The organism is Butyrivibrio sp. VCB2001 (genome assembly GCF_000423965.1).
Lineage (GTDB): Bacteria > Bacillota > Clostridia > Lachnospirales > Lachnospiraceae > Butyrivibrio.
This window is the reverse complement of the sequence record NZ_AUIZ01000003.1, coordinates 57672-115342: the sequence shown is the minus strand read 5'-3', so window position 1 is coordinate 115342 and position 57671 is coordinate 57672. Positions and strand designations below refer to the sequence as shown.

Below are 57671 nucleotides of genomic sequence, written 5' to 3'. Positions count from 1 at the left end.
TTGTCGTTTTACACAAAAAACTAAAGTTGTTTTTGTTAATCTATAAATGGTAATCAGTCAATCTTTGTTTCGAAGATGTTTGTTTCAAAGAATTTGTTGAATCCCTGCCATCCCGGAGTGGTTATATTCTGCAGGATTTCAGTGAAGGTTTCCATCTTGGCATCTGTGTTGTCGGCAAGATTTAAGGCTACAGCCTCCATGATCGCCGGCTTTTTGGGTGAGCCGTATTCAAACTCTCCGTGATGAGCAACGATACAGTGCTGAAGCTCCTGCTTTAAGAGCTCGGGGAAGCCTTCGATGAGGGCGGCTTTTTCTCCGACCATCATTGCGCCCATGACGATGTGGCCGAGGAACTGGCCTTCATCGGTGTAATCGTTGACAGGGAAAAGAGACAGCTCTTTTGTCTTACCTATGTCATGGCAGATGGCTGCTGTAAGAAGAAGGTCTCTCTTGAGCATGGGATAAGCGCCTGCCATATAGTTGCAGAGCTTGGTAACGCTTAAGGTGTGCTCCAAAAGACCGCCGATAAAGCCGTGGTGCACGGTCTTGGCTGCGCTAGATTTGCGGAACTTCTCGATAAAAGCTGTGTCTTTTACAAAGAATTCTTCCAAAAGCTTTTTTAAATAAGGATTCTCGATAGTTGCGATGATCCCCAAAAGCTCTTTATACATTGCGTCGTTGTCCTTGCTTGAAACAGGAAGGAAGTTGGCCAGGTCATATTCTCCCTCGGAGCACTTTCTGGCTCTCTTTATGTTGATCTGGATAGCGCCGTTAAAGCTGGTTACTTCGCCAAAGACATCTATGCAGTCCTGATCATCGAACTCATCAATGCCGGCTCCACCCGGCTCCCAGATCTTGGCATCTACTGTGCCGGTCTTATCCTGCAGGGTTACGGAATAGTACTCCTTTCCATTCTTGGTTGTGGCTGACTGTTTGTGCTTACACATATAGATGTCAGCAACTCTGTCCCCTGGCTTAAGATCCTTGATAAATTTCATAAAAACCTCATTTCTAACAATAAATTAATTGTGGGTGGCACTTGATAAAGTCACCTCTATATCAAGCTCTATGTAATCATTTGGAGCCTGTCTTTTTACTGCAACAGTTATTATATCATCCGGTGAGCACTGCGCAAGTTTGGATATGAACTGCTCATAGGAACTGACTTCGACGCCGTCTATGGCGGTTATTATGTCTCCGCTCTGGATTCCGGCCTGCATGGCAGGAGAGCCCAGCTCAGTCTTTGTGATGTAAGCGCCGGCAGGGATGTTCTGCTGTTCCAAGATGTCCGCGGGAATGGTGGTTCCGTGGATGCCCATGTATGCTCTGGCCCGTCCGTTTGAGAGATCTTCAAACAATGTCTTTAGCTCTGTGATACCGATGGCGCAGATATGGTTCTCAAGATCCTCGGTGTTGTAGGACATGTCGATAATACCGATAACCTGGCCGTTCAGGTTGGCGAGTACTCCGCTTCCTAGGGTACTTCCATAGATGTCTGTGGTCAGGAGCTTGTAGTAGGAATCTTCAAGGTTAAGGGTTGTCTTCTCGGAGGTGATGATACCGTAGGAGATGGAACCCTGAATTCCAATGGGGCTGCCGACTGCGATGACGGGAAGACCTGTCATTGTGCCGTTGTTGGAGCTTCCGAGGAAGGAAGTGGTGACCTTATTCCTGGTGTTCTCTGTCAGATCCGATCTGCTGACGCTGATGACACTAAGGCCTGTTACGTCATCGGCGAGCTTGAGCTCTGCATTGGCCATGGAGCCATCGACAAAAGTTACCTTTATGCTCTCGGCTTCGCTTATGGCTGATGAAGGAACAACGATAAAGTAGCTGGAGCCGTTGTTGGCGATGATGACGCCTGAAGCAGATCCGCTGCTCTCAAAGGATTCGCTGAACCAGTTGGTGTCGTTGGAAACAGCAGTCACTGTGACTATGCTGGTGCCTACGCTCTGGGCAACGCTCTTAAGAGAGTACATCATTTTAGAATAGTCGGAAGCAGAAAAGGCGTAGGAAGCGATTGCCTCATCGATCTGATCCTTCTGATTGGCCTCGAGATACTGGGCTTCGACCTCCGCTATCTGAAATTCGTCTGCAAACATCTCCTCGGGAGTAAGCTCATCCTGAACCTCTTCCTCCGGGAAGGAGATGGGCTCCGGCTCAGCTTCCGGATAGAGCCTGTCGCTGAAGACCGGCTGCAGGAACAGGAACGTAAAGCACGCAACTATTCCGAATACTATGGCAAGAAAGAACGTGATGGCTGTTCTTCTTAAGAGTTTCTTCCTGTTTATGGGGCGCTGTTTTATCTTCTCACTGATAAACCCGGTGTCCGCCAATACTTCTTTTTTCTCATCCTGATTAAGAGGCATGTCTTTTTACCTTCCAAGCTCAAAATATTACATACATTATATTATAGATTGGCTCACTAGTCACGGAGCGCTTAAAATGGTAAACTGTAATTTGGACAATTATGTAAACAGGCAGAAAAACAAGGTTTTAGAAATGAACAAAAAAGCATTACACGTACTTGAGTACGACAAGATAATTGAAAAACTGGCGGAACACGCAACATCAGACCCCGGGCGAAAGCTCTGTCTTGAGCTTGAGCCGTCTTCTGATATCAAAGAGATCAGAAAGAACCTGCAAAAGACAAATGACGCCATTGCAAGGATCTTCAAAAAAGGATCCGTAAACTTTGGCGACAACAAGGAGTTTGGCGGGATCTTAAAAGCGCTGAAGATCGGATCATCCCTTGATATGGCATCTCTTCTTAGGCTTGCTTCATTCCTTGATAACGTAAACAGAGTAAAGAGCTACGGAAGACCGCCAAGAGATGATGAAGAGGGAGACTCCCTTACAGAGTCCTTCCAGATGCTCGAGCCCCTTACCTTTGTGTCAGCGGAGATCAGAAGGTGCATCGTGTCTGAAGATGAGATGAGCTCTGACGCTAGCCCTGCGCTAAGGCATATTAGGCGCGGAATGATGCTGGCCAATGACCGCATTCATGAGCAGCTGAACAGAATGATAAACGGTTCACTGCGCACCTATCTTCAGGATGCAGTGGTTACAGTCAGAGGAGACAGATACTGTATTCCGGTAAAAGCTGAGTACAAATCCCAGGTAAACGGTCTTGTTCACGACCAGTCTTCCTCGGGATCAACACTCTTTATTGAGCCGGCGGCGGTTGTTGAGCTCAACAACAAGATCCGCGAGATGGCACTTCAGGAGAGCGCCGAGATTGAGAAGATCCTCATGGAGCTCAGCCTTTCAGTGGCTGAACATGTTGATGCCATCAGGTACAACTGCGAGATCATGACAGACCTTGACTTTATCTTTGCCAAGGCCTCCTATGCCCTGGAGATAAATGCCATTACACCTGTATTTAACGAGCAGCACATTTTTGATATCAAGAAGGGAAGACATCCTCTTATTGCAAAAGACAAGGTGGTTCCCATCGACGTATATGCCGGCCGTGACTTTGATATGCTGATAATAACGGGACCAAATACCGGCGGTAAAACAGTTACATTAAAGACGGTAGGTCTTTTGACCCTGATGGGACAGGCCGGGCTTGCGATACCTGCTGCGGACAGGTCGGAACTGTCGGTGTTTGAAGAGGTTTATGCGGACATCGGTGATGAGCAGAGTATTGAGCAGTCGCTTTCAACCTTCTCATCACACATGACAAACACGGTGGCAATTCTGGAAAATGCCAATGAGAACAGTCTGTGTCTCTTCGATGAGTTGGGTGCGGGAACTGACCCTACAGAGGGTGCGGCTCTTGCGATCTCAATACTGAATGACCTGCACAAGCGTAAGATCAGAACCCTGGCAACTACTCACTACTCAGAGCTCAAGGTCTATGCCCTCAACACAAAGGGCGTTCAGAACGCAAGCTGCGAGTTTGATGTCGAGTCTCTAAAGCCCACATACAGGTTGCTGATAGGACTTCCCGGTAAGAGTAATGCTTTTGCCATTTCTTCAAAGCTCGGGCTCCCCGACAGGATCATCGAGGCAGCCAGTGAGCAGATAAGCACAGAGGACAAGCGCTTTGAGGATCTTATCGCAGATCTCGAGATGAGCCGTAAGACCATCGAGAACGAGCGCCTTGAGATAGAACAGTACAAGAAGGAAGCAGAGGAGCTTCGCAGACAGCTCGAGCAGAAGACGGACAAGCTGGACAGGCAGAAGGAAGATATCCTGCGTGAAGCCCACGAGCAGGCAAGGCAGATCCTTCAGGAAGCCAAAGACGTTGCCGACGAGACCATCAAGGTATACAGAAAAGCCGGTCCGAATGCTTCCATGCAGGACCTTGAGAGAACAAGGACGAAGCTCAACGAGAAGATATCCGACAAGAACAAGGCAATCACTAAGAAAAAAGAGCTTCCGGCTGATCACCAGATACTCAAGGAGTCTCAGCTCAAGCTCGGTGAGAGCGTAAAGATCGTGTCCATGGGACTTAAGGGAACCATCTCATCCAAGCCCGACAAGGATGGAAATCTCTTTATCCAGTGCGGAATCATGAAGACCAAGGCTAACATCAGAGATTTGGTACTCATTGGAGATGAGGATCCCAAGGCTGCCATGAAGAAGTTCTACGGCAGGAACACCTCGGGAGGCGGCAAGATGGACCTCTCCAAGGCTTCGACCATCAGGACGGAGATCAATCTTATAGGAAAAAACAGCGATGACGCAGTCGCTGCTTTGGATAAATACCTGGACGATGCTTACATGTCACATCTTAATAATGTAAGAGTCGTTCACGGAAAAGGCACAGGAGCCTTAAGGCAGGCTGTGCATCAATATCTTAAGGGGGTACCCTATGTCAAATCCTTTAAGCTGGGCGAGTTCGGCGAGGGAGATGCAGGGGTTACAATTGTTACTTTTATAAAGTAAGAGGGGAATAGTAAATGGTTAGCAAACAGAAAATTTTAATCGTAGATGATGATAACAACATTGCAGAGCTCATTTCTCTTTACCTGGTAAAAGAGTGCTTTGAGACCAAGATCTGCAACGACGGCGAGACAGCCATCAACACCTTTGACACCTTTAAGCCAAACCTGGTGCTGCTTGACTTAATGCTTCCCGGCATCGATGGATACCAGGTCTGCAGAGAGTTAAGGACCAAGAGCCAGGTGCCTGTGATCATGCTCTCCGCCAAGGGAGAAGTCTTTGATAAGGTTCTTGGCCTTGAGATGGGGGCTGACGACTACATGGAGAAGCCCTTTGATTCAAAAGAGCTTGTGGCAAGAGTCAAAGCTGTCCTTAGAAGATACAAACCTCAGGTTCAGGAGGTTCAGGAGTCGGATGACAAGGTTGTAAGATACCCTGACCTTGAGATCAATATGACCAACTACTCAGTAACCTACATGGGCGAGAGAGTTGACATGCCACCCAAGGAGCTGGAGCTTTTGTACTTCCTTGCTGCATCTCCAAACCATGTATTTACCAGAGAACAGCTTCTTGACCAGATCTGGGGCTATGAGTACATCGGAGATACAAGAACAGTAGATGTTCATATCAAGAGACTTCGTGAGAAGCTGAATGACCACGACAAGTGGAGACTGGCTACCATCTGGGGAATCGGCTATAAATTTGAGGTACAACAGTAAATGAAACGGACCCTTTACATCAAATTTCTGCTGGCATATCTTTTGTTCGGCATATTTGGTTTTATTGTGGTTGCGACCTTTGTGTACAGTATGACTCTTGACCGCTTAAGGCGCGACAAGGCGGATAACATGTACCAGGTTGCCACACAGATAGCCAACACCTATGCTGCAGATCTTTACAATTCGGAGACGTCCCTAGAGACAGTTCACGGAGAACTTTCCTCGCTGTCCAAGTACATGGATAACTCCCCAATATGGATCGTCAATCCTTCGGGCCGACTGGTTCTTGACTCCTCAAGGATGCTTGAACCGGGAAAAGAGATTGTGATAACCGGTTTTGATCCGACAATCACAGGCTCTAGCTACTATACTACCGGGGATTTCTGGAGCTCTTTTAACCAGGAAATGCTGAGTGTATTTGCGCCGATAACCGCCAATTATAAGGTTCAGGCCTATGTTGTTATCCACACACCGATAGCTGCGCTGGAGAAAAAAGCCAACACTTTCCTCAACATCTCTTACCTGATGCTGATAGTTCTTTTCCTGCTGTCTTTGATAATCCTTATCTTCTTTACGGAGCTGGTATATGTGCCGCTTCGTAAGATAACAAGAGCTACTGAGCAGTATGCAGCCGGAAATATGGGCTATGAGTTTTCGGTGGAGTCTGAGGATGAGATGGGATACCTTGCGGCTTCTTTGTCTTACATGGCAGGTGAGATCGCCCGTTCCGAGGATGATCAGAAGAAACTGGTTGCCAATGTTTCCCACGATTTCAGATCTCCTCTTACATCCATAAGAGGTTATCTTGTGGCAATGCAGGATGGAACCATTCCTCCCGAGATGCATGAGAAGTACCTTGGGATAGTGATCAACGAGACCGACAGACTGACCAAGCTCACCAACGAGCTACTTACACTCAACAACATGAGCACCAAGGGAATGCTGCTTAAGAAGGTCGACTTTGACATCAACAGTGTCATCAGGAAGGTTGCAGAGTCTTTTGGCGGAACCTGTATGGACAAGAATATCGCCATCGAGCTTGTGCTGACAGATGACAAAATGCTGGTAAATGCTGACGTTGACAAGATACAGCAGGTGCTTTACAACCTGGTGGACAACGCCATCAAGTTCAGCCATCACGACTCCTCTGTCAAGATCGAGACCACCGAGAAGCACAGCAAGGTCTTCGTATCAGTCAAGGACAGCGGTATCGGAATCCCCAAGGAAGACTTAAAGCTCGTATTTGACAGATTCTACAAGTCCGACGCCTCAAGAGGTAAGGACAAGAAAGGCACCGGCCTTGGCCTTGCAATTGTAAAAGAGATCATAAAGGCCCACGACGAAAATATCAATGTTATCAGTACTCAGGGCGTTGGAACTGAGTTCATCTTCTCGCTCCCTAAGTCTGCAGCGATGGATGCTGATGACGAGGAGTAATAAATGCACATAGTACTGCACCAGCCGGAGATTCCGCAGAACACCGGCAATATCGGAAGAACCTGCGTTGCAACAGGCACAAGTCTTCACCTAATAGAACCCCTGGGCTTTCGCCTCGGAGAAAAAGAGCTAAAGAGAGCCGGGATGGATTACTGGGAAAAACTCGATGTCACAAGATACATGGACTATCAGGATTTTATAGAGAAGCACCCCGGGGCTAAGATATGGTACGCCACCACCAAGGCAAAGCGCACCTACGCCGAAGTGTCTTTTGGCATGGACGACTTTATCATGTTCGGAAAAGAGAGCGCGGGAATTCCTGAGGAGATCCTGGTGGACAACGAAGAAACCTGCATCAGGATACCGATGGGCGAGGATATAAGATCTCTGAACCTGTCCAATTCTGTGGCGATTGTGCTCTACGAGGCCCTCAGGCAGAATGACTTTGCCGGGCTTGAGAGAGAGGGCGAGCTTCATAGATTGCATTGGCGTAGCGAGTGAGCAGAACTTCCATGTGAGAGGTTATAAATGGGAAAAGAAAATTTTCTTTATAAGAAGGACGATGTTCTGACTGTGGACATCGTCGATATCGGAAATGACGGAGAGGGCATAGGCAAAATAGATGGCTATACCCTCTTTATTAAAGATGCGGTAATTGGCGATAAGGTCAGTGCCAAGGTCATGAAGGCCAAGAAGAATTATGCTTATGCGCATCTTGAGAAAGTGCTGGAGGCTTCTTCGTTCAGGCAGGAAGCTAAGTGCCCCATTGCCCGTCAGTGCGGCGGTTGCCAGATCCAGAACATGACCTATGAGAGACAGCTTGAGTTCAAGCAGAACAAGGTCAGGAACAACATTGTGCGTCTGGGCGGTTTTGATGAAGCTTTTGTTGACAGTGTCATGGAGCCCATCATCGGAATGGACGAGCCCTGGAGATACAGGAACAAAGCCCAGTACCCGATCGGCACGGGCAAGGATGGAAAGCCGGTTGCCGGATACTATGCAGGAAGAACCCACAGCATCATCCCTGTTAAGGATTGCCTTATCGGGGTAAAAGAGAATCAGGAGATTCTCGATATTATCCTGGCCCACATGGAAAAATATAAGGTCTCTGCCTACGACGAAGTCAGTGGCAAGGGGCTTTTAAGGCACGTGCTGATAAGGAAGGGCTTTACCAGTGGACAGATCATGGTGTGCCTTGTGATCAATTTCTCCGGAAAAGGCGCAGAGTATATTCCGGGACAGAGCGAGCTTACTGAGAAACTTGCTGAGATTGACGGAATGACCAGTATTTCCGTTTCCATAAATACAGAGAAGACAAACGTGATCATGGGACTTAAGATCCGCACGATCTGGGGAGCGGATACCATATCTGATACTCTGTGCGGGCTTGAATTTGAGATTTCGCCCTTGTCGTTCTATCAGGTTAACCCTGTTCAGACCCAGAAGCTCTATGGACAGGCCATAGAGTATGCTCATCTTACGGGACAGGAGACTGTCTGGGACCTTTACTGCGGAATCGGAACCATCTCTTTATCCATGGCAAAGGCAGCAGGCCATGTCTACGGAGTCGAGGTTATTCCGGATGCCGTGGAAGATGCCAAGAGAAATGCTGACAGGAATGGACTTGATAACGCGGACTTCTACTGTGGTAAGGCTGAGGAGGTTCTGCCTGAGTTTTATGAGAAGAAGAGGCTTGGCGCAGAGGGCGATTCTGTGTCAGATGCTGCGCTTCATCCTGACGTAATCGTAGTAGATCCGCCCCGTAAAGGGTGCGACAGCGCCTGCCTTGAGACCATGCTCAAGATGCAGCCCGATCGCATCGTCTATGTGAGCTGCGACTCCGCAACTCTTGCAAGAGATTTGCGCATCCTGTGCGATGGCGGCTATGAGATAAAGAAGGTGCGCCCCTGCGATATGTTCAGCTGGAGCGTACATGTGGAGACATGCTGTCTGTTAACGAAGACAAGCTGAGCGCAGTCTGAGTTTACAGAAGCAGTCGTTCCGGAGAGCCCCCGTATTTTGGGGGCGAGAGCGGAACTTCCTTGTGAAGTAGTGGTGGGATGCGAAAACTCAAATCATTGCGGCCGGATTTTTCCTGTTGAGAATGCTGATTTTATCAATTCCAACAGATGATTTTAGCTGTACCTCCCTGTTGAGAACGCTGTTTTTATCAATTCCAACAGATGATTTTAGCTGAATCTCCCTGTTGGAGATGTTGTTTTTGTCAAAACCAACAGGAAGAAAGCAGGATAATAGCCTGTTGAAAATACGTATATTCAAATTCCAACAGGTGGTAATTGAAATACATGCCTGTTGGAAATAGTTGATAAGGAAAATACAACAGGGAAAATACGAGAAATATGATCAAGAGAGCGAATAGAAATAAATATAAAGGACACCTTGAATTTGCTAATGAGTGTATTGCGAACCGTGTTTATCCAATGTCAATTGTGACCGGGACTCAGGACGGGGATATATACACAGATGATAAAGGATGCACATTGTTCTGGCATTATTGCGGCTTTGCATATATCTCTGGGAATGTGAGTGAGGATGTTCTTGAAGAAGTATATCAAAAGTTTTTTGTACCTGATACGGAACGAAGATTTGTATTGATAACAGACTCGGAGCTTGTTTCGAATTACTATTCAGGCAATAACGACCTTCGAATTGATAAGAGAATTGAATATACACATTGCGGGATTCCTGAACACCTGCCGATACTTGATGATAACTATGTTGTTGAGCGCATCACAGCAGACAATATAGGTGACATCCGTGGAAGAATCACACCCTCTTTTTCCTGGAAAGACAGCGATACGTTTCTTCGATATGGATTCGGATTCATCGCCAGAAATAAGGCGGATGGCAGCTTTGCTGCGGTGGCATTTTCCAGTGCTGTTAGTCCTGAAGAAGTGGATATCGGAGTTGAGACTGCTGAAGCGCATAGGCACCATGGACTGGCATCATACCTTGCGTACAGGATGTGTGAAGAAATCATGCAGCAAGGCAGGAGACCCGTGTGGGCACATGCTGAAACAAATGCAGGTTCGCAGAAAACTGCGCTCAGCGTTGGCTTTAAGCCGTGCAGGATAAATACAGTCATTCACAAGTAAGGAGAACCATTGCGTGGTAATATTTATAACAGGAGCATCACATACAGGCAAGACATTACTTGCTCAGCGGATGCTTGAAAAATACAAATATCCGTACCTGTCTATTGATCATCTGAAGATGGGACTTATCAGAAGCGGAAATACTCAACTTACTCCGGAAGATGATGAGGAGATGACGACGTATATTTGGCCGATAGTACGGGAAATGATAAAGACTGCTATTGAGAACAAGCAGAATCTGATTGTTGAAGGCTGCTATATTCCCTTTGACTGGCGCAGGGATTTCAGCGAAGATTATCTGCAGGATATCAGATTTATTTGTCTTGCGCTGACAGACAGATACATAGATGCGAATTTCGATAAGATCAAGGATCATGCTTCCGACATAGAATCAAGATTGGATGATTCGTATTGCACGCCCGATTGGATAAAAGCAGATAACAAAAGATTTATTGAAGGATTTGCAAAGACAGGTGAACATATTGAAGTCATAGATTCGAATTACGAACAGATTATAGAGAAGGCCTCTCGTCTATAGGCGGACGAGAGGTCTTTTTCCATTCATACTCTGTACTTCCTGTATCTTCCAAAGAGTATTCCGTCATCCAGAAACTGCTCGGTTTCTGAAACCCACATGGGAAACTGTCCGGTTGCCAGGGCTGTCTGTCCGTTTAACATTCCGGTGTGGAATGAGAGGTGTCTGTACTGCCTGAGAACTAGTTCCATTCTGGTATATTTGCAATCCTTTGGCTTTTCGTAAAGCATTTCGTCTGTGAGAGTGTCCAGGTACTCCAGCGTTTTCTTTTCAATAGAATCAAGATAGGCAAGAAGCTCTTCGTCTGAAAGGACAACATCGCATTGAACATCCGGATTGTCCAATCCTTCTACATGAAATGAAGGCTCTTCATAATCGAATGGGTTGATAAACCATTTGTCCGCAGAATGAAGTGCGTGGTAAGCCCATCTCCAGCAAGGCGCGCCTACGCAGAGAGCATCCCTGTCATAAGCCCTTATTGCGGTGCGGATGTTAAGGAAATTTGGCTCTACCGTATCCTTGATGATCATACATAATTCGTTCATTTGTGGTACCTCCTTGTGTTCGCTCTATTTTGAATGTATAATAACGCTGAAGCATATATCTGTAAAATTGAAACAAACAATGTAAACGTTCAAAATAATTGAATTCAAGGGGTATAGTGATCATGACAATAACTCAGTTAAGTACGTTTTTGAAAATTGCAGAGCAAAAGAGTTTCTCGGCAGCAGCTGATAGCCTTGGCTATGCACAATCCACGGTGACAACGCAGATCAAGCAGTTGGAGGAAGAGCTTGGCTGCCTGCTGTTTGACAGACTGGGTAAGACGATTGTTCTTACACCGCAGGGAGAAAAGCTAATAGCATATGCGGAAAAGATGCTTCAGCTGGAGCGTGAGATTCATCTTGAAATATCGGATGAGGAAGAGCCGACGGGGGTGCTTAAGATAGGCGTTTCCGAATCTCTGTGCTATAACCGCGTTCCGAAGGCGCTGATGAAGTATAGAAAAGAGGTTCCTGGAATAGATATCAGGTTGGTGTTCATTACGCATGATACATTTCCGGATATGCTGCAAAAAGGGGAACTGGACCTGATTTACACATTAAATCCTTACATGGAGGATGACAGACTGACCATGCTGTATAAGAAAGCAGAGACGCTGGGCTTTTATGCTTCGCCGGATCATCCGCTTGTGGGGAAGAAGATAAAAGAGAAGGACCTGGCAGATTATCCGTTACTTCTGACTGGGCATAATTGCAGTTTCAGGCATATGCTCTTTGAGGATCTGGCGAAATGCGGGGTAGAAGGCAAATCCCTGATAGAAACCAGCAGCAAGGAAATACTCAAGCAATTTGCTTCTAATGGCTTGGGAATCGCATTTATTCCGGATATGACTGCGACAAGAGAAGTGGAGAATGGGAGCCTCAAAAGACTGGACTGGAGAGGCAGCTCTTTTCCCATTTACTCACAGATATTCGTTCATAAAGATAAGCATATTAGCAAAGCAATAAGCAGTCTGGTGGAGGTTATCGGTAGTGATGCTTGAGAAATGGCAGAGGATATGATACCATTTTCCAAATAAATGCGGCGACCCACAATAAGGTGCGGCGCCGACTGGAGGAGAATGAGTTATGAAAGAGTTTTTGAAGAGGAAAAACATCGAGATTTCCTTAAGGCGTTATGGTATTGACGCTTTGGGAGCAATGGCACAGGGACTTTTTTGTTCCCTTCTTATTGGTACTATCATCAATACCATCGGTACACAGTTTCACATACCTTTTCTAATGAAGACAGTTGCTACGGTTGCAGGCGTTGAGTACACGGTTGGTGGCCTTGCAACAGCAATGAGTGGTCCGGCAATGGCAGTAGCTATAGGTTACGCACTTCAGTGTCCGCCACTGGTTCTTTTCTCAATGATCACAGTTGGATTTGCTGCGAACGCGCTGGGCGGAGCCGGCGGTCCTCTGGCAGTTCTTTTTGTGGCAATAATCGCCGCTGAATTCGGAAAAGCAGTTTCAAAAGAGACTAAGGTCGATATATTGGTCACTCCACTTGTTACAATAGCAGTGGGTGTGTTCCTCTCATGGCTCATTGCACCACCGCTTGGAAGAGCAGCAATGTGGGTTGGAAACATTATCATGTGGGCAACAGAGCAGCAACCGTTCCTCATGGGAATCATAGTTTCAGTGGTTGTTGGTATGGCGCTTACACTTCCTATTTCTTCTGCAGCTATCTGTGCGGCCCTTGGACTTACAGGCCTTGCTGGCGGAGCGGCTGTAGCAGGATGCTGTGCTCAGATGGTGGGCTTTGCAGTTATTTCCTTTAAGGAGAATAAGTGGGGAGGCCTTGTTTCACAGGGGATCGGAACCTCAATGCTCCAGATGGGCAACATCATCAAGAACCCACGAGTATGGATCGCGCCTACACTGGCATCGGCCATCACAGGACCGATAGCAACATGCATCTTCAGGCTTCAGATGAACGGAGCTCCTGTATCATCAGGAATGGGAACCTGTGGACTTGTAGGACAGATTGGCGTTTACACCGGCTGGGTTAATGACATAGCAAATGGAACCAAGGCAGCCATCACAGGCTTTGACTGGTTGGGACTTGTTCTTATTTCATTCGTGCTTCCTGCAGTTCTTTCACTGGTGATCCACAAGGGCGTCATGAAGCTTGGATGGGTAAAAGAAGGAGATCTTAAACTCTAATGACACAGATACCTGTAGTGATCCTATATCTGATCCTTGCAATTATCATCGTGCTTCTGGTTGTGCTTGTGGTGAGGGCAGTCATAAAAAGACTGCCCCATGAACTTCCTATGGACGAGATGGAAGGTCATGATTTTGAGTACTACTGCGCAGACCTTTTGAAGGCCAACGGCTTTCTGGAAGTGGAAGTCACCAAGGGAAGCGGAGACTTCGGAGCAGACATTCTGGCTGAGAAAGATGGTATTACCTACGCTGTTCAGTGCAAATGCTATGACAAGCCAATCGGCGTTAAGGCTGTTCAGGAGGTCTATGCAGGCCGTGATTACTACGACAGAATGGTCGGCGTTGTCATGACCAACCAGTACTTTACGCAGCCGGCAGTGGAACTTGCCAGGAAGTTGAACATCATGCTCTGGGACAGAGGATACCTGGACGATATGGATAAAGCGGAGTAATTATGAAGATTACCATTAAGGATGATTTTGATCTTTCAAAAATAGCAGACAGCGGACAGTGCTTCAGATTCAATGCAATGGCCGATGGCTACAGCGCCACAGCTCTTGATAAGAATCTTTTCATAAAGAGCCTGGGTAATAGCGAGTATGAGCTTGATTGCAGTAAGGATGAGTTTGACAGCTTCTGGAGGGGGTACTTCGATCTGGACCTGGACTATAGGAGCCTGAGAAATAGGATTGATAAAGAGGAAGATCCATATCTTTTTGCAGCTGCTGAGTTTGGAAAGGGAATCAGGATCTTAAGGCAGGACCCTTGGGAGATGCTAATCTCTTTTATCATCTCTCAGCGTAAGAACATTCCAGCGATTAAGGCTTCTATTGAGAAGCTCTGCGCCATGGCGGGAGATGTTATTAAAGAGGATGCTGAAGGGAAGCCCATCTACTCATTTCCAACACCGGAGAAGCTGGCCGGGCTGTCTTTGGATCAGCTCTCATCCTGCAGCCTCGGATATAGAGATAAGTACATTCAAAAGGCTGCCATGGACGTGGCAAGCGGAGCTGTAGATCTTAAGGCTTATGAGTCTCTTGATGACGAGGCACTTATGGAAGAGCTTCTTAAGCTGTTCGGTGTAGGAGTTAAGGTTGCCAACTGCGAGATACTCTTTGGTTACCACAGACTGGATGCCTTCCCTAAGGATGTATGGATCAACAGGGTGCTTGAGAATCACTATCCAAACGGATTTATGTTTGATAAATATGCCCCATATAACGGAATCATGCAGCAATATTTATTCTTTTATTCAAGACTGTCTTCGATGTAATTTGAAAATTTGTACATATACAACTTGATAAAAATGTTTATTTTTGACATTGACGATTAGTACAGGCTATGGGAACATGGTTGTGCAGGTTGTTAATGTCTTTTTATGTGGGAAAAATCGTGGCTAAATACGTAAACGTAATTGAATGGATAACAAAGAAAATAGATAACGGAGAACTTATCCCGGGAGCTAAGATCCCGTCTGAGAACGAGCTGAGCGAGGAGTTTAACTTAAGCCGCCAGACCATCAGACATGCCATTGCGCAGATGGTGGAGGATGGGATATTGGAGAGCCGCAGGGGAAGCGGAACCTATGTGGTTGATCTTCGTGCAGAAGAGGGAGAGAGGAATGTTGTTGCAGTAGTCACAACCTATGTTGATGACTACATTTTCCCGAGCACCATCAGGGGAATTGAGAGTAACCTCAGCGAAAAGGGCTATTCCATGCAGCTTTCCTTCACCAATAATACCGTCACCAGAGAGAGGCAGATCTTAGAGGATCTTCTTCAGAGAAACGATATTGCAGGGATAATCATGGAGCCGGTTAAGAGCGCTCTTCCAAATCCGAACATGGAGTTGTACACACAGCTACGGGAGAAGAATGTAAAGATTCTTTTCATAAATACTTTTTATCCGGAGCTTGATATCCCCCATGTTTCCTTAAACGATGCGGAGTGTGCCTACAGAGCAGTCACAGCGCTGATTGAGGCGGGACACAGGAATATCGGATGCATCCTTAAGCTGGACGATGGACAGGGAAGAGAGCGCTACAGAGGATATTTAAAGGCTGTAATGGAAGCCGGACTTCCTTTTGCCTATGAGCACGTCAACTGGATAGATACCATAGACATCAGGAATGGAAAAGAGTCTTTAGCCGGAATGAAGGATAGACTTAAGGATTGCACTGCAGTCTTTTGCTATAACGACCAGGTGGCAGGCATGCTGATCGAGATGCTTTCTGACATAGGCATTAAAGTCCCGGAAGATATGTCGGTCATCGGGATGGATGATTCGGACATGTCAAGGCTTGGCGTTGGAGGAGTTACCATCTCATCGATCCCTCACCCCAAGGAGAAGCTCGGCGAAAAGGCTGCAACCAACATGATCAGAATGATCCACGAAGGTAAGCTGTATTTTAATGCTACCTACGAATTTGAAGAGGATGTAATTCTCAGGGCATCGGTTTCAGAGAGCAGAGAATAAACATAGTAAAGGGAAAATAAAGGAGAAAGCCGGGCAGCGCCGGCAGAATGGAGGCAATTTATGGGAGATGCAAAAAAGGCTATAGCAGAGGGGAAGACATATCTTGGTATCGAGTTTGGATCAACCAGGATAAAGGCTGTGCTCACTGATGAGGAGTACAATCCTATCGCTTCAGGGTCACACAGCTGGGAGAACAGACTGGACAACGGAATCTGGACCTACACCCTGGATGATGTATGGGGCGGAGTTCAGGACTGCTACAAGAACCTGGCAGCAGATGTTGAGAAGCAGTACGGTGAGAAACTCACTACAGTAGGAGCCATGGGATTCTCAGCAATGATGCACGGTTACATGGCATTTGATAAGGACGGAAATCTCCTTGTACCTTTCAGGACCTGGAGAAACACAATAACAGAAGAAGCTTCAGAGAAGCTCACAGATCTTTTCGGATATCACATTCCACAAAGATGGAGCATTGCACACCTCTATCAGGCAATCTTAAACGGTGAGGAGCACATCTCCAAGATCGACTTCTTCACAACACTGGCAGGCTACGTTCACTGGCAGCTCACAGGGGAGAAGGTTCTGGGCGTCGGCGATGCATCAGGAATGTTCCCTATCGATTCAGCTACCTGCAGCTACAATGAGAAGATGCTGGATCAGTTCGACGAGCTCATCGCTCCTAAGAACCTGGGCTGGAAGATCAGAGACATTATTCCGAAGTCACTTCCTGCAGGCGTATCAGCAGGCAAGCTCACTGAGGAAGGCGCTAAAAAGCTTGATCCTACAGGAACACTTCAGGCAGGCATCGCAGTATGTCCTCCTGAGGGAGATGCAGGAACAGGTATGGTTGCAACCAATTCCGTTGGCGTAAGAACAGGTAATATCTCAGCCGGCACATCAGTATTCTCAATGGTAGTTCTTGAGCACAGTCTTTCAAAGGCATATCCTGAGCTGGACCTTGTTACAACACCAAGCGGCGAAGAAGTTGCCATGGTACACTGCAACAACTGTACATCCGACCTCAACGCGTGGGTAGGACTCTTTAGAGAGTTCGCGGGCGCTATCGGCAAGGATGTTGATGACGATACACTTTACGGAACACTTTATCGCAAGGCTATGGAAGGTGATGCTGATTGTGGCGGACTCCTTGCATACAACTACTTCTCAGGTGAGAGCATTACAGGCTTCAACGAAGGAAGACCTCTCTTTGTCAGAAGACCTGACGATAAGTTCAACCTTTCAAACTTCATGAGAACACATCTTTACACAGCTCTCGGAGCACTTAAGGTTGGTAATGACATCCTTATGAAGGAAGAGAACGTCAAGGCAGACTTCTTCTTTGGACAGGGCGGATTCTTCAAGGTTAGAGGAGTTGGCGACAGAGTAATGGCAGCAGCTCTTAACACATCCATCAAGCTCATGGAGACAGCAGGAGAGGGCGGCCCTTGGGGACAGGCAATTCTTGCAGGCTTTATGTGCCAGAAGGAAGAGGGTGAGACCTTAGAGCAGTACCTTACTAACAAGGTATTTAAGAGCGGTAAGGTTGAGACCTGTGATCCTGTAAAAGAGGATGTTGAAGGCTTTGATAAGTTCATGAAGGACTACAATGCAGGACTTGCAGTTGAGAGAGCTGCAGTAGATTCTCTCAAGTAATTTTTGATAATAATAAAGCAATATTTACGGAGCATTGTAATGATGCTCCGTAATATAATGAAAAATGGAGTGAGATCATGTTAGAAGAACTTAAGAAAAAAGTATATGAAGCGAATATTTTACTGCCAAAATACGGCCTTGTTACTTTTACCTGGGGCAATGTAAGCGCTATCGACAGGGAGAGCGGTCTTTTTGTTATAAAGCCAAGTGGCGTAGAATATGATACAATGACTCCGGATGATATGGTTGTCATGGATCTTGAAGGCAACAAGGTGGAGGGTAAGCTCAATCCTTCATCGGACACTCCCACACATCTGGAGATCTACAAGGCATTTAAGGAAGTGGGCGGAGTTGTTCATACCCATTCGTCCTATGCCACCAGCTGGGCTCAGGCCGGACGCAGCATTCCCTGCTACGGAACAACTCACGCAGATTATTTCTATGGAGAGATTCCCTGCGTAAGATGCCTTAACAAGGATGAGATTGAGAGCGCCTACGAGGAGAATACAGGTCATCTTATCGTAAACGAGTTTGAGCGCATGGGAAAAGACCCTGTGGCAGTTCCCGCGGTTCTTTGCAAGAATCACGGTGTGTTCACCTGGGGTAAGGACGCTCACGAGGCAGTCCACAATGCAGTGGTTACAGAGGAAGTTGCCAAGATGGCTTTCCGCTGCGAGCTGATAAACCCTGAGGTTAAGCCTGCACCACAGGAGCTTCAGGACAAGCATTACTATCGCAAGCACGGAGCAAATGCTTATTATGGTCAGGCGAAGTAATCACCCGGCGAGAGCATAACTACCTTATTATCAATCAAAAAGTTTTAGGAGGAATTATGGAGAACAAAGAATTGCAGAAAATTGCAAACGAAGTCCGCAAGGGCATTGTTACAGCGGTTCACGCAGCTAAGGCTGGACATCCCGGTGGATCTCTGTCAGCAGCAGATATCTTCACATATCTGTATTTTGAGGAGATGAACGTTGATCCCAAGGATCCTAAGAACCCCGATCGTGATCGTTTCGTTCTTTCAAAGGGACACACAGCACCAGGCCTTTACTCAGTAATGGCTCAGCGCGGATACTTCCCTGTAGAGGAGCTCACAACTCTTCGTAAGCTTGGATCAAGACTTCAGGGACACCCAAGTATGCAGTACCTTCCGGGACTTGACATGAGCAGCGGATCTCTTGGTCAGGGAATCTCAGTTGCTTGTGGTATGGCTCTTTCAGCTAAGCTCGATAACAAGTCCTACAGAACCTACACCCTTTTAGGTGATGGTGAGATTGAAGAGGGACAGGTTTGGGAAGCAGCTATGTTTGCAGGATTCCGCAAGCTTGACAACCTGGTAGTCATCGTTGATAACAACGGACTTCAGATTGACGGACCTATTGATCAGGTATGTTCACCATATCCTATTGACAAGAAGTTTGAGGCATTCAACTTCCATGTTATCAATATTGATGCACATGACTTTGATGCCATCAGAGCAGCCTTCAAAGAGGCCAGAGAGACTAAGGGCCAGCCTACAGCAATCATCGCACACAGCCTTAAGGGCAAGGGCGTTTCCTTCATGGAAGGACAGGTATCATGGCACGGCGTAGCACCTAATGATGAAGAGTATGCTATTGCTATGGCAGATCTCGAGAAGATCGGCAAAGAGCTCGAAGGTTGAGAAGGAGGTTAAGGCATGAGTGAAGTTAAGAAGATAGCTACAAGAGACAGCTATGGAAAAGAACTTATAGAGCTTGCAAAGGTTAATGACAAGGTAGTAGTACTTGACGCAGACCTTGCAGCAGCAACAAGAACCGGATGGTTCAAGAAGGAGTTCCCTGACCGTCACATCGACTGTGGTATCGCAGAGTGCAACATGATGGGAATCGCAGCAGGACTTGCAACAACAGGCAAGATTCCTTTTGTAAGTACATTTGCAATGTTCGCTACAGGACGTGCTTTCGAGCAGGTTCGTAACTCAATCGGATATCCTCATCTCAATGTTAAGATCGGTGGAACACATGCCGGAATCACAGTAGGTGAGGACGGAGCCAGCCATCAGTGCAACGAGGATCTTGCTCTTATGAGAACAATCCCCGGAATGGTTGTTATGTGCCCTGCAGATGATATCGAGGCAAGAGCCTGTGTAAGAGCAGCAGCTGAGCATGAAGGCCCTGTATATATCAGATTCGGACGTGCTGCATGCCCTGTTGTCAACGACAGACCTGATTACAAATTTGAACTTGGCAAGGGAACAGTATTGCGCGAAGGCACAGATGTAAGTATAATTGCTACTGGTATCGGAGTTGGATCTGCACTTGAGGCTGCTGAGAAGCTTGCAGCTGACGGAATCAGTGCAGAGGTAGTTAACATCTGCACCATCAAGCCTATCGACAGAGAGCTTGTTGTAGCTACTGCCAAGAAGACCGGCAAGGTAGTTACCGTTGAGGAGCATTCTGTAATCGGCGGACTCGGAAGCGCAGTTTGTGATGTTCTTTCTGAGGAGTGCCCTACTGTTGTTAAGAAGATCGGTATGCAGGATAAGTTCGGCGAGTCCGGATCTGCAGCTGACCTTGTTAAGAAGTACGGCCTTGATGGCGACGGTGTTTATGCACAGGTAAAGGAATTTCTTGGTTGATGAACATTTTAAGTCCTTCAATTTTAGCAGCAGATTTTAAAAACCTGGGCCAGCAGATTGTCGATGTTGACAATGCTGGGGCTCAGTATATTCACATTGACGTTATGGATGGCAGTTTTGTGCCATCCATTTCCTTTGGAATGCCACTGATAAAGAGCATCAGAAGTGCGACGGACAAGGTTTTTGACGTGCATCTGATGATAGTGGATCCCATAAGATATATCAGGGAGTTTGCAGAGATCGGTGCAGACATAATCACCTTCCATCTCGAGGCTGCGCCTGATGTAAACGCCATTATCGATGAGATACACTCCCTTGGTAAAAGAGCCGGTCTCTCAATTAAACCCGGTACTCCGGTAGAGGTGCTTGTTCCGTATCTGGACAAGGTAGATATGATTCTGGTTATGACTGTTGAGCCGGGATTTGGGGGACAGCCCTTCATCGAAGCAAGCTATGACAGGATAAAAGCTGTAAGGGCAATGCTTGCAGAAAGAGGCCTTGATACAGATATTCAGGTTGATGGTGGTATCACCAAAGAAAATGTAAGAAGTGTCATTGCTGCAGGAGCCAACGTAATTGTGGCGGGATCGACAGTATACAGGGGCGATGCAGCCCAGAATACCAAAGATTTATTAAAGCTCATGGAATCTTAAAGTTCCATGAGCTTTTTTCTATAAGCCAGAGGCGTACAGCCAAAGGTTTCGTTAAACATTTTTCTGAAGAGCTTGTAGTTGGTAAAGCCGTGTTTTTCCAAAATAAGCTTAACCGGAAGGTCTGTCTCCACCAGGTCATCTCTGATCTTGGACAGACGAAGGTCATTTAAATACTTCGTGTAGGTTATTCCCATATTCTTTTTGAAGAAGTGACAGAAATACTCCTTTTGAAGGCAGGCAACATTGGCGATCTCATCAAGACTGATGGGAGAAGCATAGTTGCCATCCAGATAATCGAGTATCGTCTGTATTCTTCCGAAGGTCTTATTCTCTTTCTGGGCCTCAACCGTCTCCATTTCCTGCGAAAAATTGTGGTAGATCTGAAAAAGGAACTCAAACACCAGGGAATTGAATCTTAATATTTCTCCATCGGGCTTTATCTCAAAAACCACCTGCATCTGCTTGATGATCTCGATGAGCTGCATGATCTTGGTCATGATGATCGGGTTATTGGTGTGGCAGTCAAATCCAAATCGCCTTGATGCTATGTCCGGAATGTACCTCTCAAGAATCGGATAAGGAATCTGTATCAATACAGCTTTGTTTCCGTCAAGTGACTTGGTCGAGTGCGGAACTGCACAGTCCACAAGATAAACATCCCCGGGAAGCAGGACTGTTGTCTGTCCGCCGACGGTAACATCCACCTCTCCTTCTAAGATATACATGACCTCCATCGCTGAATGCCAGTGAGTCGGTACATAGGAGCTGGAGTCATTAAACACCCAAAAGAAAATATCCAGTCCGTCTGTTATTCTGTCTCTTTCATGCCTAAATACGGCGTTTTCTCTGTTTTCCATAGTGATGACATTCTATAACACTCGAAATAAAAAAGCAATATTGACCTATTAATTCTCAAGTAAGACTCTATTCTGTCCTGCTCCTTCGGTGTTAACATAAATCCCGCATAGAGGCCAAATGCACAAAAAATTGGGAGGTATAAAGTATGAGAGGAAAAGTAACTAGAATTCTTGAACGCGGTTTTGCTTTTGCGCTCTCGGCAGTACTTGCTATGGGAGCACCTGGTATGACCGTCATGGCAGAGGAGGGAGAAGCTTTGGAAGAAACCGGCGGATCTGCATTCATCAAGGCAGACGGCAAGAACCTGAGGACCAATTACGGTCAGGGAGATATCATCAACCTGCGCGGAACCAATGCCGGCGGATATCTCTTGCAGGAATTCTGGATGACTCCATCCGGAGAATCTGCTGATGTGTACGACCAGACAACCATCATAGGTAACCTTACCGAGAGGTTTGGAGAAGATGGTGCAAAAGAGCTGATAGCTGCCTGGGAAACAGCTTATTGGCAGGAAGAAGACTTTGCCAACTGCCGTGCAATGGGAATGAACACCATCAGACTTCCTTTCTGGTGGAGAAACCTTGTTGATGAAAACGGCAACTACTACGGATATGATGAGGAAGCATCCGATCCTTATGCTACAGCCTTTGAGAGACTCGACTGGTTTGTCGACATGTGTTCAAAGTACGGACTGTACGTAGTGCTTGATATGCACGGAGCACCCGGATCACAGAACGGTAGTGATCACTCCGGACTTGATGGCAAGGATCACAAGGAAGCAGCTTCAGAGTTCTTCTTTGGTGATAATGCAGCTGCAAATCAGGAACTGTACTTAAGCCTTTGGAGAACAATCGCAGACAGATATGAAGGAAACGCAACAGTAGCAGGCTATGATCTTCTTAATGAGCCCTACTGCACATACCGTTACAATTCATCAAAGTCTGCAGATGAGCTCCACACTATCCTTTGGGATGTTTATGACAGAGCATACAACGTTATCAGACAGGAAGATGCTGACCACGTGATCATCATGGAAGCTACCTGGAATCCTGAGGATCTTCCGGATCCCGAAGCTTATGGCTGGGAAAACGTAATGTATGAGTATCACAACTATCTCTACGATGATTACGACAACGAAGGCGGCGGTCAGATCTCCAACATGGAGAACAAGACAAACGCCATCGGAAATGCTGATTATAACGTACCCAGCTACATGGGTGAGTTCAACTACTTTAACAATTACGGTGCCTGGGATGATGGCCTTGCACTTCTTACAGAGCTTGGTATCAACTGGACATCATGGACCTACAAGACAATAACCGGCTATGGCAACTGGGGACTTTACCATCACCCCGAGTACATGGACAACGGACTTGATATCTCCACAGCTTCTTTTGACGAGATAAAAGAGCTTTGGGAGAATTCAGCAACAAGCCTGGGAAGCCCTAACAATGAGCTCATTGAGATTGTAAGTAAGTGGTGCAATGCACAGACTTATGAGAACACAACTGAGCCTGTGACAGCAGAGCCTGTGAGTGACTTCATCAGCGGCTGGCAGAAGCTTGAAGTTGAAGATGAGGCTGTTTGCTCAATTACCGGCGGTAAGCTCGAAGATCAGAGCTTTTACTCAGGTGGCAAGGCAGCAGGCAACATGAACACAGATGTTACAGCTGATAACGTTGCAGATGACTGGTCCAACATCAACTATCTCACCTTCACTGTAAAGGCAGCAGATAAGGGCAAGTACCCCATCGTTATGCATTACAACGGTGATGATGACAAGGAAATCCTTGTTAAGGTCGGCGATAATGAAGCACAGCTTGTACAGGTTCCAAGACTTTCCGGCGGAACATGGGACAAGATGCACGATGTTGTAGCTTATGTAGATCTTGAGAAGGGCGAAAATACACTTAAGATCTCGGGTGCTCTTGGAAGCGGCTGGATGAACATCGACTACATCGCAACCACAAGACACTTTGTAACAGTAAAAGAGGATGGAACACTCCGCCTTGAGGGTGAATTCTTCTACACCAATGCAGGCCTTGAGGGACAGTCATTCTTCTCAGCCGGCTACGCTGTAGGAAATCTTAATACACACGTGACCTTCGAAGAAATCGCTGAAGACTGGTCAAACATGAAATATGTTGACTTCGAGATCTTTGCGGAAAAAGAGGGTGACTATCGTGTTACATGGCACTGGAACGGAAACGGCGCCGATGGAATGACTGCTGTTTACAGACTTAACGGCGGTGAGAACACTGCTATAAATCTTGATAACGCAGGTGCACCATGGAACTCAATGAACAAGTCTGAGCTTACTCTTCACCTTCAGCAGGGCTTTAATGAATTCAAGCTTTCAGGCACAATCCTCAATCAGGATAACTGGGCAAACATTGACTGCATCGACATCATCAGCCTTGATGCCATTGAAGAGCCTGACGGATTCCCTGAAGCTACAAGTGGATTTAAGAGAGTTAAGGGCGATGCAATCTCTTTTGACGAGAGCAATGTAACAGTAACTGTGGATGCAAAATATGCAGGAGAGTATCGCTTCTATGTCGGATACATGACTGACGCAGAAGAGCCGGCTTTCAGAACTGTACTTGGAAAGACAGAACTTACTGAGGGAACAAATACCATCACTTTAGATAACGAAGCAGCTTTAGGCGAAACACCTGTATTCTTTGATGTTGCCGTTTCACCAATCACAATAATTGAGGAGACCGGCGCAGAGAGATATGAGGCAGAGGATCACGCTGTAAGGTCAGCTAACAATCCACCTGCTGAGCATCAGGGCTTCTATTCAGGACGTGCAAATGAAAACGGTGTTGGCGGAATGGGCGCAACTGTCGGTTCATTCGTTGTTGGCGATGACATCATTGCCAAGAAGCTCAACTACACAGATTACAGTATCTTTGCACCTAAGGACGGAAAGTACAAGATCACTGTTGCCGGAAACGGTGCAGGTGTTGATCTCACAGCTGTATATCAGCTTGAGGGAGCACAGAGCGCATCCTTTGTACTGCCAAATAACGGTCAGGGATGGGATCACATGGTTTATGCAGATATCGAAGTAGAGCTTAAGGAAGGCTACAACAGGCTTATCCTTGGCGGAACCTTTGATGGAGAATGGCTCAACTACGACTACATCGATGTCGTTTCGGTTGATGCACAGAATCCGGAAGAACCGGAAGATCCTGAGAATCCTGAAAATCCGGATGATCCGGACCAGCCCGGAACACCTGATGACCCAGATCAGCCGGATACACCAGACACACCTGATACACCTGATCAGCCAGGCACACCGGATCAGCCTGATCAGCCGGATACACCAAATACACCGGATCAGCCACATAATCCGGGACATGATATACCCGCAATTTCACATGCGGTAGTAACTGTAGTCAGAGCAATTGTAAAGACTGCGGTTAAGATTATCGGCTGGATAGCAAGAGTTTTCCGCTGGTAATAAAGGCCAGGAATAAAAACGTTTTTGTTAAAACGGTAGAATTTTAAATTGTTTAATTGTCGCAAATATACAAAATTACGCCAAGTATATTGTCAAAATAGACGCAAAATGCTAGACTACGAATATCAAATAAATAAAAACGTTTTTATTATGGTTTCAAGCGCTTTTGGGAGGTTTTATGAGGAAAAAATGGATTTCCGGGATCAGCGCAGTGTGTCTGATCCTGCTACTCCCATTTTTCAACTGGATAAGGGTCGTGAACCTGGTTGACCTGTTCTCAAGAATAGGTGTTACCAAGGACATGGCAGCAGATTTGCTCACAGGCTATAACCTGTACAATCTGCTTTCCTTCGTCCAGTATGCAAATCAGGGAGTTTTGGGACTGTTCGCAATGGTCCTGCTAATACTCGCAGCAGCAGCTATTTACTTCAATGTAGCATTTATCATCCGCACAATTTTCGGACTTAAGAAGGGAAAAGGAGAACTTGGACTTCTCGCAGCAGGTAAATGCGCATTCCTGTTTCAGTTTCTGACTGCACTGGCAACAATCATTTTTATTATTTTTTCAAACAGACACTTTAAGACCACCGGATTTGTTCCGGGGGCAGCGGTAATAATATCGCTGGTAGTATCTCTTTTGTCTTACATCTACATCAAGATCCTTGAGAAAAAAGAGAGAGAAAAATACAGGGAGCACGGACTCCTTGTTGAACTTAAAAGAAACTGGGTACTGTTCGTCATGTTGATACCTACCTTCGTCTACTTCATGATCAACAACTACCTGCCAATGCTGGGTGTGTACTTTGCTTTTACATCCTTCAACTTCAGAGACGGACTCTGGTCCAGCCCTTTTACAGGATTTAAGAACTTTGAGTTCCTGATCAAGGCTGACCTGTTCAGACTCACCAAGAATACAGTTCTTTACAACGTTGTATTCATCGGTGTCGGCAATGTTCTTCAGATCATATTTGCCATTCTGGTCAGCAGAGTAACAGTGAAGTGGTTTAAAAAGACTTCACAGACCCTGATGTTCATGCCATACTTCGTATCCTTCGTTATCCTGAAGGTTATCGTATATAACGTGTTTGAATATCAGTACGGTCTTATCAACAACCTGGTCACACAGATGGGTGGAGAGAGGATTGACTTCTACAACAATCCATCCTACTGGCCTTTCCTGATCACCTTCTTCTACCTCTGGAAGAACATCGGATACGGAATGGTTGTATATCTGGCAACTATCATGGGCATCGATAACGAGATCTATGAGGCAGCCAGAGTTGACGGAGCTAATGATCTTCAGCAGATCTGGTACATCACTCTGCCACACATTAAGCCTACATTCATAATCCTTCTGCTTTATGCACTTGGAAGCATTATGAAGGGACAGTTTGAGCTCTTCTATCAGCTCATCGGTAACAACGGCGTATTGTTCAACGCAACGGATATCTTCGATACCTACGTTTACAGAATTACAATGACACAGCCGCTTTCCATTGGACTTGGAACGGCAGCAGGTCTTTACCAGTCAATATTTGGATTCCTGATCATCGTACTTGTGAACTTCGCGGTTAAAAAGAGAAATCCCGAATACGCATTATTCTAAGAAAGGAGCACAGTATGGCAAGAGATTTAGATTACGAGCCTTCAGCGCCAAAGACCATTAAGAAGTCTACAGGCACCAAGGTTTTTGAGGCCATAGCATATACCCTCCTGGTAATAGGATCAATCGTATGCGTGCTGCCTTTCATCATCATCGTTTCGGGTTCCTTTACGGACAACGCAACGATACTTACACAGGGTTATTCACTTCTTCCAAGAGACTTTACATTATCTGCTTATCAGACGATCTTTAAGTCGCCCAAGGATATCCTTCAGGCCTACAAGATGACCATCTACTACACAGTAGTCGGAACAGGTCTCGGACTTATGATGATAACCCTCACGGGATATGTTATTTCAAGAAAAGAATTTAAGTACAGAAATACAGTATCATTCCTTATTTACTTCACCAGCATCTTCGGAGGAGGAATGATCCCATGGTATCTGATGTATGCAAACGTACTTGGACTTAAGGGATCAACACTGGCAATCTGGTTCCCGGCTCTTATGAGTCCTTTCCTGGTAATCCTTATGAGAACCTTCATTGTCGGAGCTGTGCCCGATGCCATCACAGAGTCAGCTAAGATTGACGGAGCAGGACACTTCACCATCTTCTTCAGGATCGTGCTTCCGGTGCTCAAGCCCGGACTTGCTACAGTAGGTCTTTTCCTGGCACTTGGTTACTGGAATGACTGGTACAGATCATCAATGTTCAGTACCAATTCATCCACCTGGCAGCTGCAGTTCTACCTCTACGATCTGCTCAATGCCACAACAGCCATGAAGCAGATGGCAAGTAACGTAAGCATGAAGACGGCAGACCTTCCTACAGAGTCGGTTAAGCTTGCAATGGCGGTTGTGGCTACAGGTCCCGTGCTTTTGTTCTACCCCTTCGTACAGAAATTCTTCGTTTCGGGAATTACTGTTGGTGCGGTAAAAGGCTGAGTAAGCTCAGCATTTAATTTACAAAGAAATAAAAACGTTTTCATATCACAAAGGAGGCAAATATGAAAAAGAAAGTTTTAGCAACATTGTTATCAATGGCAATGGTAGCCGGCGTGATCACAGGTTGTGGCGGAGCCGGAACACAGTCAGCAGCTGATCAGCTCGCTGAGCAGGGCGTTACAGAGATCCCTGCAGCAGAGACAACCACAGAGGCAGCTGAGGCTACAGAGGCAGAGGCACCTGCAGAAGCTGCAGACCTTGATCTCTCAGAGCAGGTTGACCTTGTATTCTACGTAATGGGTGATGCTCCTCAGGATGAGGAACTTGTTGAGGCAGCTCTCAATGAGAAGCTTCTTGAGAAGTGCAACGCAACTGTTGATATGCAGTTCTCAACATGGACAGATTTCCAGCAGAAATACGCTAACGAGATCACAGCTCAGAGCGCAGACCTTATCTATATTGCTAACTGGCTCAACTATGGACAGCTTGCAAGCAGCGGTGCTTTCGAAGAGCTTGACGACATGCTTGATACAGTAGCTCCTGACCTCAAGGCACTTGTAGGTGATGCAAACCTCAACATGTGCAGAGTTGGTGGCAAGATCTATGCAGTACCTAACACATGGGCTGAGTATGTATGTAACGGTGTTAAGTACAGAGAGGACCTCAGAGCAAAATATGATCTTCCTGTACCTGATTCACTTGAGAACCTCGAGGCATACCTTCTTGGAATCAAGGAGAACGAGCCTAACCAGGGACTTCTTACAGTAACAACAGAAGAGAGCCAGGGACTTAAGACGGGTTTCGATGCAGCTTGGGCACTTAACTTCAAGTACAACTGGGTTGCTAACAACGGTCTTGACTACGGCCTTGCAGCAAACTATGACACACCTTCAGATGTTTATGACTACTGGTACTCAGATGATTTCGTAGATGACATGAAGCTCATGAAGAAGTGGGCAGATCTTGGATTCTGGTCAAAGAGTGCACTTTCAGACACAAACAACTCTGATGCCTACAAGAACGGTCTTTGCGTAGCAGAAGTTGCAGGACAGAACCCTAACAAGCAGATCACAGCTATTGCTGATTTTGAGAATGCAGGACAGGGCTGGGAGTCAGCTTATGTAGCATACGGCGAGACAAACGGTGTTATCTATCCCGGACATGCAACACAGAACGGAACAGCTATCGTAAGAGGCTGCAAGAACCCTGAGAGAGCACTTCTTGTACTTCAGGCAATGCTCTGCGATGACGAGATCAACGCAATCGTTCAGTACGGTATCAAGGGAACACATTATGATGTAGCTGATGGTATCTACAAGAACCTTCAGGAAGAAGCCGGCGAGACAGCTACATTCCCTTACGAAGGCTTCAACACATGGAACCTCAGAAACGGCGAGACAAAGCTTCCTCAGAAGACAGACGTTAAGCTTCAGGAGATGTTCGATAAGTACGCAGCACTTGGCGAAAAGACAAAGTTCCCTAACGTAAACATTTATGATGGATTCTCAGAGAACTATGATTCCTACAGCGCTGAGAGATCAGCAGTCAGCAACGTAATGAGACAGTACCTCGCTCCACTTGAGGCTGGACTTGTTGATGATGTAGATGCAGCAGTAGAAGAGTTCAGAAACAAGATGACTGAGGCCGGCATTGATAAGTGCCGTGAAGAATACACAAAGCAGTGGAAAGCATACTGCGAGGAGTACAATTACAACTAATCAGGGCGATGACCTCTTGACCTGAGTCTGATATGTTATAATAGCAGAGGGCGAAAAACGTTTTTGCCCTCTGCTGAATATAGAAAATAGCGTAGTGCATGAGGAAAAGGGGAACAGGCCTTGGCTAAAAGGGAAAACGATAACAAAAAGATAACGATAAAAGACGTGGCAAGAGAAGCGGGAGTATCAATCTCCACTGTTTCAAATGCCCTTAATAATGTGAATGTTCTGCATCCCGACACCAAGGAAAGAGTCCTTGAAGTGGCAAGGAGACTTAACTATACCCCAAACCTTAATGGCAGAAACTTAAAGGCCCAGGCAACCGGAGTATTAGGACTGTTCCTTGGAGCTATCAGAGGACCATACTACGGAGAACTTTCTGATTCCATATACAGAGCCTGTGTGGAGAGCGGCTATGAACTTGAGATATTCTTAAGCTCTGACCCGCTTCATATCATGGCAAACATTATGGGACACAGGGTTGATGGCGCAATTATCCTCAATTCAGCCATAGGACCCGATCAGGAAAAGATCCTTAAGAACCAGCAGATACCTACGGTGTACATTGACAGGATCCTTGTGGGCGATAAGTCTTCAAGCGTTGTGTTTGATTCAAGAAACGGCGGCGAACAGGCTGCGAAGTTCTTGCTTGAGCTTGGCCACAAGAGATTTATGTATATAGAAGGAGAAGAGGACAATTACGATAACCAGGAGCGTAGAGGCGGATTTTTGGGAGCTTTAAAGCGCGCCGGAATTGTTGTAGATGATGACTACATTCTTCCGGGTAAGTTTGAGAGGCTTGCAGCCTATAACTCGGTTACGCAATTTGTTGATTCGGGAAAAGAGCTACCGGATGCAATCTTTGCAGCTAACGACCTAAGTGCTATCGGTGTACTTGAAGCACTCAGGGACAGCGGAGTAAAGGTACCGGAGCAGGTAAGTGTTATGGGATGTGACGATATCGAGCTGACCAGAGTGGTAAGCCCATCAGTTACAACCATAAGAACATTCTTTGAAAAACAGGGCATCATAGCAGTGGAACAGCTTGTTCGCATGATCAGCGGAGAAGCCGGAAGACTGATAACCTTAAATGGAAGGATAATCCCGCGCGATTCGACGATAGCAAAGGATTTATGATGAAAAATATAACAGCAATTGAGACCCATTTTGCCGGCGGTAAATACTGGAGCTGCAGTACGCTTCAAGATGCAGGTCCTGCAGGCGAAATGAAAGCCCTGGTGGTTTTTCCTGATGAGAAGGAGACCACTATACGCGGGTTCGGAGGAGCCTTTACCGAGGCTGCGGCTCATACATACAGTGGCCTAAGCGATGAGGCTCAAAAAAGACTCATTGCCGATATTTTCGGGGCTGACGGCCTCAGATACAACTTGGGGCGCATTCACATGAACAGCTGTGACTTTGCCCTGGGCAATTATACTTACATCGAAGAGGGCGATGAGAGCCTTGACAGCTTTGACATAGCACATGATGAAAAAGAGATCATTCCTATGATCAAGGCAGCTGAAAAAGAGCTGGGCAAGCCTTTGGTTCTTTTAATGGCACCCTGGTCTCCACCTGCGTTTATGAAGACCAACGGCGAGATGAATCACGGCGGAGAACTTAAGCCTGAGTACAGAGAGCTGTGGGCAGATTACTTTGTAAAGTTTATTCAGGAATATAAGAAGAGAGGCATCGAGATCTCTTTTACCTCAATACAGAACGAACCCAATGCAACCCAGACCTGGGATTCCTGCAGATATACAACTGAGCAGGAGGCGGACTTTGCATTAAATTACCTGGGGCCTGCGCTTGAGAAGGCAGGACTTCTTGATGAAGTAAAGGTTCTTGTCTGGGACCACAACAAGGAAGTAAGCTACAAGAGATTTAAGGATATCATGGAGAAGGACGGAGCCGACAAGTACATCTTTGGCTGCGCTGTCCACTGGTACACAGGAGATCATTTTGAGAACCTTGGTCTTATAAGGAAGCACTTCCCTGAAAAAGAGATATTCTTTACCGAAGGATGCGTTGAGTATTCAAGGTTTGCCGGAGAAGGTGACATTCACAATGCCGAGATGTATGCCCACCAGATGCTGGGCAATCTTAAAAACGGCATTACAGCCATCTTTGACTGGAACCTTATGGTAGATTTTAAGGGCGGACCAAATCACGTGGGCAACTACTGTGATGCGCCTATAAAGGCCAATGAGGCGGGGGATGATTATGAAAAGAAGCTCTCCTACTACTACATAGGTCATTTTTCAAGATACATAAAAGAAGGCGCCAGACTTATTTGGACTTCCTGTTACACTGACAGGATCAAGAGTGTAGGTTTTGTTAACCCCGACGGAGAGAGAGTTGTGATCCTCCTTAGTGAGTCTGATGTAGATACTGCAGTTACGGTTACTGAGGGAGAATCTTCAGCAAAACTCATTGTCAAAGCGCATTCTATCCAGACTTTGACATATTACGCATAATTACGGGTTATATATTAATAAGAATTCATTGACAAAAGATAAAGTTTAGCTTAAACTTTCTGTCGTGCAATTAGCAAGGAGTACCCATGTGCAATTCACGTGGGTATTTTTTTGCCGAAATTTTGATAACGCCTAAAATAGGCAGGAGGAATTATGAAGAGATTTTTCGCAATGATGATCGCAGGCATTTCATGTGTAACAATGCTTGCAGGATGCGGCAATTCTGCATCAACAGAGACAGCAGAGACACCTGCTGCAACAGAAACTGCAGAGACAACAGAGCAGACTGAGGCTACTGAGGTTGCTCCCGCTGCAGCAGAGAACGTAAAGGTTGACAAGCTTACAATCGGTTTTGTACCTTCACGTGACCCTGATGAGATCGTTACAGCTACAGAGCCACTTAAGGAGCTCCTTACAACAGAGCTTGCAGGACTTGGCTATGAAGTTGGCGAAGTTGACATTACAGTTGGAACCAGCTACGAGGCAGTAGGCGAGGGACTTTCAGCAGGTACTATCGATGTAGGTCTTATCCCCGGTGGTACATACGTACTTTACGAGGATGGCTGCGATGTTATCCTTACAGCAACAAGAGACGGTCTTTCAATAGAGAGCCCTGATGCTAAGACATGGAACGACAACAAGCCTACAGAGCCCACAGAGGAGCAGGTTACATTCTATCGTGGACTTATCATCGCAGGACCTTCAGAGGCTGGTCAGGCTATCGCTGAGAAGGTTAACAATGGCGAGGAAGTAACATGGGAGGACCTTGACGGTCTTAACTGGAGCGTTATGAACTCTTCATCTTCTGCTGGATATATTTATCCTTCACTCTGGCTTCAGGAGAACTATGAGAAGCACATCACAGACCTTACACACGCTGTACAGGCGGATTCTTATGGTAACGCTTTTGCAAGACTTGCTTCAGGCCAGATCGACGTTCTTTGCTGCTATGCAGATGCAAGACGTGACAACGAGGAGAAGTGGACAACAGAGTTTGGCAGAACTGCTTCTATCTGGGATGAGACAAACGTAATCGGTGTAACAGACGGTATCTACAACGATACAATAAGCGTAAGCAAGACATCAAAGGTTATGGATGATGCTTTCAAGGCTGCTGTAACACAGGCATTTATCAATATCGGAAACTCTGATGCAGGTAAGGAAGTTATCTCTATCTACAACCACAACGGTTATGTAGAGGCTAAGGCTGAGGACTACGAGTCAGAGAGAGCTGCTCAGGAACTCATCAAGTCAATGCAGTAATTGGCGCGGAGCAGAATTACATTGTTATTCATATTGGGGAGGACATTACGCCTCCCCAATTTTTTCGAGTTTTGAGTTTATATCAGGAGAAAAAGAAATGATCAAGTTTGAAAACGTAGGAAAAGTATACCCCAATGGTTTCGAGGGACTAAAGGATATCAACCTCGAGATTGATCAGGGAGAATTTGTTGCTATCATCGGTTTGTCCGGAGCCGGTAAGTCTACACTTATTCGTACCATCAACAGGATGCACGATGTAACCAGTGGTAAACTCACCGTGGATGGTGTTGATGTCATGAGTCTTTCCGGCAAGACTCTCAGGAGATTCAGAAGAAAGATAGGAATGATATTCCAGTCATTCAACTTGATCACACGTACTACTGTTATAAAGAACGTGCTCACAGCATTCGTTCCTGATATGCCATGGTACAGATCAGTATTTGGAATCTATACCAAGGAAGAGAAAGTAAAAGCCCTTGAGTGCCTTGATAAGGTTGGCATTCTTGATAAGGCCTTTGTTCGTGCTGACCAGCTCTCAGGTGGACAGCAGCAGAGAGTTGCCCTTGCAAGAACCCTTGCTCAGAACCCACAGATCATCCTTGCAGATGAGCCTGTTGCAGCCCTTGATCCTGTTACAGCCAATCAGGTTATGGGTGACTTCAAGAGGATCAATGAGGATATGAATATCACGATCCTTATCAATATTCACCACATCGACCTTGCTCTTAAGTATGCCAAGAGAGTCATCGGAATCAGAGAAGGTAAGATCGTATTTGATGGACCTGCCCAGGGAACACAGTGGGATGAGGTTCTTGATACCATTTATGTTGGAAAGGTTGACCGCGAAGGCAATTTACAGGAAGAGGGGTGATTTAGGTGAATCTTACTTTTTACGACAAGATTTTTAAGCCAAAAGAGTACGTCCTTCCTAACGGTAAAAAGGCCTACAAGAAGGCGTCAAGAGCACCTATCTACGTGATACTCGTCCTTGCAATGTGTGCTCTTTCGGTTAAGATTACCGGTTTTGATATGGAGGTCCTTGTTTCAAGGATTGGTCAGTTCTTCGTTATTTTGGGAGAGATGTTCCCACCAAAGACTGATTACATGCCCAAGATCTGGGAGCCTCTTTTTGACACAATAAAGATGTCACTTCTGGGATCTGTGGTAGGAGCTCTTTTGTCCGTACCATTTGCAATGCTGGCCAGCACCAATGTATGTCCCAGTAAGATCGTAGTTTCCGTGATGAGAGTTATGTTCTCTCTTATCAGAACACTCCCAACCATCGTAATCGCGTTGGTGGCAACTCTTGTTTTCGGACTTGGAACACTGGCAGGTACAGTTGCTATTGCAGTATTCTCCTTTGGTTATATAGGAAAGCTTACCTACGAGGAGATTGAGACTGTTGATATGGGAGCCTTTGAAGCCATGCAGGCCATGGGGGCCACAAGATCTGAGGCTTTCATCTCTGCTATCATTCCTCAGGTTCTTCCTTTCTATCTTTCAAACTGCCTCTTTAACTTTGAAGGTAACGTAAGATACGCAGCAGTTCTGGGATATGTAGGAGCCGGCGGTATCGGACTTATCCTCAATGAGAAGATCAGCTGGAGAGAGTATCCAAGCGTTGGAATGATCCTTCTGGCACTTTTTGTAACAGTCTTCATCATTGAGTCTGTCAGCCGTATGCTTCGTAAGAAGCTCGTCTGAAGGCGGAGGTAGATAAATGAATCAGAGAATACAACAGGCATATGATAAAAGACCCAAGGACTGGGTTTACAATTTGATAACTGCCGTAATAGTAGTTGGACTCCTTATTTGGAGTGGCAGCGCTGTTGAAACCAGCGGATCCACACAGGACGGAGGACAGATCGCCCTTAACGTTTTGTCCGGAATCTTCCATCCTGACCTTAGCTTTTTATTCGACTTTTCAACAAAGGGAGTTCCTTACCTGATGCTTGAGACCGTTTGTATCGCATTCCTTGGTACAATCGTGGGAGCTATCATTTCAATCCCGCTTGCATTCATCTCAGCATCAAACTTAACTCCTCTTCCGATAGCATTTGCAGGAAGACTTATCATCATGGCAGCGCGTACAATTCCGGCTTTCGTTTACGGACTTATGTTCATCCGTGTAACAGGCCCCGGAGCTTTCGCAGGTCTTCTTACCATGGGTGTGTGCTCCATCGGTATGATAAGCAAGATGTACATCGAGGCTATTGAAGATCTTGATACTCGTGTCATCGAGTCTTTGGATGCAGCAGGCTGTAACACCTGGCAGAAGATCCGCTACGGAATCCTTCCCCAGCTGATGCCTAACTTCGCATCAACAGCTATCTACAGGTTCGACATCAACCTTCGTGACGCTACAATCCTTGGTATGGTTGGCGCCGGCGGATTTGGTGCACCACTTATTTTCGCCATGAACTCCTACAGATGGAATGAGGCAGGAGCTCTTTTGGCAGGACTTATCGTTCTGATCCTTATCATCGAGTTCATCTCAACCAGGATCAGAGTAAAACTTACAAGAGGATAATATATGCGTATCATATTTACATCAGATACTCACGGAAGCTTATATCCGATAAACTATGCACAGAATCGCCCCGAGAACACGGGGCTTTTTTGTGTTGCTGCCCAAATTAACAAGGACGGAAATACTCTTGTCATCGACGGTGGCGACTCACTTCAGGGAACTCCGCTTATTTCCTATTATCTCGAGCACAGAGATGAATATGATTTTCATCCGATGGCAGAGGGCTTTAAGGAAATGGGTCTTGATTACTACACTCTGGGCAATCACGATTTCAATTTCGGGTATGATGCTATCCTTGATTATGTATCAGCCATGAAGGCAACACTTATCTGCGCCAACGTTGTGGATAAAAGAGGCGCTCTTGGCATTAGGAAAAACGTCATCCATGTTCTTGAAGACGGCACAAGAGTCGGAATAACCGGAGCAGTAACCGGATATGTTAATGTCTGGGAGCAGAAGGAAAACCTCTCTGAGCTCGAGGTAAAAGACCCTGTGGAAAGCCTAAGGCATGAGCTTGATGACCTTAAGGGAAAGTGCGACATTACAGTCTGCATCTATCACGGCGGGTTTGAAGAAGATCTTTTAACAGGAAAGAAGCTCTCGGAGACAAGGGAGAATGAAGCCTGCAGGATTGCAAGGGAACTGGATTTTGACATCCTCCTTACGGGTCATCAGCACATGCCGGTGGAGGGTGTTGTTATAGACGGAACCTACGGGGTTCAGCCACCTGACAAGGCAAGGAAATACTGTGAAGTAGAGGCTGTAAGAGGCGATGACGGATGGGACATCTCATCTGAGCTGGTTTCTGTTAAGGAGCCGGGAGAGGCTTATGAAAAGATAAAGTCAGAGCACGCCTTTATGGATGATCTGAGTCTTAAGCTGGATAAATGGCTGGATATACCCATCGGGTGCCTGGAAAAAGAGATTCTTCCTGAGGACAAACTCTATGCAGCACTCCACGGAAGCAAGGTGGCATCAATATTTAATCAGGTTGAGCTTGAATACACAGGTGCGGATTTCTCATGCACTTCATTGTCGAACGATCCCCTCGGACTTAAGAAGGAGATAACAGTCAGGGATGTGCTTGGAATCTACCAGTTTGCAAACACTGTTGAGGTCAAGGGCGTCACCAGGGCGGTATTAAAAGAGGCTTTGGAGAGATGCGCGGAGTACTTCGATTATAATAAGGAAACAGGAGAAGTCAGTATTTCCAAGGTGTTCCTTCAGCCTAAGGTTGAGCATTACAATTATGATTTCTATGGCGGACTTGAGTACGAGTTCGATCTGACAAGACCTGTCGGCGACAGGGTGGTTACCATGAGAAAGCTTGATGGAAGCGAACTTGTTGATGGCCAGCAGTATACGCTTGTTACCAGCAACTACAGGGCAACAGGTACCGGCGGATATGAGTGCATCGGAAACAGCCCTACGGTGAAGAGTTACTCAGATGAGATGCCGGATCTGCTTATTGATTTTATAAGAAGAAACAGTCCTGTCGGGGAGATTGTTAACAGTAAGTTCTCCTGCAGGATGTGAGTCAAACTGAAACGTCCCCACTGACTCAAAATGAGTCAACGGGGACGTTTCAGTTTGACTCATTCCCTTGACTCTAAAAGCTTTTGAAGGCATACTATATTTGTGTAACTATCGATAAAAGAAGGAAAATTATGTACAAAAGATTAGACAGAAACGACGTTTGCTGGTGTGGCAGCGGCAAGAAATACAAGAATTGCCACGCAGCATTTGATGACAAAATAATAAACTTCGAGCATCAGGGCATGATAGTACCCAGCAGAAACCTCTTCAAAACAGAGAAAGACATCGAGGGTATTAAGAAGAGTGCGGTCATCAACATGGCTGTGCTTGATGAGATTGGTGAGAAGATTCACGCAGGCATGTCCACACAGGAGATTGACGATATAGTCTACAATACCACCACCAAGATGGGCGGTATTCCGGCAGATCTCGGATATCAGGGATTTCCAAAGAGTGTGTGCACATCTATTAACGAGGAAGTATGTCACGGAATTCCTTCCGAGGACATCATTCTGAGAGAAGGGGACATAATAAACGTTGACTGTTCCACTATCCTTGACGGCTATTACTCGGATTCTTCACGAATGTTTTGCATCGGCGAAGTTTCTCCCGAGAAGAAGCGTCTCGTCGATGTGACCAAAGAGTGCCTTGAGGAAGGTCTTAAGGCAGTTATTCCATGGACACCTATTGGAGACATGGGTCATGCAGTTCATCAGCACGCTCTTAAGAACGGCTACACAGTAGTCAGAGAGATCGGTGGTCACGGCTGTGGCAACGATTTCCACGAAGAGCCCTGGGTAAGCTTTGTAAGTAAGCCCGGAACAGGAATGCTGATGGTACCCGGTATGGTATTTACCATTGAGCCTATGGTAAACATGGGTGGCGATGAGATTTTTGTTGATGAAGAAAATGACTGGACTGTCTATACAGCAGACCTTAAGCCCTCTGCACAGTGGGAGGTTGAGCTTTTGGTGACTGAGACAGGTTACGAGCTTTTATGCTGGTAATAAAATAGGAAGGTGATTAAAGTGCAAAAAAAAGGAAAATACTATATTACAACAGCGATTGCATATACATCAGGTAAGCCCCACATCGGAAACAGCTATGAGATCGTGCTTGCGGATGCTATTGCAAGATATAAGAGAAAAGACGGATTTGACGTATTCTTCCAGACAGGCTCTGATGAGCACGGCCAGAAGATCGAGACAAGAGCCATCGAGGCCGGCTGCAGCAGCCCCAAGGAATTTGTAGATCAGGTATCCGATACCATCAAGGGTCTTTGGAACCTCATGGACACATCCTATGACAAGTTCATCAGAACAACAGATGAGGACCATGTTAAGCAGGTTCAGAAAATCTTTAAGAAGTTCTATGACCAGGGCGATATTTACAAGGGCTCTTACAAGGGAATGTACTGTACAGAGTGTGAGGCTTTCTACACAGAGTCTCAGCTTGTTGACGGAAAGTGCCCTGAGTGTGGCGGACCTGTTCATCCTGCCGAAGAGGAAGCTTACTTCTTCAAGATGAGCAAATACGCTGACAAGCTTATTGAGCATATCAACACACATCCTGAGTTCATTCAGCCTGTAGCAAGAAAGAATGAGATGATGAACAACTTCCTTCTTCCCGGACTTCAGGATCTGTGCGTATCAAGAACCTCATTCAAGTGGGGAATTCCTGTAGACTTTGATGACAAGCATGTCGTTTATGTATGGCTTGATGCCCTTACCAACTACATCACAGGTATCGGCTACGATGCGGACGGAAACAGCTCAGACCTCTACAAGAAGTATTGGCCTGCAGACCTTCATCTTATCGGAAAAGACATTATCAGATTCCATACAATTTACTGGCCTATCTTCCTGATGGCCCTTGGTGAGCCACTTCCAAAGCAGATCTTTGGCCATCCATGGCTGTTACAGGGCGGCGAGAAGATGAGTAAGTCAAAGGGCAACGTTATCTATGCAGATGACCTTGTAAGCCTCTTTGGTGTTGATCCTGTAAGGTACTTTGTTCTTCACGAGATGCCTTTTGACAACGATGGTGTCATCACCTGGGAACTTTTGGTTGAGAGATTCAACTCAGACCTTGCTAATACCCTGGGCAATCTTGTTAACAGAACCATAGCAATGAGCAACAAGTACCTGGGTGGCGTTGTTGCTGACAAGGGTGTTGCAGAGGCTGTTGATGACGACCTCAAGGCAGTTGTTACATCCTGCTATGACAAAGTAGAAAAGAAGATGGATGAGCTTCGTGTTGCCGATGCTCTCACTGAGATATTTACTCTGTTCAAGAGATGCAATAAGTATATTGATGAGACTGAGCCATGGATCCTTGGTAAGGACGAGGCCAAGAAGGACAGACTCTCAACAGTTCTTTATAACCTTGTTGAGTCCATCTCCATCGGAGCAGCACTTCTTGATCCGTTTATGCCTGAGACAGCTCAGAAGATCAGAGAACAGCTCTCAGCTCCTGAGAGAGACTTTGATACACTGGGAGAATTCGGCAAGCTTCCAAACGGAACCAAAGTTTCTGAAGCTCCTGAGATGCTCTTTGCAAGAAAGGATTTAAAGGACATCCTTGAGAAGGCAGCAGAGATCACAAGAAAGCAGAAGGCTGATTTTGAGGAGTCACAGAAGAAGGCAGCCATCAACCTTGCTAAGGCAGGTCTTGCTCCTGCACCTGTAGAGAAGCCTCAAGAGGAGAGCGGCGATGAGAAGGCGCCTATCGATATCCCTGCCAAGGACGAGATCTCTTTTGACCAGTTTGGTGCAATGCAGTTCCAGGTTGGCGAGATCATTAAGTGCGAAGCGGTTGAGAATTCCAAGAAGCTCCTCTGCTCACAGGTTAAGATCGGAAGCCAGGTTAAGCAGATCGTTTCAGGTATCAGAAAGTATTACTCACCTGAAGAGATGGTCGGCAAGAAGGTAATGGTTTTGGTAAACCTTAAGCCTGCCAAGCTTGCTGGAGTCCTTTCAGAGGGTATGCTCCTTTGCGCAGAAGATGCAGAAGGAAATCTCTCACTGATGACACCTGAGAAGGATATGCCGGCCGGCGCTGAGATATGCTGAAAATAAGCAATTTGTAAGACCATAGCGTAACAATCTGTAGTATTATATATATATATAATCATTTCTTATTGGGGAGGAATTCCAAATGGTACGCAAAGAGGAACTGACTTACAAATCACGAGACAGACAAACTATGCTTCATGCTATTAGATGGATTCCGGAGGGCGAACCTGTTGCCATTTTGCAGATAATCCACGGAATGCAGGAATACATCGACCGCTATGATGAGTTTGCTAACTTCCTGGCTGAGAAAGGAATTCTTGTAATCGGTAACGATCACCTTGGACACGGCGGTTCTGTCGGAGAAAGAGGAACACTTGGTTACTTCTGCAAGAACGACCCTGCAACAGTTCTGGTTCGTGATGCACACAGACTTAAGAAGATGACCCAGGAAGATTACCCGGGAGTTCCATGCTTTATCCTTGGACACAGCTTTGGCTCATTTGTAGCCAGAGAGTACATCACAAGATACGGAACAGGTATCAAGGGTGCGATCATTCAGGGAACAGCCTACATGCCAAGCGGAACAGTTAAGAGCCTTGGCGGCCTTGTTAACTTCCTCCAGGTAGTTATGGGCGAGAAGTATCGCAGCACCATGGTAAACAACATGGCATTCAAGGGCTACCTCAAGAAGATTCCTAACCCAAGAACTCAGCAGGACTGGCTCTCTCACAACGAAGCCAGCGTTGATAAATACGTTGCCGATCCGGCATGTAACTTTGTATTTACATTAAACGGATTCAAGACAATGGCTGAGCTCCTTAAGAGAATTCAGGACACTGACAAGATGGAAGATATTCCTAAGGATCTTCCTATCCTCATCACTGCAGGTAAAGAGGACCCTGTCGGAAATTATGGCGAGGGACCTGAGAAACTCTACAATATCTACAAGAACGATCTCCAGATCAAGAACGTTGAGCTTAAGCTTTACGACGGAATGCGTCATGAGCTTCAGCAGGAGATAGGCAGAGAACAGGTATTTGCAGATCAGTATGAGTGGATCAAGAAAGTAGCAGGCAGTGGATCAGGTAATTGATACATCAAAAATAATGGTAAGGTGTGCTTACCATTCTGATTGGGACGGGGCGATGAAGCTTGCATGGGATACCTTTGTAAGGTTCGACGCCCCTGACTATTCTCAGGAAGGAATTGAGAATTTCTACAAATTCGTCAATGATGATATGCTGAGAAAAATGTTCGTGGCGGGCCATTATCAGCTTTTTGTAGCCGTGGACAATGACAAATATGTAGGTATGCTTTCTTTGCGTGAAAAGAAGCATATCTCTCTTTTGTTTGTGGATGAGAGATACCACAAGCATGGTGTGGCCAGTGCCCTTCTTGCCTTTGTCTGCAGATATGCAGTCACAGAGGAGGGGATAGACAGACTGACTGTCAACGCATCGCCCTATGCGGTGGAGTTTTACCATAAAAAGGGCTTTAAAGACTTACAGGGCGAAACTGTTGCCGATGGCATAAGGTTTACGCCGATGGAACTACTACTTAAGAATTAAAACGGAAAAGGGTAATTTAGTAATGGGAAAGTTTTTTGATCTGGACAGTCCTCTTATCAGGGGATTAAACAAGTTTGCGGATGTTATGTGGCTCAATATTCTGGTTTTGATTTTTTCGATTCCGCTAATCGTACAGCAGTATCTTATGTTGGGAGCTATTCTTTTTGATGAACAGGCAGCAACTTCTCAGGGAGTAGTTTTTAGCTACGTGTTCTGGGCATGGCTGGTTGGCATTGTTGTTTCAATCCCCATTGGTCCCGCGCTTACAGCGATGCATTTTGTACTGCTTAAGATAGTGAGGGAAGAGGAAAGTTATATTACAAAGACCTTTTTCAAGTCTTTTAAAGAGAACTTTGTTCAGAGTATGATCCTTCAGATAATCCAGTTTGCAGCCGGTGGGATAATCGTAATCGATTTTCTTCTTATGAGAGGCCAGAGCCCGGTGCTTAAATATGTGACTATGGCGGTGGGAATTATCTTGTACTTGGCATCGCTTTATATATATCCTCTTCAGTCCAAGTTTGTAAACAAGATTACCGGAACCATTAAGAATGCATTCCTGGTTTCAATCATGGCGCTTCCCAGAACCTTTGCTATGGCAATCGTAACGCTGCTTCCGTTTTTGTTCCTATATTTCTTTGAGATGAAGGTAGTGCCGATCCTTATCCTTGTGGGTATCGCAGGTCCGGCATACCTCTGCGCAGCACTTTACAATGACACGTTCAAAAAGTTTGAGCCCAAGGAAGAGACCTTAACAGAAGAGCAGGAGCTTGAAAACGCAATAAAGAAGATCGACGGCGAAGAAGAGGGTACTGACGAAGAGAGGTAAGTATGAAGAGATCTCATCTGAGATGGCTGATTCCGATTGTTTTGTACTTTATAGCAGTGGCTGTTATCCTGAGCATGTACAGAGGTATTATCTACAAGCGCGCAGCTTCAGCCAAGCTTACGGAAATGGCCCTTACCATTGGAGAAGATGTTCGTGATAGGGATATTGTTATGAGCGAAGCGATGTCGGCCATGACCATGTCCGGCAAAGCCATGTCCCTTTATGTCATGAACTACAATGATAATCAGATACAAACTCTTCTTAAAGACATTGTTGATGGTACTGAATTGACAAATGCCCTTGTTTGCGATGATGAAGGCAAGGGCTATGATTATTTGGGAAAAGACATCCAGATTGGATCCGAGGAGTATTTTTCGATAATAAATTCCGAGTATTCCAAAGGCGGAACAGGGATGGTGCTTCCTGACAGAAGCGAAAATGCAAGGAACACCGAGTGCCTTATTGTTTCCGGCATCAGATTTTCAAACAGAGAACGTGGCTATCTGGTGGCCACACTTCCGATTGATACACTTGCCAATCAGCTGTTCAGAGAACAGTATATTATGGACAAAGTAGCCGTTGTAACTATAAACGGAGATATCCTGGCTGATGGCAGGGGTAAAAGAGCTGATGATTTCAGCGAATCGACATCTTTTTGGGAGCAACTTCCTCCCGGCATTTCAAAAGATACAATTAAACTCAGTATTTCACAAAAGAACATTTACATGGGACCGGTACAGGACTATGGATATGTTTTTGTGATACCTTTTGCATCGGCAGGCGGTGGTGCAGTGGTTTTTGTCAGGGAAAGTGCGATGGAAGCCATGACAAGAGAAACCATGGACTATTACGGAGCTGAGGCCTTCAGGCTGCTTCTTGCATCTGCCTGTCTTATTGCATTTGTACTGCTATCACATTTTTTAAGCGACCTTATTGAGAAGCGCATCAGGAAAAAGAGATATGAAACTCATGATAAGGATGAACTGACCGGTCTTTTGAACAGAGAATCGGCCATGGTTGAGATAAAAAAATATACAGAAGCGGAAGTGGGCAAAAGAGGTATTCTGTTTTTGCTTGAGCTTAGTGACGTCAAAGAAACCAGGGAGAAGAAAGGAGATGCTTTTGCTGATGAGAAGCTCAAGGAATTTGCCAGTTCTTTGGACGGTAGATTCAGATCAACCGATATTGTCGCAAGGTTTGAAGATGATAAGTTCCTGGTCTTTTTGAAAGACATCTATGATCAGAAGGATATCAGAAAGCAGACCGATGAGATGCAGCTTTTCTTACACGACACCAGATTTATCGATGCGGATAAGGAAATTACCGTAAATGCAGGGGCTGCAATCTATCCGGACAACGGAAGAAATGTGCCGGATGTAGTGATCTCAGCAAAGAATGCTCTTGATAGATCAAAGGTTGTAGGAAAGGGAGTATTATCTTTCTGAGAATAAAGCAATATACAAATTGCACAGTGATATTTTCTTTTCTTCGTCAACATTTCGAACAATGGTGTCAATTCAGATTTTTCTTGGCAGATTGGCTAAGGAAAAATAAAATATTTGTGAAATTGGTGAATAGCCAATAAACAATGGGGAATATATACTTTCTTACATAGGCAAAAAGCTTTATACAAATAGGAGGATTAATTGGTATGGCAAGTTTATCACTTGAGCATGTAACTAAAGTTTATCCTAACGGTTTCGAGGCTGTTAAAGATTTCAACCTTAATATCGAGGATAAAGAATTTATCATTTTCGTAGGACCTTCAGGATGTGGAAAGTCTACTACACTTCGTATGATCGCTGGACTTGAGGATATCTCTTCAGGAACACTTAAGATTGGTGACAGAGTAGTTAACGACGTAGAGCCTAAGGACAGAGATATCGCCATGGTATTCCAGAACTACGCTCTGTATCCACACATGACTGTATATGATAACATGGCATTCGGTCTTAAGCTTCGTAAGGTTCCTAAGGCAGAGATCGACAAGATGGTTAGAGATGCTGCTAAGATCCTTGATCTTGAGAAGCTCCTTGATCGTAAGCCTAAGGCTCTTTCAGGTGGACAGAGACAGCGTGTTGCTATGGGACGTGCTATCGTTCGTAACCCTAAGGTATTCCTTATGGACGAGCCTCTTTCAAACCTTGATGCTAAGCTCCGTGTACAGATGAGAACAGAGATCGCTAAGCTTCACCAGAGACTTGGCACAACAATCATCTACGTAACACATGACCAGACAGAGGCTATGACTCTTGGAACAAGAATCGTAGTTATGAAGGATGGTGTTGTTCAGCAGGTAGATACACCTCAGAACCTCTATGACAAGCCAGGCAACCTCTTCGTTGCTGGATTCATGGGATCACCTCAGATGAACTTCCTTGATGCAGAAGTAGAAGTAAACGGCGACAAGGCTTCCCTCAAGATCGCCGGACAGTCAATCGAGCTTCCACCTGCAAAGGCTAAGAAGGTTATCGATGGTGGCTACGCTGGAAAGACCGTTACATTCGGTATCCGTCCTGAGGATGTTGATGATTCAGAGATGGTTGTTAGCACATCTAAGGCTGTATTCGAGTCAACAATCAACGTATACGAGCTTCTTGGTGCAGAAGTTTATCTGTACTTCGATCTCGCTGAGTTCCCTATCACAGCAAGAGTTGATTCTCGTACAACAGCAAGACCTGGCGACAAGGTTAAGTTTGCATTTGATGTTGAGAAGATCCATATCTTTGATAAGGAAACAGAGCTCACAATCACAAACTAATATGAAGTTTTTAAGAGCTGCGCTTTTGGCGCAGCTCTTTTTTATGCACCCGTTTTGTGAATTGAGCAAATGCGTGTTATACTCAGAATATAGAGGGTTTTTCACTGTTGAAAGGGGTTATAAGTATGATTTCTTCACAGATTATTAAAAGCAGTATTGAGGAACTTAGCGCCATTACTAAGGTTGAGCTTTGTGTAATGGATTTAAACGGCTCAGAAGTTGCATCTACCAGCGACAGAGATTTTCTGGATGTTTCGATAGTGACGAGTTTTGCCCATTCACCTGTTGATTCCCAGGTAATAGGAGACGTCCATCTTTTCAAGATCCTTGATGAGACAGAGCCTGCATATGTACTTCTTGCAAAGGGCGATTCCGAGCACGCCTATATGGTGGGAAAGATCGGTGTAAGCCAGCTCCAGAGCCTTATTGTGGCCTATAAAGAAAAGTTTGACAGGAACAACTTTTTCCAGAATCTGCTTTTGGACAATATGCTCCTGATCGACGTATATAACAGAGCAAGAAAGCTCAAGATCGAAGTAAATGCTCCAAGGGTTATCATTTTGGTAGAGACAGGAAACGCCAGGGATAACACTGCTCAAGAGCTTTTGGGCGGAATGTTCGGAACTCACTCGGGAGACTTTGTTACCGCAGTTGACGAAAACAGCGTCATCCTGATAAAGACCCTTCAGAAGAACCAGAACTATGATGATGTTCAGAAAATTTCCACAACCATTGTGGATATGATGAATACAGAGGCCATGCTCAACGTGCGCGTATCCTATGGCGCGATCGTTGAAGAGCTTAAAGACTTAAGTAAGTCCTTTAAGGAAGCCAAGATGGCACTTGAAGTCGGCAGGATCTTCTATGCTGAAAAGAGAGTTAATGCCTATAACACACTTGGAATAGGAAGACTTATCTATCAGCTTCCCGAGAGTCTCTGCAAACTCTTTATAGATGAGATTTTCGGTGGACGCGAGGTTCCCGAGGAAATTGATGAAGAGACTTTAAATACCGTAAATATGTTCTTTGAGAATAACCTCAACGTGTCCGAGACTTCCAGACAGCTCTTTGTACACAGAAATACTCTCGTCTACAGAATTGAGAAGCTTGAAAAGAGCTGTGGACTTGATGTGAGAAAATTCGATGATGCGCTGACATTCAAGATTGCAATGATGGTTGTCAGCTACATGAGATATTTAGAGAGCAAGAAATAAATTAAGAGGTAGTCAGACCCACCTTACGGTGGGTTTGACACGTTCACACTAGCCTCGAAAAGACCTCGGCAAGTGTTCTCAGCCGGTCCTGTAAAGGATGCATGTACGTTTACTCCCGGCCTAAGTAGGCGACCTTACAACACATGAAAGGTTCTACTTAGTGCTGCTTCGTTCCCGACCTGACACGGTTCGCAGATTTCCATTGCATAAGACCCGCTTAGGCACGGAAGGACTGCTACATACACCCTTTACAAAACCGCTATACTAATATACTTATTTTTCAGTCTAATGTCAAATCAAATCCTGCAAGGTAAAGCTGTCAACATATTCGTTGATGACTTTATCAAGACCTCTCCAGAAGGATACAGTGGAGCAGCTCTCTGACATGGGACAGGTGGTGCCCTTTATGTCCGCAGTGCATCCCACCGGAGCCAGCTGGCCTTCCATCGTTCGCAGGATATCACCTATAACATATTCACTGGGAGCCTTGGCAAGTCTATGGCCTCCGCTTACTCCTCGCATACTTTCAACATAGCCTGCTTTTCCCAGGACAGAGACAATCTGTTCTGTGTATTTTACAGCTATGTTCTGGCGAGCAGCTATATCTTTTAACGCAATATATTCTCCGTCGTTGTGGAGTGCAAGATCAGTCATTACCTTTAAGGCGTATCTGCCTTTTGTGGATATCTTCATTGTGTACCTCAGTTAAAAAACATATAATAAATGTGAAGTCGTAAAAACATAATAGCAAAAAGATTTGGGAATTTCTACCATTTTAGTATGATTTATGAATAGAGTTTCGTTAACAGAAGAAGAGAAAAAAGATATTAAATATATGAAGGCTGCCCTGGCTCAGGCAAAAAAGGCATATGCGCTGGGGGAAGTGCCAATAGGCTGTGTAATTGTCTATGAGGACAAGATAATAGGAAGAGGATACAACAGGAGAAACACTGACAAAACGCCTCTTGCCCATGCTGAGATAACAGCCATCAAAAAGGCCGGCAAATTTATGAAGGACTGGAGGCTGGAAGGGTGTAAACTCTATGTTACCTTAGAACCCTGCCAGATGTGCTCCGGAGCCATAGTTCAGGCCAGGATCCCGGAAGTTATCATGGCTGCTGAGAATCCCAAGGCCGGATGCGCCGGATCTGTCATGGATATTTTGAATAACCCTGAGTTTAACCATCAGGTCAAGGTTAAAAAAGGCGTTTTGAAGGAAGAGTGCAGCGCTCTTTTAAAAGAATTTTTCGTGGAACTGAGAGCAAGGAATAAGGCTGAAAAAGAGCAGAAAGGTAACACCTGTGAGTAAGAGAATTGTAGCGATTCTACTTGTCATAACGATGCTGGGGCTTGTTGCCTGCGGAGCAGAGGAAAAAGGTCACTATCTGCACAGTAAGGCAGCAGATGAAATTGACTTTGGAGAAGATCCCGTCACCATCACCTATCTGACCATCGGTGATAAGCCGACAAACGGAAGAACCGAAGAGTGCATAGAGAAGCTGAACAAGATACTTGTCAAAAGACTTAACGCTAAGCTGGATATCTTTTACGTCAGTTGGAATGACTATCTTAGAAATTATAACAGAGCCGTGAGTTCCGAGGATATATCCATTGATCTTGTTGCGACGGGAACTGACTGGCTTGATGCCTGGCCCAACATAATAAACGGAAATTTCATGCCTCTTTCTGAGGACATGCTGAGAGAATACTGTGGAATCACCTACACCAATGTCACAAAGTCACAGTGGCAGGATGGCAGCTATGACGGAAACATCTATTTAATCCCGGAAAACGAATATACCCAGTGGACCAATCATGGCTTTGTTTATCGAAAAGACCTTGCTGAGGAAGCGGGGCTTTCTGAAGTGGCTTCCTGGGATGATCTTGATACATACTTCAGGAGTGTTGTGGCCAATCATCCGGATATGATTCCATGGGATAACAACGGAAACAGTGGCATAGCTACTTTGGGATATCTCATGTCAACCAAAAGATATGTGCCTATCTACGAGCTTACCACCTACGGAATATGGGGAGAAGACCTTGATCACAAGGGCAAGATCATTTCTCCTTACTACACCGGAAATGAACTTATAGAATATGCAAGGCTCATGAAAGAGTGGAATGAGCTTGGAGTATGGAGACAAAATCTTACACTGGCAGGTGATAATGAGGAGGAGTTTTACAGAGGAGAGACTTCTGTAATACAGCATCACACTCAGAACTACTATACGATAATAGAACCATCCATGAGGCTTTCAATGCCCGAGGTGAAGCTGGGATTCTACTGGTTTGGCAGGGAGAGCGGAACACTGATGAGGGTCAGCAATCTCCACGGTGCAATGGCTGTTTCAGCAAGGTCCAAGAATCCTGAGAGAGCGCTGATGGTCTACGATATGCTAAGAAACGACGAGGAGTGTTACAGGCTTCTAAGGTTCGGTATAGAGGGCGTTCAATACGAACTGACTCCGGATGGAAGACTTGAAAAGCCAAGTGGCTATAACGAGAGTAAGGACGGTATCGTGACGAATTTCTGGTGGGGCAGAAGAGATGAGTATGAGATCCCGGATTCAAATTACTCGTGGGATGAATATTACTCTCTTGTGGACAGCTATGAGCATGTGGCTGTTGATTATCCCTGGGATGGAGTACCTTTTTCAACACCTCAGATAAATGCGCAGCTGGGACCGATCGTGGAAGTATTTGATAAGTATATTCCGCAGCTTGCAACGGGTCAGTACAGTGAATCACCGGAAAAGAAAGTCGCGGAATTCAGGGAAGAGCTTATGAAAGTCGGCTTTGAGAGGATAACCGGTCAGATCCAGAGAATTTATAACGCACAGTAAAAAACATCCTACACAGTCCCCGGGATTAATGATAAAATGGTGGCTATGGATAATTGTATACATGTATAGCGGATTAAAAGGTTAGGAGGAATCGCGATGGTAACCACACTGGATAAGGGATGCTACCTTGTAAACGGAAGCACTGTTATTCCTGATGACAACGAAGCTAAGGCTGCACTGGCCTCTATGGGCGTTACAGACGACGAGATCGGAAACGCCAAGAAGAGCACAATTGCTTACGGAATTTTAAAAGAGCACAACACATCTGACAATATGGACAAGCTCTGCATCAAGTTTGATAAGCTTGCTTCCCACGATATCACTTATGTTGGTATTATTCAGACTGCCAGGGCATCAGGCCTTGAGAAGTTCCCCATTCCTTATGTGCTTACCAACTGCCACAATTCACTTTGTGCAGTAGGCGGTACTATCAATGAGGACGACCATGTCTTTGGTCTTACAGCAGCTCAGAAGTACGGCGGAGTTTACGTACCACCTCATCAGGCTGTCATTCATCAGTATGCGAGAGAGATGATGGCAACCGGCGGCGGAATGATCCTTGGATCAGACTCCCACACCAGATACGGTGCCCTTGGTACAATGGCTATCGGTGAAGGCGGACCTGAGCTTGTTAAGCAGCTTCTTTGCCAGACCTATGATGTTGATATGCCCGGAGTTGTTGCTATTTACCTTGAGGGTGCGCCCAAGAAGGGAGTAGGTCCTCAGGACGTTGCTCTTGCCATTATCGGTAAGGTATTCGGAGACGGATATGTTAAGAATAAAGTTATGGAATTCGTAGGACCCGGTGTCAAGAACCTCAGCGCAGATTTCCGTATCGGCGTAGATGTTATGACCACTGAGACCACATGTCTTACATCTATCTGGGAAACTGATGATGAGATAAAAGAGTTCTATGACATCCATGGAAGAAGCGGCGATTATAAGGAACTTAAGCCCGGCAAGGTTGCATATTACGACGGACTTGTTAAGGTTGATCTTGATTCACTTAATCCTATGATAGCTATGCCTTTCCATCCAAGTAATGTATATGAGATAGCTGAGGTCAATGCCAATGCTGCCGATATCTTAGCTGACGTTGAGAAGAGAGCCAAGGTAAGCTTTGGCGATAAGATAGAGTATTCACTGATGAACAAGATCAAGAACGGCAAGCTCATGGTTGATCAGGGAATCATCGCAGGCTGTGCCGGCGGCGGATTTGAGAATATCTGTGCTGCAGCTGACATTCTTAAGGGACACTTCATCGGAAATGACAAGTTCACCTTGAGTGTATATCCTGCATCAACACCTATCTACATGGAGATCGTCAAGAACGGAGCAGCAGCTACTATTCTTGAGACCGGTGCAATCCTTAAGACAGCCTTCTGCGGACCTTGCTTTGGCGCAGGAGATACACCTGCCAACAACGCCTTCAGTATCAGGCACTCCACAAGAAACTTCCCGAACAGAGAAGGTTCTAAGGTTCAGAACGGACAGGTTGCTTCCGTTGCACTTATGGATGCACGTTCAATCGCAGCAACAGCAGCTAATCAGGGCGTTCTTACTCCCGCAACTGAGTTTGACGGAGAGCTTAATAAGTACAAATATCACTTTGACAGTGCTATTTATAAGAACAGAGTATTTGATTCACAGGGTAAGGCAGATCCATCAGTTGAACTGGTTCTTGGTCCGAACATCAAGGACTGGCCCAAGATGAGTGCGCTTCCTGAGAACCTTGTGCTCAGGGTTGTATCAGAGATCCATGATCCCGTTACAACAACAGATGAGCTCATCCCTTCAGGTGAGACTTCATCCTACAGATCCAATCCTCTTGGTCTTGCAGAGTTTACACTCTCAAGAAAGGATCCTAATTATGTAGGCCTTGCAAAAGAGATCAGGGCAGCCCAGGAAGCACTGACAGAGGGCGGAGATCCAATCAGCGCATGGGGCGAACTTAAGGGCGTAATGGATGCGATCACAGGGCAGTTCCCCGATGTCAACAATTCAAACCTTGGCTTTGGATCAACTATCTTTGCTGTTAAACCGGGTGACGGTTCAGCAAGAGAACAGGCTGCATCCTGCCAGAAGGTACTTGGAGGCTGGGCTAACGTGGCCAACGAATACGCCACAAAGCGTTACAGATCAAACCTTATAAACTGGGGTATGCTTCCATTCATCATCAAGGAAGGCGAGCTGCCATTTAAGAATAAGGATTACATCTTCCTTCCGGGCATCAGAACAGCAGTAGCCGAAAAGAGCGATGACATCAAGGCCTTTGCTGTAAAGGATGGTAAGCTCGAGGAGTTCTCATTAAAGCTTGGAAATCTCACAGATGATGAGAGGCAGATAATCCTCGACGGTTGTCTTATAAACTTCAACCGCGTACAATAATAGTATGAAAAAAGTAGTGACATCATTATTAACAATGACAATCTTGGGAAGCGTCGCAGGCTGCGGCGCTTCTTCTGCTGAAATGACAACGGAGGTTTCTGAAGTCTCGGGCAGTGCCACTTCTTTAGTAGACTACGAAGCCCCGCAGCAGATTCCCGGAGTAATGGTGGACCAGGTGGGATATAGCCTGGGATCGGAGAAGGCAGTTGTTTTCAGGGGAGAAGACCTGCCAAAGACCTTCGGGGTCTATGAACTTGAGAGCGGCAAAAAGGTCTTTTCCGGAGAGATATTAAAGTCTGTATATAACGAAGAGCTTGATGAGTATGACAGTCTGGGGTATTTTACTGATCTGAAGGAAGAGGGTAATTACTTTGTCAGTACGGATGTGGTGGGAGAGTCATACTCTTTTACCATAGAAGAAAATGTCTTTAAGGATGTATTCGATAAAGCCTGCAAGAAGTATTACATTAACAGATGCGGAATCGCGCTTTCTGAGAACTATGCCGGGGATAATACCCACAGCGCCTGTCACACACAGCCGGCGCATCTTCAAGAGGACCCTTCGACAGAGATTGATGTCACCGGCGGCTGGCACATGGATGAGTCGGCAGGAAGAGATACAGCCCTTGGAAGCAACATTGCAGAGAATCTTCTTCTTGCTTTTGAGATGAATCCCACTGCCTTTACTGATGAGGTGGGGATTCCCGAGAGCGGAAATGGGATTCCCGATATTCTCGACGAAGTTAAGTACGAAGTGGATTGGCTCCTAAAGATGCAGGATTCAAGGACGGGAGGCGAGTATGCAGCTGCGCTCACGGACCCGGTCAGAGGAGGAGAGGCCATCAATACGCCGGTAATTGTGACGCCTGTGTCCATGGAAGCTACGATTTCTTTTGCCTCAATGATGGCGAGATTCAGTTATACCTATCAGCAGTATGATGCGGAGTTTGCCACAACCTGCTTAAAGGCTGCAGACAGGGCGTACAGCTGCTATTTAAACAACCAGAAAGCCTTGGACAACACAGCTGCATTTAAGGCAGCAGCACAGCTCTACAGAGCTACGGGGGCAGAAGCTTACAACGAAGTTTTAAATGCATATTTCCAGAGCGATGATTTCCTCGAGCTCTTTGCCACAGATGACAACGTGTTTATCGGAGGTGTGACGTATCTGTCCATCAATCATGCTGTTGATGTGGAGGAGTGCAGGATTCTTATGAAGGCTCTGATGAAGAAGTCTGAGAAGATTGCATCACGGGCATCGAAGTCCACCTATCTGGTGACGGACCTTGGAAATAAGGATAACTTTGATAAGATGCTCAGGGACATGATGTGCCTTACCATTACGGACCACATTATTTACAACTATGAGTACACCACGATAATCGAGGATCATGCGCATTTTCTTATGGGCAGAAACCCCGATGCCATCAACTACGTGACAACGGATACAGAGAGGACATACCAGGAAGCCGGAAAGGCTGGAATTGCAGTAGATCCCAGGAGCGACTCGATGCTGATTTTTATGCTGAGTGTACTGGAAAAGTAACGCCACTGGTGTTAATATGGATGGGTCATGAATACAACAATTAATGGATTAAATATCAACTACATAGATGAGGGAAACGGACCACTTCTTATAATGCTTCACGGCTGGGGCTCCAACATTGAGCTCTTTAAGGGTGTTATCAATTTTGCCAAGAAGAAGTACCATGTTGTAGCCATGGATATGCCCGGCTTTGGTAAGAGTGATGAGCCGGCAGAGTCCATGAATGTGGATGATTATGTGGACTTTGTTCTGGAGTTTATTAAGACTCTTTACCCTGATGAGAAAGAGATCATCTTCCTTGGACACTCCATGGGAGGAAGGATCATCATCAAGCTCGCATCGGGACTTAAGGACGGAAGGCTCAGCGCTGGATTTACGATTCCCAAGATTGTCCTTACTGATGCTGCCGGAGTTAAGCCGGTTAAGACAGAGGGTCAGAACAAGAGAACAAAGAGATATAAGTTTTATAAGAATATCCTGACCAAGACCGGAATTGCCAAGGCTTTCCCGGGAACAATCGATGCTCTTCAGAAGAAATTCGGAAGTGCGGACTACGCAGCAGCATCTCCCGTCATGAGGCAGAGCCTTGTAAAGGTAGTAAACGAGGATCTGGTTCCCTATATGCCGTCGGTAACAATGCCGGCGCTTCTGATCTGGGGAGATAAGGATACAGCAACTCCTTTGTCCGACGGACAGAAGATGGAAAAAGAGATGCCCGAAGCAGGCCTTGCTGTTATTGAAGGTGCCGGACACTATTCATTCCTTGATAACCCGTATCTTTTCTACAAGATCCTTGGAAGCTTCCTTGGAATCGAAATGTAAGGAGCAGTTTTAAATGATCATTATTATGTTGCCGCTTATATGCCTGGCGATTTTGGCTCTCAGATTTTATACACATATGCTGCAGCTTTCCAGCTATCAGTTTCAGGGGTACTTCAGGTTCCTCAGAGGTAACTGGGTTAAGCCTCTTTTTCACTTGCTGTTCATCGTAAGTGTACTTCTGGGATTCCCGATCTTTGAGTTTCCAAAAGGAATTCAGCTTGTGGCTGCAATTGCCATCTGCCCGATCCTTATCGGACTTATAATTGCAAACATTCCCAGAAAGGCCAAGAAAAAGTTTGTAGTGACCGACAGAGTAAAGAGACTGTTTGTGACCTACGTAGTGCTTGCACTTATCTTTTCACTGGTGCCTTATCTGGTAGCAATAAGCTCCGGCGCAGATTCTACCAACGCAATGTTCTTTGCAATCTTTGGAATGGTGTTCTACTGCGGACTTATTCCTTTTATCACAGCTCTTGCAAACCTTATCAACAAGCCAATTGAGAAGAGAATCAGCAAGTGGTACATAGATGATGCCAAGAGGATACTGAATGAGCACGAGGGATTACGCATTATAGGAATTACCGGAAGTTATGGTAAGACCAGTGTTAAGTACTACCTGACCACTCTTTTATCAGAGGGCTTCAGAGTCCTCATGACTCCAGAGAGCTACAATACTCCGATGGGTATAGTAAGGACCATAAGAGAGCACATGCAGCCGACTCACGAGATCTTTGTCTGTGAGATGGGCGCAAGGCATCTTCATGATATAAAAGAGATCACGGATATCGTTCATCCTGATGACGGAATTGTCACATCTATAGGCCCTCAGCACCTTGAGACCTTCCATTCAATGGAGAATATCATCAGCACCAAGTATGAACTTCTTGATGCCGTTGATGAAAAAGAGAAGGCAGAAGGTGGGAAACAGGAAGGCAAACACCTTAAGTTTGTTAATTACGACAATGAAGTAATAAGAGAAAACATGAAGTACTCAGATGCCATTACCTATGGTATGTCTGAGGACTGCGATTACAGAGCCACAAATGTAAAGGTCACAGGCGGAGGAACAACATTTACAGTAACTTCTCCAAAAGGAGAGAGCGCAGAGTTTAACACAAGGCTTGTGGGCGAGCATAACGTACAGAATATCCTTGGAGCAATTGCCTGTGCAAACTCTCTCGGAATCTCAATGACCAAGCTTAAGATGGCAGTAAGGCGCCTTCAGTCGGTTCCTCACAGACTTGAGCTGACTAAGCACGGCAATGTATCAATACTTGATGATGCTTATAATGCCAATCCAAACGGAGCCAAGGTTGCGCTTAAGACACTTTCGCTCTTTGAGGATTGCGTCAAGATCCTGGTTACACCCGGTATGGTTGAACTGGGAGATAAATCAAAAGAGTACAACACTGCATTTGGTGCACAGGCAGCAGAAGTCTGCGATTACATGATCCTTGTGGGATCGGTAAACAGTGCTGATATCAAGAAGGGTGCAGTCGATGCGGGCTTTGATCCCGAGAAGATTTTCATTAAGAATACATTTACCGAAGCCAGCGCTTTAATGTATGAACTTGACGCAGGCAGAGAAAAGGTTATACTACTTGAGAATGATCTTCCGGATAACTATAAGTAAATTTTTAGTATGTAAGATGAAAGAAGGAACAAAATGAAGCTGAAGGTAGCAGTATTATTTGGCGGAAAAAGTACAGAGCATGAGATATCAATCATCTCAGCAATTCAGGCAATCGGATATATCAACAAAGAAAAGTATGATGTTATCCCTGTTTATATGACCAAGAACAACGACTTCTATGTTGGAGATTCCATCGGAAACATCGAGGAGTACACCCACATTAAAGAGCTCCTTGCAAAGAGCACTCAGGTTATCTTTGTTAAGGAGGGAGATAAGGTTTCTCTTATGAGATACCCTATGAAGAAGTTCGGAAACAACGTCATCTCCACTGTTGATGTTGCATTCCCTATTGTTCACGGAACCAACGTTGAGGACGGAACACTTCAGGGATACCTGGCTACAATGGGACTTCCCGTTGTTGGCTGCGATGTTCTCTCATCAGCAGTAGGAATGAACAAGTATGTAATGAAGACAGTTCTTAAGGACAGCGGAATTCCTGTTCTTGACTGCAAGTGCTACACCTGGAAGGACTACGAGGATGTTGACAGCCTTGTTTCAAAGATTGAGTCAGGCTTTACATATCCCGTTATCATTAAGCCATTGAACCTTGGCTCCAGTATCGGTATCAAGGTTGCCAAGGACAGGGATGAGCTTTTAGAGGCTCTCGACCTTGGCTTTGAGTTCTCCAAGAAGATCCTTGTTGAGCGCGCTATCACAAACCTCAAGGAGATCAACTGCTCAGTTCTTGGTGATTATGAATCAGCAGAGGCTTCCGAGTGTGAGGAGCCTGTAAACTCAGACGAGATCCTTTCATTTGAAGATAAATATATCAGTGGTTCCAAGGGCGGAGCTAAGAGTAGTGGCTCTAAGGGAATGGCTTCTCTTAAGAGAAAGATCCCTGCAGACATCACTTCAGAAATGAGAGACAAGATCAGAAAGATGGCTGTTGATGCCTTCATAGCTCTTGGATGCTCAGGAGTATCAAGAATCGACTTCATGATCGATATGGATACCAATGAAGTATACCTTAACGAGATCAACACCATTCCGGGATCCCTTGCTTTCTATCTCTGGGAGCCTCTTGGAATGAAGTATGAGCACCTTTTAGACAACATGATCCAGCTGGCTCTTAAGGCAGACAGAGAAAATCACAAGGTTGTATATTCCTTTGAGACCAACGTCCTTGAGGGAGTTAAGCTTGGCGGAGGCGCCAAGGGCAGCAAGATGTAAATAAATAACCGCTTTGTATCACCCACATGGGAGATGCAAAGCGGTTTTCTATGTCTATATATCCTGATATATCAGATTTCCAGGTTTTCGTTTTTGATATAAGTCTGTTCGATAATGTTCTTAACGTACTGGTCGATGTTCTTCTGGTCTTCTTTCTCTAGCTCTTTTATCCTGATGGGCTCGCAGTACTCAATGACAACCGTGGTCTTTTTGATCCAGGGCATGTGGTTCTCAAAGCAGTCTCTGGTGTGGTTGACAACTACGGGAACGATGGGGCAGCCGGACTTCTGAGCAATCTTAAAGCTTCCCTTGTGGAACTCGCCCAGGGGCTTATCTGTTTTGTTCCTGGTGCCCTCGGGATAGATGAAGATTGAAATGCCGTTCTTGACCTTGTCGATGGCTGTGAGCACCATCTCAAGACCCTTTCTGATATCTGACCTGTCGAGGAAAAGACAGTCGAGATATACCATCCAGAAGCTGATAACTGGGAGCTTCATGGATTCCTGTTTGGCAATATAACCTGTACGCCTCGGAACTCTTGGGTAGGTGACAACGATATCAAAGATACTGCGGTGGTTGCTGACATAAAGAACTGCCTCAT

Annotated in this window: 49 protein-coding genes and 1 other RNA gene (1 of these 50 only partly in view); 43 read left to right on the top strand and 7 right to left on the bottom strand. The window is 45.7% G+C overall.

Annotated features, from left to right (window positions below; translation table 11 throughout):
* Positions 1 to 53: 53 nt before the first annotated feature.
* Together G589_RS0105240 and G589_RS18945 are read right to left on the bottom strand one after the other, a co-directional pair.
* The gene (locus G589_RS0105240) at positions 54 to 998 is read right to left on the bottom strand and encodes a 3'-5' exoribonuclease YhaM family protein (protein ID WP_026519101.1); all 945 of its coding nucleotides are present in this window, start codon (positions 996 to 998) and stop codon (positions 54 to 56) included.
* Positions 999 to 1022: 24 nt separating this feature from the next.
* Positions 1023 to 2369, bottom strand: a complete 1347-nt coding sequence (locus tag G589_RS18945; RefSeq protein WP_051192196.1) for a S1C family serine protease — start codon at positions 2367 to 2369, stop codon at positions 1023 to 1025.
* A gap of 133 nt (positions 2370 to 2502) precedes the next feature.
* On the opposite strand from G589_RS18945, the gene G589_RS0105230 reads away from it, so the two are divergent.
* The 7 genes from G589_RS0105230 to G589_RS0105200 all read left to right on the top strand — a co-directional run bounded on the left by G589_RS0105230 (position 2503) and on the right by G589_RS0105200 (position 10703).
* Positions 2503 to 4896, top strand: a complete 2394-nt coding sequence (locus G589_RS0105230) for an endonuclease MutS2 (RefSeq protein WP_026521344.1) — start codon at positions 2503 to 2505, stop codon at positions 4894 to 4896.
* Between the two features lie 14 nt (positions 4897 to 4910).
* Positions 4911 to 5612 carry a response regulator transcription factor gene (locus tag G589_RS0105225; RefSeq protein ID WP_026521343.1) on the top strand — a complete coding sequence of 234 codons (702 nt, stop codon included), beginning with the start codon at positions 4911 to 4913 and terminating at the stop codon, positions 5610 to 5612.
* Positions 5613 to 7049: a HAMP domain-containing sensor histidine kinase gene (locus G589_RS0105220; protein WP_026521342.1), complete on the top strand. Its 1437-nt coding sequence runs from the start codon at positions 5613 to 5615 to the stop codon at positions 7047 to 7049.
* Positions 7050 to 7052: 3 nt separating this feature from the next.
* Positions 7053 to 7550: a tRNA (cytidine(34)-2'-O)-methyltransferase gene (locus G589_RS0105215; RefSeq protein WP_026521341.1), complete on the top strand. Its 498-nt coding sequence runs from the start codon at positions 7053 to 7055 to the stop codon at positions 7548 to 7550.
* Positions 7551 to 7577: 27 nt separating this feature from the next.
* Complete coding sequence (gene rlmD, locus G589_RS0105210; RefSeq protein ID WP_026521340.1) at positions 7578 to 9020, top strand: 23S rRNA (uracil(1939)-C(5))-methyltransferase RlmD; 1443 nt, start codon at positions 7578 to 7580, stop codon at positions 9018 to 9020.
* Positions 9021 to 9409: 389 nt separating this feature from the next.
* Positions 9410 to 10165: a GNAT family N-acetyltransferase gene (locus tag G589_RS0105205; RefSeq protein WP_026521339.1), complete on the top strand. Its 756-nt coding sequence runs from the start codon at positions 9410 to 9412 to the stop codon at positions 10163 to 10165.
* A 13-nt stretch (positions 10166 to 10178) separates the two neighbouring features.
* On the top strand, positions 10179 to 10703 hold the full coding sequence (locus G589_RS0105200; RefSeq protein WP_026521338.1) for an AAA family ATPase: 525 nt from the start codon (positions 10179 to 10181) through the stop codon (positions 10701 to 10703).
* 23 nt (positions 10704 to 10726) lie between these two features.
* Here G589_RS0105200 and G589_RS0105195 read toward each other — a convergent pair whose 3' ends face one another.
* A complete protein-coding gene (locus tag G589_RS0105195; RefSeq protein ID WP_026521337.1) occupies positions 10727 to 11245 on the bottom strand; it encodes a hypothetical protein in 519 nt (172 codons plus the stop codon).
* Positions 11246 to 11367: 122 nt separating this feature from the next.
* Between G589_RS0105195 and G589_RS0105190 the strand changes: the two genes are divergently transcribed.
* From G589_RS0105190 to rpe, 10 genes are all read left to right on the top strand, one after another.
* On the top strand, positions 11368 to 12246 hold the full coding sequence (locus G589_RS0105190; RefSeq protein WP_026521336.1) for a LysR family transcriptional regulator: 879 nt from the start codon (positions 11368 to 11370) through the stop codon (positions 12244 to 12246).
* An 85-nt stretch (positions 12247 to 12331) separates the two neighbouring features.
* Entirely contained in the window at positions 12332 to 13411 is a 1080-nt protein-coding gene (locus tag G589_RS0105185) for a PTS transporter subunit IIC (RefSeq protein ID WP_022767845.1), read from the top strand.
* Positions 13411 to 13866 (top strand): restriction endonuclease, encoded by a 456-nt coding sequence (locus tag G589_RS0105180; protein ID WP_026521335.1) that lies wholly within the window; start codon positions 13411 to 13413, stop codon positions 13864 to 13866. Before G589_RS0105185 ends, G589_RS0105180 begins: the two co-directional genes overlap by 1 nt.
* Positions 13867 to 13868: 2 nt before the next feature.
* Positions 13869 to 14687 carry a DNA-3-methyladenine glycosylase family protein gene (locus G589_RS0105175; RefSeq protein WP_026521334.1) on the top strand — a complete coding sequence of 273 codons (819 nt, stop codon included), beginning with the start codon at positions 13869 to 13871 and terminating at the stop codon, positions 14685 to 14687.
* A 119-nt stretch (positions 14688 to 14806) separates the two neighbouring features.
* A complete protein-coding gene (locus G589_RS0105170; RefSeq protein ID WP_242826423.1) occupies positions 14807 to 15889 on the top strand; it encodes a GntR family transcriptional regulator in 1083 nt (360 codons plus the stop codon).
* Positions 15890 to 15949: 60 nt separating this feature from the next.
* Positions 15950 to 17545 (top strand): xylulokinase, encoded by a 1596-nt coding sequence (locus G589_RS0105165; RefSeq protein ID WP_026521332.1) that lies wholly within the window; start codon positions 15950 to 15952, stop codon positions 17543 to 17545.
* 77 nt (positions 17546 to 17622) lie between these two features.
* Positions 17623 to 18321 carry an L-ribulose-5-phosphate 4-epimerase gene (locus tag G589_RS0105160; protein ID WP_022767840.1) on the top strand — a complete coding sequence of 233 codons (699 nt, stop codon included), beginning with the start codon at positions 17623 to 17625 and terminating at the stop codon, positions 18319 to 18321.
* Between the two features lie 56 nt (positions 18322 to 18377).
* The gene (locus G589_RS0105155; protein WP_026519087.1) at positions 18378 to 19211 is read left to right on the top strand and encodes a transketolase; all 834 of its coding nucleotides are present in this window, start codon (positions 18378 to 18380) and stop codon (positions 19209 to 19211) included.
* 15 nt (positions 19212 to 19226) lie between these two features.
* Positions 19227 to 20168: a transketolase family protein gene (locus G589_RS0105150; RefSeq protein WP_022767838.1), complete on the top strand. Its 942-nt coding sequence runs from the start codon at positions 19227 to 19229 to the stop codon at positions 20166 to 20168.
* Complete coding sequence (rpe, locus tag G589_RS0105145) at positions 20165 to 20821, top strand: ribulose-phosphate 3-epimerase (protein ID WP_026521331.1); 657 nt, start codon at positions 20165 to 20167, stop codon at positions 20819 to 20821. The genes G589_RS0105150 and rpe overlap by 4 nt, the downstream gene beginning before the upstream one ends.
* Here the strand turns inward: rpe and G589_RS0105140 are convergent.
* Entirely contained in the window at positions 20818 to 21678 is an 861-nt protein-coding gene (locus G589_RS0105140) for an AraC family transcriptional regulator (RefSeq protein WP_026521330.1), read from the bottom strand. The genes rpe and G589_RS0105140 overlap by 4 nt on opposite strands.
* Positions 21679 to 21824: 146 nt before the next feature.
* Between G589_RS0105140 and G589_RS0105135 the strand changes: the two genes are divergently transcribed.
* From G589_RS0105135 to G589_RS0105045, 19 genes are all read left to right on the top strand, one after another.
* Positions 21825 to 25148, top strand: a complete 3324-nt coding sequence (locus G589_RS0105135) for a cellulase family glycosylhydrolase (RefSeq protein WP_026521329.1) — start codon at positions 21825 to 21827, stop codon at positions 25146 to 25148.
* A 178-nt stretch (positions 25149 to 25326) separates the two neighbouring features.
* The gene (locus tag G589_RS22210; protein WP_242826422.1) at positions 25327 to 26754 is read left to right on the top strand and encodes an ABC transporter permease; all 1428 of its coding nucleotides are present in this window, start codon (positions 25327 to 25329) and stop codon (positions 26752 to 26754) included.
* 14 nt (positions 26755 to 26768) lie between these two features.
* Complete coding sequence (locus G589_RS0105125; RefSeq protein WP_022767833.1) at positions 26769 to 27695, top strand: carbohydrate ABC transporter permease; 927 nt, start codon at positions 26769 to 26771, stop codon at positions 27693 to 27695.
* Positions 27696 to 27757: 62 nt separating this feature from the next.
* Positions 27758 to 29413, top strand: a complete 1656-nt coding sequence (locus tag G589_RS0105120) for a DUF3502 domain-containing protein (protein ID WP_026521328.1) — start codon at positions 27758 to 27760, stop codon at positions 29411 to 29413.
* A gap of 120 nt (positions 29414 to 29533) precedes the next feature.
* The gene (locus G589_RS0105115; protein WP_026521327.1) at positions 29534 to 30550 is read left to right on the top strand and encodes a LacI family DNA-binding transcriptional regulator; all 1017 of its coding nucleotides are present in this window, start codon (positions 29534 to 29536) and stop codon (positions 30548 to 30550) included.
* Positions 30547 to 31890 carry a glycoside hydrolase family 30 protein gene (locus G589_RS0105110; RefSeq protein ID WP_081668937.1) on the top strand — a complete coding sequence of 448 codons (1344 nt, stop codon included), beginning with the start codon at positions 30547 to 30549 and terminating at the stop codon, positions 31888 to 31890. Before G589_RS0105115 ends, G589_RS0105110 begins: the two co-directional genes overlap by 4 nt.
* 153 nt (positions 31891 to 32043) lie before the next feature.
* The gene (locus tag G589_RS0105105; RefSeq protein ID WP_026519081.1) at positions 32044 to 33153 is read left to right on the top strand and encodes a phosphate/phosphite/phosphonate ABC transporter substrate-binding protein; all 1110 of its coding nucleotides are present in this window, start codon (positions 32044 to 32046) and stop codon (positions 33151 to 33153) included.
* Between the two features lie 97 nt (positions 33154 to 33250).
* The gene (gene phnC, locus G589_RS0105100) at positions 33251 to 34024 is read left to right on the top strand and encodes a phosphonate ABC transporter ATP-binding protein (RefSeq protein ID WP_022767828.1); all 774 of its coding nucleotides are present in this window, start codon (positions 33251 to 33253) and stop codon (positions 34022 to 34024) included.
* A gap of 5 nt (positions 34025 to 34029) precedes the next feature.
* Positions 34030 to 34857 carry a phosphonate ABC transporter, permease protein PhnE gene (gene phnE, locus G589_RS0105095; protein ID WP_022767827.1) on the top strand — a complete coding sequence of 276 codons (828 nt, stop codon included), beginning with the start codon at positions 34030 to 34032 and terminating at the stop codon, positions 34855 to 34857.
* A 16-nt stretch (positions 34858 to 34873) separates the two neighbouring features.
* Positions 34874 to 35683, top strand: coding sequence for a phosphonate ABC transporter, permease protein PhnE (phnE, locus tag G589_RS0105090; protein ID WP_026521325.1), 810 nt, complete (start codon positions 34874 to 34876; stop codon positions 35681 to 35683).
* Positions 35684 to 35686: 3 nt separating this feature from the next.
* Entirely contained in the window at positions 35687 to 37219 is a 1533-nt protein-coding gene (locus G589_RS0105085; protein WP_026521324.1) for a bifunctional metallophosphatase/5'-nucleotidase, read from the top strand.
* A gap of 131 nt (positions 37220 to 37350) precedes the next feature.
* The gene (locus tag G589_RS0105080) at positions 37351 to 38226 is read left to right on the top strand and encodes a methionyl aminopeptidase (RefSeq protein ID WP_022767824.1); all 876 of its coding nucleotides are present in this window, start codon (positions 37351 to 37353) and stop codon (positions 38224 to 38226) included.
* 21 nt (positions 38227 to 38247) lie between these two features.
* Entirely contained in the window at positions 38248 to 40290 is a 2043-nt protein-coding gene (metG, locus tag G589_RS0105075) for a methionine--tRNA ligase (RefSeq protein ID WP_026521323.1), read from the top strand.
* An 85-nt stretch (positions 40291 to 40375) separates the two neighbouring features.
* A complete protein-coding gene (locus tag G589_RS0105070) occupies positions 40376 to 41326 on the top strand; it encodes an alpha/beta fold hydrolase (protein WP_022767822.1) in 951 nt (316 codons plus the stop codon).
* 52 nt (positions 41327 to 41378) lie between these two features.
* Positions 41379 to 41801, top strand: a complete 423-nt coding sequence (locus G589_RS0105065) for a GNAT family N-acetyltransferase (protein ID WP_081668936.1) — start codon at positions 41379 to 41381, stop codon at positions 41799 to 41801.
* A 22-nt stretch (positions 41802 to 41823) separates the two neighbouring features.
* On the top strand, positions 41824 to 42630 hold the full coding sequence (locus G589_RS20960) for a YesL family protein (protein WP_051192195.1): 807 nt from the start codon (positions 41824 to 41826) through the stop codon (positions 42628 to 42630).
* A gap of 2 nt (positions 42631 to 42632) precedes the next feature.
* Entirely contained in the window at positions 42633 to 44075 is a 1443-nt protein-coding gene (locus G589_RS0105055) for a GGDEF domain-containing protein (protein WP_026521321.1), read from the top strand.
* Between the two features lie 206 nt (positions 44076 to 44281).
* Positions 44282 to 45391, top strand: a complete 1110-nt coding sequence (locus tag G589_RS0105050; RefSeq protein ID WP_026521320.1) for an ABC transporter ATP-binding protein — start codon at positions 44282 to 44284, stop codon at positions 45389 to 45391.
* 125 nt (positions 45392 to 45516) lie between these two features.
* A complete protein-coding gene (locus tag G589_RS0105045) occupies positions 45517 to 46605 on the top strand; it encodes a PucR family transcriptional regulator (RefSeq protein WP_026521319.1) in 1089 nt (362 codons plus the stop codon).
* An 83-nt stretch (positions 46606 to 46688) separates the two neighbouring features.
* Here G589_RS0105045 and ffs read toward each other — a convergent pair.
* Positions 46689 to 46864: signal recognition particle sRNA large type (gene ffs, locus G589_RS21590), an RNA gene on the bottom strand.
* Positions 46865 to 46896: 32 nt separating this feature from the next.
* Positions 46897 to 47298, bottom strand: coding sequence for an RrF2 family transcriptional regulator (locus tag G589_RS0105040; RefSeq protein ID WP_022764778.1), 402 nt, complete (start codon positions 47296 to 47298; stop codon positions 46897 to 46899).
* Between the two features lie 94 nt (positions 47299 to 47392).
* Here G589_RS0105040 and tadA point away from each other — a divergent pair, with 94 nt between their 5' ends.
* The 7 genes from tadA (at position 47393) to G589_RS0105005 (ending at position 57070) form a co-directional block, all read left to right on the top strand.
* The gene (gene tadA, locus G589_RS0105035; protein ID WP_051192194.1) at positions 47393 to 47914 is read left to right on the top strand and encodes a tRNA adenosine(34) deaminase TadA; all 522 of its coding nucleotides are present in this window, start codon (positions 47393 to 47395) and stop codon (positions 47912 to 47914) included.
* Positions 47907 to 49451, top strand: coding sequence for an ABC transporter substrate-binding protein (locus G589_RS0105030; protein WP_026521317.1), 1545 nt, complete (start codon positions 47907 to 47909; stop codon positions 49449 to 49451). The genes tadA and G589_RS0105030 overlap by 8 nt, the downstream gene beginning before the upstream one ends.
* 96 nt (positions 49452 to 49547) lie before the next feature.
* Positions 49548 to 51839: a hydratase gene (locus G589_RS0105025; RefSeq protein ID WP_026521316.1), complete on the top strand. Its 2292-nt coding sequence runs from the start codon at positions 49548 to 49550 to the stop codon at positions 51837 to 51839.
* Between the two features lie 16 nt (positions 51840 to 51855).
* The gene (locus G589_RS0105020; protein ID WP_196811848.1) at positions 51856 to 53385 is read left to right on the top strand and encodes a glycoside hydrolase family 9 protein; all 1530 of its coding nucleotides are present in this window, start codon (positions 51856 to 51858) and stop codon (positions 53383 to 53385) included.
* A gap of 27 nt (positions 53386 to 53412) precedes the next feature.
* Complete coding sequence (locus G589_RS0105015; protein ID WP_026521314.1) at positions 53413 to 54207, top strand: alpha/beta fold hydrolase; 795 nt, start codon at positions 53413 to 53415, stop codon at positions 54205 to 54207.
* 13 nt (positions 54208 to 54220) lie between these two features.
* A complete protein-coding gene (locus tag G589_RS0105010; protein ID WP_051192192.1) occupies positions 54221 to 55840 on the top strand; it encodes a Mur ligase family protein in 1620 nt (539 codons plus the stop codon).
* Positions 55841 to 55873: 33 nt separating this feature from the next.
* Positions 55874 to 57070 (top strand): D-alanine--D-alanine ligase family protein, encoded by a 1197-nt coding sequence (locus G589_RS0105005; protein ID WP_022767810.1) that lies wholly within the window; start codon positions 55874 to 55876, stop codon positions 57068 to 57070.
* A gap of 71 nt (positions 57071 to 57141) precedes the next feature.
* On the opposite strand, the gene G589_RS0105000 is transcribed toward G589_RS0105005, so the two are convergent.
* Positions 57142 to 57671, bottom strand: the 3' portion of a protein-coding gene (locus G589_RS0105000) for a lysophospholipid acyltransferase family protein (RefSeq protein ID WP_026521312.1). 208 nt of this gene lie beyond the right edge of the window; 530 of the gene's 738 nt are visible here — the last part of the coding sequence; its start codon lies off the right edge, out of view — the gene reads right to left on this strand; its stop codon occupies positions 57142 to 57144.

Excerpts from the sequence above, each read along its gene's own strand:
- G589_RS0105185 (WP_022767845.1), top strand. The coding sequence starts at position 12,332 with ATGAAAGAGTTTTTGAAGAGGAAAAACATCGAGATTTCCTTAAGGCGT.
- G589_RS0105125 (WP_022767833.1), top strand. The coding sequence starts at position 26,769 with ATGGCAAGAGATTTAGATTACGAGCCTTCAGCGCCAAAGACCATTAAG.
- G589_RS0105005 (WP_022767810.1), top strand. The coding sequence starts at position 55,874 with ATGAAGCTGAAGGTAGCAGTATTATTTGGCGGAAAAAGTACAGAGCAT.
- G589_RS0105040 (WP_022764778.1), bottom strand. The coding sequence starts at position 47,298 with ATGAAGATATCCACAAAAGGCAGATACGCCTTAAAGGTAATGACTGAT.
- G589_RS0105230 (WP_026521344.1), top strand. The coding sequence starts at position 2,503 with ATGAACAAAAAAGCATTACACGTACTTGAGTACGACAAGATAATTGAA.
- G589_RS0105195 (WP_026521337.1), bottom strand. The coding sequence starts at position 11,245 with ATGAACGAATTATGTATGATCATCAAGGATACGGTAGAGCCAAATTTC.
- G589_RS18945 (WP_051192196.1), bottom strand. The coding sequence starts at position 2,369 with ATGCCTCTTAATCAGGATGAGAAAAAAGAAGTATTGGCGGACACCGGG.
- G589_RS20960 (WP_051192195.1), top strand. The coding sequence starts at position 41,824 with ATGGGAAAGTTTTTTGATCTGGACAGTCCTCTTATCAGGGGATTAAAC.
- G589_RS0105110 (WP_081668937.1), top strand. The coding sequence starts at position 30,547 with ATGATGAAAAATATAACAGCAATTGAGACCCATTTTGCCGGCGGTAAA.
- G589_RS0105065 (WP_081668936.1), top strand. The coding sequence starts at position 41,379 with ATGAAGCTTGCATGGGATACCTTTGTAAGGTTCGACGCCCCTGACTAT.
- G589_RS0105205 (WP_026521339.1), top strand. The coding sequence starts at position 9,410 with ATGATCAAGAGAGCGAATAGAAATAAATATAAAGGACACCTTGAATTT.
- G589_RS0105010 (WP_051192192.1), top strand. The coding sequence starts at position 54,221 with ATGATCATTATTATGTTGCCGCTTATATGCCTGGCGATTTTGGCTCTC.
- G589_RS0105070 (WP_022767822.1), top strand. The coding sequence starts at position 40,376 with ATGGTACGCAAAGAGGAACTGACTTACAAATCACGAGACAGACAAACT.
- G589_RS0105085 (WP_026521324.1), top strand. The coding sequence starts at position 35,687 with ATGCGTATCATATTTACATCAGATACTCACGGAAGCTTATATCCGATA.
- G589_RS0105165 (WP_026521332.1), top strand. The coding sequence starts at position 15,950 with ATGGGAGATGCAAAAAAGGCTATAGCAGAGGGGAAGACATATCTTGGT.
- G589_RS0105050 (WP_026521320.1), top strand. The coding sequence starts at position 44,282 with ATGGCAAGTTTATCACTTGAGCATGTAACTAAAGTTTATCCTAACGGT.
- phnE (WP_026521325.1), top strand. The coding sequence starts at position 34,874 with ATGAATCAGAGAATACAACAGGCATATGATAAAAGACCCAAGGACTGG.
- G589_RS0105155 (WP_026519087.1), top strand. The coding sequence starts at position 18,378 with ATGGAGAACAAAGAATTGCAGAAAATTGCAAACGAAGTCCGCAAGGGC.
- G589_RS0105135 (WP_026521329.1), top strand. The coding sequence starts at position 21,825 with ATGAGAGGAAAAGTAACTAGAATTCTTGAACGCGGTTTTGCTTTTGCG.
- G589_RS0105220 (WP_026521342.1), top strand. The coding sequence starts at position 5,613 with ATGAAACGGACCCTTTACATCAAATTTCTGCTGGCATATCTTTTGTTC.
- G589_RS0105080 (WP_022767824.1), top strand. The coding sequence starts at position 37,351 with ATGTACAAAAGATTAGACAGAAACGACGTTTGCTGGTGTGGCAGCGGC.
- phnC (WP_022767828.1), top strand. The coding sequence starts at position 33,251 with ATGATCAAGTTTGAAAACGTAGGAAAAGTATACCCCAATGGTTTCGAG.
- G589_RS0105240 (WP_026519101.1), bottom strand. The coding sequence starts at position 998 with ATGAAATTTATCAAGGATCTTAAGCCAGGGGACAGAGTTGCTGACATC.
- G589_RS0105015 (WP_026521314.1), top strand. The coding sequence starts at position 53,413 with ATGAATACAACAATTAATGGATTAAATATCAACTACATAGATGAGGGA.
- G589_RS0105120 (WP_026521328.1), top strand. The coding sequence starts at position 27,758 with ATGAAAAAGAAAGTTTTAGCAACATTGTTATCAATGGCAATGGTAGCC.
- G589_RS0105045 (WP_026521319.1), top strand. The coding sequence starts at position 45,517 with ATGATTTCTTCACAGATTATTAAAAGCAGTATTGAGGAACTTAGCGCC.
- G589_RS0105180 (WP_026521335.1), top strand. The coding sequence starts at position 13,411 with ATGACACAGATACCTGTAGTGATCCTATATCTGATCCTTGCAATTATC.
- G589_RS22210 (WP_242826422.1), top strand. The coding sequence starts at position 25,327 with ATGAGGAAAAAATGGATTTCCGGGATCAGCGCAGTGTGTCTGATCCTG.
- G589_RS0105055 (WP_026521321.1), top strand. The coding sequence starts at position 42,633 with ATGAAGAGATCTCATCTGAGATGGCTGATTCCGATTGTTTTGTACTTT.
- G589_RS0105105 (WP_026519081.1), top strand. The coding sequence starts at position 32,044 with ATGAAGAGATTTTTCGCAATGATGATCGCAGGCATTTCATGTGTAACA.
- tadA (WP_051192194.1), top strand. The coding sequence starts at position 47,393 with ATGAATAGAGTTTCGTTAACAGAAGAAGAGAAAAAAGATATTAAATAT.
- G589_RS0105140 (WP_026521330.1), bottom strand. The coding sequence starts at position 21,678 with ATGGAAAACAGAGAAAACGCCGTATTTAGGCATGAAAGAGACAGAATA.
- G589_RS0105150 (WP_022767838.1), top strand. The coding sequence starts at position 19,227 with ATGAGTGAAGTTAAGAAGATAGCTACAAGAGACAGCTATGGAAAAGAA.
- G589_RS0105160 (WP_022767840.1), top strand. The coding sequence starts at position 17,623 with ATGTTAGAAGAACTTAAGAAAAAAGTATATGAAGCGAATATTTTACTG.
- G589_RS0105225 (WP_026521343.1), top strand. The coding sequence starts at position 4,911 with ATGGTTAGCAAACAGAAAATTTTAATCGTAGATGATGATAACAACATT.
- G589_RS0105215 (WP_026521341.1), top strand. The coding sequence starts at position 7,053 with ATGCACATAGTACTGCACCAGCCGGAGATTCCGCAGAACACCGGCAAT.
- G589_RS0105190 (WP_026521336.1), top strand. The coding sequence starts at position 11,368 with ATGACAATAACTCAGTTAAGTACGTTTTTGAAAATTGCAGAGCAAAAG.
- rlmD (WP_026521340.1), top strand. The coding sequence starts at position 7,578 with ATGGGAAAAGAAAATTTTCTTTATAAGAAGGACGATGTTCTGACTGTG.
- G589_RS0105025 (WP_026521316.1), top strand. The coding sequence starts at position 49,548 with ATGGTAACCACACTGGATAAGGGATGCTACCTTGTAAACGGAAGCACT.
- G589_RS0105175 (WP_026521334.1), top strand. The coding sequence starts at position 13,869 with ATGAAGATTACCATTAAGGATGATTTTGATCTTTCAAAAATAGCAGAC.